29 protein-coding genes, 2 tRNA genes and 2 rRNA genes (2 of these 33 only partly in view) are annotated in these 57671 nt (G+C 34.8%); 19 read left to right on the top strand and 14 right to left on the bottom strand.

What is annotated here, in order from left to right:
* Both NLJ00_RS21625 and NLJ00_RS21620 read right to left on the bottom strand, forming a co-directional pair.
* Window positions 1-1610, bottom strand: the 5' portion of a protein-coding gene (locus NLJ00_RS21625; protein ID WP_256635372.1) for a RagB/SusD family nutrient uptake outer membrane protein. Its footprint begins 391 nt before the window's first position; 1610 of the gene's 2001 nt are visible here — the first part of the coding sequence; the start codon lies at window positions 1608-1610; its stop codon lies beyond the left edge, outside the window.
* 13 nt (window positions 1611-1623) lie between these two features.
* Window positions 1624-5010, bottom strand: a complete 3387-nt coding sequence (locus NLJ00_RS21620; protein WP_053470710.1) for a SusC/RagA family TonB-linked outer membrane protein — start codon at window positions 5008-5010, stop codon at window positions 1624-1626.
* A gap of 518 nt (window positions 5011-5528) precedes the next feature.
* Here NLJ00_RS21620 and NLJ00_RS21615 point away from each other — a divergent pair.
* The 6 genes from NLJ00_RS21615 to NLJ00_RS21590 are packed head-to-tail and all read left to right on the top strand — an operon-like array spanning window position 5529 to window position 10861.
* Complete coding sequence (locus NLJ00_RS21615; RefSeq protein ID WP_256635371.1) at window positions 5529-6206, top strand: DUF6134 family protein; 678 nt, start codon at window positions 5529-5531, stop codon at window positions 6204-6206.
* A gap of 19 nt (window positions 6207-6225) precedes the next feature.
* Window positions 6226-7257 (top strand): sterol desaturase family protein, encoded by a 1032-nt coding sequence (locus NLJ00_RS21610; RefSeq protein WP_256635370.1) that lies wholly within the window; start codon window positions 6226-6228, stop codon window positions 7255-7257.
* A complete protein-coding gene (locus NLJ00_RS21605) occupies window positions 7179-7463 on the top strand; it encodes a hypothetical protein (RefSeq protein WP_123924580.1) in 285 nt (94 codons plus the stop codon). Before NLJ00_RS21610 ends, NLJ00_RS21605 begins: the two co-directional genes overlap by 79 nt.
* Before the next feature lie 36 nt (window positions 7464-7499).
* Window positions 7500-8105: an RNA polymerase sigma-70 factor gene (locus tag NLJ00_RS21600; RefSeq protein ID WP_240514933.1), complete on the top strand. Its 606-nt coding sequence runs from the start codon at window positions 7500-7502 to the stop codon at window positions 8103-8105.
* The gene (locus NLJ00_RS21595) at window positions 8102-9082 is read left to right on the top strand and encodes a FecR family protein (RefSeq protein WP_256635369.1); all 981 of its coding nucleotides are present in this window, start codon (window positions 8102-8104) and stop codon (window positions 9080-9082) included. Before NLJ00_RS21600 ends, NLJ00_RS21595 begins: the two co-directional genes overlap by 4 nt.
* 12 nt (window positions 9083-9094) lie before the next feature.
* A complete protein-coding gene (locus NLJ00_RS21590) occupies window positions 9095-10861 on the top strand; it encodes an STN and carboxypeptidase regulatory-like domain-containing protein (protein WP_256635368.1) in 1767 nt (588 codons plus the stop codon).
* A gap of 64 nt (window positions 10862-10925) precedes the next feature.
* Here NLJ00_RS21590 and NLJ00_RS21585 read toward each other — a convergent pair whose 3' ends face one another.
* From NLJ00_RS21585 to bglX, 8 genes are all read right to left on the bottom strand, one after another.
* On the bottom strand, window positions 10926-11309 hold the full coding sequence (locus tag NLJ00_RS21585; protein ID WP_256635367.1) for a VOC family protein: 384 nt from the start codon (window positions 11307-11309) through the stop codon (window positions 10926-10928).
* 207 nt (window positions 11310-11516) lie between these two features.
* Complete coding sequence (locus NLJ00_RS21580; protein ID WP_256635366.1) at window positions 11517-12443, bottom strand: glycoside hydrolase family 16 protein; 927 nt, start codon at window positions 12441-12443, stop codon at window positions 11517-11519.
* A 57-nt stretch (window positions 12444-12500) separates the two neighbouring features.
* Window positions 12501-13892, bottom strand: a complete 1392-nt coding sequence (locus NLJ00_RS21575; protein WP_256635365.1) for an endo-1,4-beta-xylanase — start codon at window positions 13890-13892, stop codon at window positions 12501-12503.
* Between the two features lie 349 nt (window positions 13893-14241).
* Window positions 14242-15345, bottom strand: a complete 1104-nt coding sequence (locus NLJ00_RS21570; RefSeq protein ID WP_256635364.1) for a hypothetical protein — start codon at window positions 15343-15345, stop codon at window positions 14242-14244.
* Window positions 15346-15351: 6 nt separating this feature from the next.
* Window positions 15352-16875, bottom strand: a complete 1524-nt coding sequence (locus NLJ00_RS21565; RefSeq protein ID WP_256635363.1) for a RagB/SusD family nutrient uptake outer membrane protein — start codon at window positions 16873-16875, stop codon at window positions 15352-15354.
* 59 nt (window positions 16876-16934) lie between these two features.
* Complete coding sequence (locus NLJ00_RS21560) at window positions 16935-20039, bottom strand: SusC/RagA family TonB-linked outer membrane protein (RefSeq protein WP_256635362.1); 3105 nt, start codon at window positions 20037-20039, stop codon at window positions 16935-16937.
* Between the two features lie 440 nt (window positions 20040-20479).
* Window positions 20480-24634, bottom strand: coding sequence for a hybrid sensor histidine kinase/response regulator transcription factor (locus NLJ00_RS21555; protein WP_256635361.1), 4155 nt, complete (start codon window positions 24632-24634; stop codon window positions 20480-20482).
* A gap of 390 nt (window positions 24635-25024) precedes the next feature.
* Complete coding sequence (gene bglX, locus NLJ00_RS21550; RefSeq protein ID WP_256637488.1) at window positions 25025-27304, bottom strand: beta-glucosidase BglX; 2280 nt, start codon at window positions 27302-27304, stop codon at window positions 25025-25027.
* Window positions 27305-28150: 846 nt separating this feature from the next.
* On the opposite strand from bglX, the gene NLJ00_RS21545 reads away from it, so the two are divergent.
* The 8 genes from NLJ00_RS21545 to NLJ00_RS21510 all read left to right on the top strand — a co-directional run bounded on the left by NLJ00_RS21545 (window position 28151) and on the right by NLJ00_RS21510 (window position 48153).
* Window positions 28151-29881 carry a glycoside hydrolase family 43 protein gene (locus tag NLJ00_RS21545; protein WP_256635360.1) on the top strand — a complete coding sequence of 577 codons (1731 nt, stop codon included), beginning with the start codon at window positions 28151-28153 and terminating at the stop codon, window positions 29879-29881.
* 44 nt (window positions 29882-29925) lie between these two features.
* Complete coding sequence (locus NLJ00_RS21540; RefSeq protein WP_256635359.1) at window positions 29926-32634, top strand: alpha/beta hydrolase-fold protein; 2709 nt, start codon at window positions 29926-29928, stop codon at window positions 32632-32634.
* A 75-nt stretch (window positions 32635-32709) separates the two neighbouring features.
* Complete coding sequence (locus NLJ00_RS21535) at window positions 32710-34257, top strand: glycoside hydrolase family 43 protein (protein ID WP_256635358.1); 1548 nt, start codon at window positions 32710-32712, stop codon at window positions 34255-34257.
* Between the two features lie 41 nt (window positions 34258-34298).
* Window positions 34299-36893, top strand: coding sequence for a xylan 1,4-beta-xylosidase (gene xyl3A / locus NLJ00_RS21530; RefSeq protein WP_256635357.1), 2595 nt, complete (start codon window positions 34299-34301; stop codon window positions 36891-36893).
* Window positions 36894-36932: 39 nt separating this feature from the next.
* Window positions 36933-38876 (top strand): glycoside hydrolase family 97 protein, encoded by a 1944-nt coding sequence (locus NLJ00_RS21525; RefSeq protein ID WP_256635356.1) that lies wholly within the window; start codon window positions 36933-36935, stop codon window positions 38874-38876.
* 118 nt (window positions 38877-38994) lie between these two features.
* On the top strand, window positions 38995-43125 hold the full coding sequence (locus NLJ00_RS21520) for a hybrid sensor histidine kinase/response regulator transcription factor (RefSeq protein WP_256635355.1): 4131 nt from the start codon (window positions 38995-38997) through the stop codon (window positions 43123-43125).
* A 514-nt stretch (window positions 43126-43639) separates the two neighbouring features.
* Window positions 43640-46648 carry a SusC/RagA family TonB-linked outer membrane protein gene (locus NLJ00_RS21515; protein WP_256635354.1) on the top strand — a complete coding sequence of 1003 codons (3009 nt, stop codon included), beginning with the start codon at window positions 43640-43642 and terminating at the stop codon, window positions 46646-46648.
* Window positions 46649-46656: 8 nt separating this feature from the next.
* Entirely contained in the window at window positions 46657-48153 is a 1497-nt protein-coding gene (locus NLJ00_RS21510; RefSeq protein ID WP_053470730.1) for a RagB/SusD family nutrient uptake outer membrane protein, read from the top strand.
* A gap of 609 nt (window positions 48154-48762) precedes the next feature.
* Here NLJ00_RS21510 and NLJ00_RS21505 read toward each other — a convergent pair.
* Window positions 48763-50226: an MFS transporter gene (locus tag NLJ00_RS21505; RefSeq protein ID WP_256635353.1), complete on the bottom strand. Its 1464-nt coding sequence runs from the start codon at window positions 50224-50226 to the stop codon at window positions 48763-48765.
* 388 nt (window positions 50227-50614) lie between these two features.
* Between NLJ00_RS21505 and NLJ00_RS21500 the strand changes: the two genes are divergently transcribed.
* The gene (locus NLJ00_RS21500) at window positions 50615-51895 is read left to right on the top strand and encodes a glycosyl hydrolase family 8 (protein ID WP_256635352.1); all 1281 of its coding nucleotides are present in this window, start codon (window positions 50615-50617) and stop codon (window positions 51893-51895) included.
* An 85-nt stretch (window positions 51896-51980) separates the two neighbouring features.
* Here the strand turns inward: NLJ00_RS21500 and NLJ00_RS21495 are convergent, their stop codons facing one another.
* The 3 genes from NLJ00_RS21495 to NLJ00_RS25060 all read right to left on the bottom strand — a co-directional run bounded on the left by NLJ00_RS21495 (window position 51981) and on the right by NLJ00_RS25060 (window position 54406).
* A complete protein-coding gene (locus tag NLJ00_RS21495) occupies window positions 51981-52607 on the bottom strand; it encodes an NAD(P)-dependent oxidoreductase (RefSeq protein WP_256635351.1) in 627 nt (208 codons plus the stop codon).
* Window positions 52607-53413 (bottom strand): inositol monophosphatase family protein, encoded by an 807-nt coding sequence (locus NLJ00_RS21490; protein WP_256635350.1) that lies wholly within the window; start codon window positions 53411-53413, stop codon window positions 52607-52609. The genes NLJ00_RS21495 and NLJ00_RS21490 overlap by 1 nt, the downstream gene beginning before the upstream one ends.
* 78 nt (window positions 53414-53491) lie before the next feature.
* Window positions 53492-54406 carry an AraC family transcriptional regulator gene (locus NLJ00_RS25060; protein ID WP_269468181.1) on the bottom strand — a complete coding sequence of 305 codons (915 nt, stop codon included), beginning with the start codon at window positions 54404-54406 and terminating at the stop codon, window positions 53492-53494.
* Between the two features lie 420 nt (window positions 54407-54826).
* On the opposite strand from NLJ00_RS25060, the gene NLJ00_RS21480 reads away from it, so the two are divergent.
* The 4 genes from NLJ00_RS21480 to NLJ00_RS21465 form a co-directional block, all read left to right on the top strand.
* Window positions 54827-56340: ribosomal RNA gene (locus NLJ00_RS21480) — 16S ribosomal RNA — on the top strand.
* 122 nt (window positions 56341-56462) lie between these two features.
* Window positions 56463-56536, top strand: a tRNA-Ile gene (locus tag NLJ00_RS21475).
* Between the two features lie 156 nt (window positions 56537-56692).
* Window positions 56693-56766, top strand: a tRNA-Ala gene (locus NLJ00_RS21470).
* Between the two features lie 137 nt (window positions 56767-56903).
* A 23S ribosomal RNA gene (locus tag NLJ00_RS21465) occupies window positions 56904-57671 on the top strand (it continues 2114 nt past the right edge of the window).
* Together the 16S and 23S rRNA genes with 2 tRNA genes alongside form the textbook arrangement of a ribosomal RNA operon.

Here is a 57671-nt window from a genome sequence, read left to right as displayed (position 1 = left end):
AGTTCTCTTCCTCTTTCTGCACAAATATCACCAATAGTTACTGTTGAATACATTTGCGAAGCTTTTGCTCTAGCTCTTACAACATTTACATCCTGAGCTGCTCCGGAAACATTTCCTTGATAAAAACGGGCTTCTGCACGTAATAAATAAGTTTCTGCTAAACGGTATATGTACATATGCGCGCTTGATCCGGCCGTAGCTCCCTGAAAATCATTTGCTGCAGGATTAGCTTCAGCTACAACATCATGATAATAGATTTTATAATGCGGAAAATCAAACCAGTCACGAATAGAATCTTGTGCTAACAATTTGCCCGCTTCTCTCATTCTAAAATTTTGCCCGGCCCATGTTGCACTTCCACCAGCTCCGGGAGCATATTTAAGGTCTTCCATATTTACCCAGTTTCCTACGGTGCTGTTATGTCTAAGATCTTGTTTGTCTTCAACATTGTTTACAACCCACATAGGATGTTGTGAATAATAAGAACCACTAATAGTACCAATACCACGTCCTATTGCTCTTTGATAATCATATTTTGCATTATAATTAGTTTTATCAGTCAATGGAAAACGCGGTGCTGCTGTTTTACCATCAGGAGTAATTAAATTGGCATCATTCCAGTTAGGTCCAAAAATTCTCATCGAAGCAAATGCTAAAAATGATTGTGCTCCTCCGTTTGGTGCTACTAAGATAGCTTCGGTATTTGCAGATATTACCTTGTTCTCAGGTCTGTGCAAATCCCAGATTACATTTCTGGTAATAGGCCAAGCCGTAGGATTTCCTCCCGGATCAAAAATTCCTAAATTATTTTGTACCAAAGAGTAACCTGATTGACCAATTAAAATATTAGCTTGTGCTTCGGCATCAGCAAATCTTCCAGATGCTAAATAACATTTAATTAGTAACTGACGGCAAGCACCTTTGCTAACCATACCTACATATCCTATTTTTGACTGCTCTGGAACATATTGTACAGCTTTCTCCATATCTGCTGTAATCATTTCAATGATGGCTTCCTTTTTAGTAGAATAGTAACTTTGCTTTGGAACAGATAAAATTTTAGTAATCAATGGTATGTCTCCAAATTGATAAACCAGATTAAGATAGCGATATGCTCTGTGAAAATAAGCCTGCCCAATATATTTATTTTTAACCTCTTCGGATAAACTTGTCACATTCCCAATATACGTTAATACAGTATTGGCATTTTTAATACCTGTATAAGCTTCAGTCCACATAAACCCAAGATAAATAGATTCTCCGCTTGGATCTCTTCTAAAATCTCCGGTAGGAACAATAGTATTGGCATAATCAGCAATATTACTTCCTGTGTCTGTTTTTCCATATTGTGCCATGTCAGAGAAAAGATACTCAGTACCAATAGGCACACTCACACCAGAAAAACCATAGTGAATATAATTATTACGCAGCTGTTTATCGCACAGTGCTAAAGTTGCCTGTAATCCGGCTTCTGTAGAAAACGTATTTTCAGGTTCGTAAAACGAAAGCGGATCTGAGTCGAGAAAATCCTTTGAACAAGAACTGGACAGTGCAGCCAATAGAATAAAGGGCACTAGTCTTGTAACTTTATTTTTTATATATTTTTTCATTGTTGAATAATTATTAAAGTTGGAAATTAAAACCTAAATTAAACTGTCGCGTAGCTAATCCTCCTGTTTCCGGATCTCCAAAATATTTCCATTCTTTAGAAGCAGACCATGTTGCTACGTTTTGAACTGAAGCATAAATTTTTATATTTTTAATATGCGCACGATCTAAAAGATCTCTAGGAAGTGTATAGGCTAACGAAATGTTGTCTAAACGAATAAAACTACGATCATACAATCTTCCTGGTGCAACCGGAGTTCCTGCAGGCCCTTTAGCATCAAGACGTGCCCAGTCATTGGTTGGGTTATCAAGTGTCCAATACGGATTTACATATGGATTGAAGTTGAATTTATACAAACTGGCATCGTTGAAAGTGTTCATATAAATTGAACTAAGTGATTTACCTCCCACATTTGAATACATACTGATAGCTAAATCCCAATTTTTATAAATCTTAAAATCATTGCGCATCGACCATTGTACTGGAGAGTTTGAATTCCCTAAAAACTGCTTGTCTTTTTCATTATAAACTGCTTTTTTATAAGGAACACCATCTGGATCTACTGCATCTACATCATCTGCTGTATAGCTGTTTGCAACTTTTGGGTCTCCTGGACGCTGTCCATATCTTCGAGCTTCTTTCCACTCCTCTTTTTGCCATATTCCAGTTACTCTGTAATCCCAAATTTGAGTGATTGGTCTGCCTATAAACCATCCATTAGCAGAATCATTTCCTTCTTGCGTTCCAATAACATTACCATTTTCATCTTTAATATCTACCATATTGCCATATAATGACACAATTTTATTTTCGTTATAAGAGATTCCAAATGAAGTGCGCCATTCAAAGTTTGTGTTTTTCATATTAAGACTGTTGATACTCAATTCCAAACCTTGATTTTGAACCTCTCCAAGATTGGTTGCGATTGATGAAAAACCAGTAAAACCAGGAAGGGACTGGCTCATAATCATATCATGGGTAGATGCCCTGTAAAGGTCTAAAGTAGCAGTAATGCGATCATTTAAGAAACCTAAGTCAAGACCAATATTTGTTGAGGTTGTTTTTTCCCATTCCAAATTTGGATTTGCCAAACGATCTAGTGCTAAATACTTGATCTCAAGTGCTTTTCCAGAAGGATCTAAATATCCCATTGTTCCTGTGTTTACTAAGTTTGCTAAAGAAACGTATGGATCAGCAAGCGACCTGTTTCCGTTTTTACCCCAAGACAAACGCAATTTACCGGTACTCATAGCATCTAATGGAAACCAGTTTTCATTTTTAAAGTTCCACGCAACCCCAAAAGAAGGGAAAACTGCGTAAGGATTTGAAGCTCCAAATGCTGAATATCCATCACGACGAATTGTCGCTGTAAGCATATAGCGATTATCAAACGAATAGAAAAGTCTTGCCATCAATCCATCTGCTGTTTCATGCGTATCGTTTGATCTGATTGCACTATTTGCCATTGTTGCCGTATTTACAAGGTGAAACCCTAAAGCATCTGAAGGCTGAATATTATAGGCATCCATTCCATCTGACCAATAACGGCGTTCTTCGGCTTCCTGAACAAAAGTTGCAACGATGTGATGTTTTTCAGCAAATGTATAATCCCACGTTATGGTATTGTTCAGGTTGTAATCAAATCTTATAGCGCTGTTTCTATTTGCTCCTGTGGTAGCTGCAGGCCAGTTTGGATTTTGTGTTGACCTGAAATAACGATCATGAAAAAATTGATAACGAGGAGCGATATTAAATGAATATGTAATACCTAAAGGTAAAGTTACCTTTGTATTGAAAATAGAATTCAATGTTGTATAACCTGTTTCCTTATCAATAAATTGGCGCTCGTAGTAATAGTTATAATTCTGTCCTGAAACATTTTTCCCCATTGGCTGTCTCTCATAGTTGCCATTTGCATCTCTAAAAGTTCCAAATGGGCTGGTTCTCATCATATTATTATCCCCGGCATTTGTACCTAATGAAGGTGTAATATCTCCATCTGATCGATCCTGAAAATTAATGTTTGCCCCAAAGTCAAGCCAGTCTGTAATTTTAGCATCAACTTTCATATTAGAGCGAGCTGATTTATAATCGTTACCCACAATAGCTCCTTCTGAAGTTAAATAACCAAAAGACATATAATAATTAACTCTTTCGCCTGCTCCGGAAATACTCAAATTATTGTCACGATTAATACCCGTTCTAAAAGAACTGTCGCTCCAATCGTGTGTTTTGTCGTCCAGGAAATTAGCCATTAGCGAAGGATCAAAATTCAATCCCAAGCGTGCTCCCCATACTTCTTTTGAACTTTTTCCATTTGTTTGAGCAGCTGGTTGATACGCTAACCATTGCGCTTCTGTAATTCCCCATTTACTTAAATCATTAGGATTTGAAAAATACCCGGGTTTACCATTAGCAACTGTTCCTGCTATCCATGCTTCATATTGCCCAGTTGCTGTGTTGATACCATAAGTTTGGGCAGTTTCCCAATCTTCACGATATTTTAAATATCCCTCTGGAGAATACACACCACGATAAGCGCTCTTACTGCTAATTGTCGTGTTTGTAGTAAAACTAATCATTGGTTTACCTGATTTCCCTTTTTTAGTTGAAATAAGGATAACCCCTGCTGCCGCTCTTGATCCATATACAGATGCCGCCGATGCATCTTTTAAAATATCAAGCTGGGCAATATCATCAGGATTGATTTCTGAAAGTTCACCATAAAACTGCATTCCGTCTAAAATAATAAGTGGTGAATTATGAGGTCCTCCTGTTTTTTGATCATTACCTGTATACACAGAAGTCTGCCCACGAATTTGGATATTTCCGCCTCCTTTTGCAGATGGGTCATAACCTACTCTTAAACCCGGAGTACCTCTTAATATATCCTGAACAGTCTGCGGATTTTGGTTTGCCAGTTTATCAGGTGTTATCTGAACAATTGCTCCCGTTAAATCCTTTTTCTTCATTTTACCGTATCCTACAACCACAACTTCATCTAGTGATGTTGTCGCTTTTTGAAGTTTTACAGTAATGGAAGTTTCTCCTTTTAAAGCAATCTCTTTGGTTGTATAACCTAAATAAGATATTACTAATACAGCATTATCATTATCTGTTTTTAAAGTAAATTTTCCATCAAAATCTGTCAAAGTAGAATTTTTACTTCCCTTTTCTAAAATAGTAACTCCCGGCAGCGGCATACCATTTTCATCATTAACTTGGCCTTTGATGTTTTTTTGTTCCAGTACATTTTTTAGGTGTGTTGTACTTTTTGAACTAATTGCGTAGCTATGAACCTGGGATAAAGAAAATAACACACAGAGCATCATCATTTTCTTCTTCAAATTAAACACAGATTCGCAATCAGGACTTTTTTTGATCCTAATAAAATTTGTCATTTTTGGTTTTCATTTTGGTTAATAATTAGTTAGTATGAAAATCACTATGGTTTGGGTTAAGTGGATAAGTGATTAACTGTGCAAAAATGAATAATAATGGGTTTTGTGAGGAGTAATAAAATACGAATTAGGGTACTCAAAAGTGTTGTGAAATCATTTTTGATATTTTTTTAAGCTTAAAAATTTATTATTGTAAGAAAAAGTATTAAAAAAATATTGAATGTATAAAAATATGTGGTTTTGATCCAACTTGTAAAGGCTATTAAGCTTTTTATAAACTATTAAATGTATTTATCGCTGTAAAATCAGCATTCTGCAAAACCATCACATTTATTACACTACTAATAAATAAATATTCATGTCAAAACCCATTCGTTGAGACTTTTGAGCTGTTTTCATATCATTATTTTTTCTGAGTTGAAAAAAAATTTCATTTTGAAATAGGGGTAAAGTGTTATTCGGTTGTATTACTGCTGTAGCAAGAGTACAATTATTAACTTTTAATCTCCAATTGCCTTATGATACTTTTAATTATCACTATCGCATTACTATTTTGGTTATTTAAAAAATGCGTTTCCCTGCATGAGATTTTCAGTTTTCAAGCCATAAATTTTCAGGTAAAATCTGTCGTGTTCTTTTTTCTTTCTATAGCTATCTCTCACGCGCAGGAAAAAACGGTAAACTATAATGTACTTCGAAATGGTGCTGTCATTGGGCAAATGCAGTTCTATCAAAACAATAATAATGGTGAAGTCTTTTTGAAAATTTCTTCGGAAGTAAAAACCCGATTGATTGTTGGCATCAATGTAAAAACAGAAGAAGGTTCTCATTTTAAAAACGGAAAATTAATATCCTCCTATGTAAAGCGTCATGTTAACGGAAAAGAAAAAGCCAATAAAACGACGCAGCTCACAGATTCAAATTATAAAACTTCTGACGAGAATAAAAAAGGAGAAATCAAACAACAATATATCAATTACAACCTTATGCTGCTTTACAGTAAAGAACCTGTAAGCGAAGACAAGGTTTATTCTGATAGTTTTCAGCAATTTTTAACGATCAAAAAAACAGACAACCACTCGTATCGTATTGAATTGCCTGACGGAAATTATAATGATTATCATTTCCAGAACGGTATATGTCAAAAAGTCGAATTGCATCATTCTCTATTTACAATCAACATTCAAAAAGCATAAATCAATCAAAAAAATCATCATGATCAAAATCATCAATTACCTGTTTATTAAGCTGACCATTTTTGGTGCAAAGCCCATTGCAATGGATAGAATTTATGAAGTAGAAAAAAGTGCTCCCAATTTAATTGTATATGCATTGCCCGTTGTATTGTTTTTTACGGTACTGGAATTTGTTGTTTTTTATTTTTTAGAAAGAAAAGAATATGATAAAAAAGAAACGCTGGGATCTGTATTAATAGGTTTTGGAAACTTAACGGTTAATTTAATAATGAAAACAGGATTACTTTATGCCGTAGTCGAAATTTACAATATTCTCCCTTATCGAATGGAATTTAACTGGTGGAGTTTAATTCCGTGTTTTATATTGTATGATTTTAGTTCGTACTGGACACACCGAATTTCTCATTACTGCCGATTTTTCTGGGCGACTCATGTTGTGCATCATTCTGCAGAACAATATAATCTTACCGTAAGTTTTAGGCAGAGCTGGATTCAGTATATAAAAATTGTATTTTTTATTCCGTTAATTTTTGCCGGATTTCATCCAGCCGTATTTTTTATTGCCAATCAGCTGAGCGTTTTATATCAATTTTGGGTACATACCGAAGCCATTGGAAAACTGCACCCTTTTATTGAAAAATATTTCGGAACTCCTTCTAATCATCGCGTACATCACGGAAGTCAGGAAAAATATCTGGATAAAAACTTTGGTGCAACATTCATGATTTGGGATCACTTATTTGGCTCTTTTCAATATGAAGAAGAAAAACCACGCTATGGAATTACCAGTTTACTTAAAAGCAAACTTAATCCTTTATATCTCAACATACATGAATTTCAGGATATTATCAGCGACGTAAAAAAAGCAAAAGGCTTTCAAAAAAAGATGTATTACATTTTTGCCAGTCCCGATATTATTGCTAAAAACAAATTAAAAAAAGAAACAACTCAACCTCTTAAACTGCCTATATCATGCCAACAAGTCAAGAAAAACAACAAACATTTCAGCAGCAGCTATTCGAATACTTTAGCCGAAAAGATAATTGTGTAAAAACCATTGGTAACGAAATTGTAATTACCAAAGGAACAGATAAAGGATTATCGTTTACATATCTCTCAGACCACAGCTGTATTGTTCACTGTTATGAATTTAGCCTGAACACAGATCTCGATCCCGATACCACGATTGATGCATTTATTCAGCTATTGGCTAATCATAATATTATATACGATCAGCCGAGTCCTTCTTACAATTAATCAAAAAAATAATAGTAATATAAAAAGTATATATCTTTGATTGAATGTCAAAACGTATTAGTGGAGTATAGTAATATAGATCCTATTAGTTCTATAAAGAACGGAAACGAAGCAGCTTTTGAAAAGGTTTTTAAAACATATTTTAGAAACCTTCATGCTTTCGCCTATACTTTTATGAAAGATGATATCATTGCCGAAGAGATTGTACAAAATGTATTTTTTAGGATTTGGGAAAAAAAAGAGCAATTGCAAATTGACGATTCCTTAAAAGCATATCTCTACAGATCAGTTCATAATGAAAGTCTCAATCATCTCAAACACCTCAAAATAAAAAACTCATTTCAACTGCAGTATTCAGGCAATATGGAATCCTCAAATCAAGATGCCTCAAACCAAATGGTGGCAGCTGAACTCGAAAACGACATTCAAAAAGCAATCAGCGAATTGCCGCCGCAATGCCGTACTATTTTTCAAATGAGCCGTTTCGAGCAGCTCAAATATCAGCAAATTGCCGATCAATTGAATATCTCGATAAAAACAGTCGAAAACCAAATGGGCAAAGCCCTTAAAGTATTACGATCAAAACTGGTTGAATATCTTCCGTTTCTATTATCCTTATTACATTTAATCCGAAGATCATGAGCCAAAACAATATGAATATGAACGATGATTTACTAGTGAAATATCTAGTTGGCGAAACTAATGCAGACGAAAATGCAGCAGTAGAATTTTGGCTTAAAGCCGATGAAAAAAATCTGAACTACTACAATGGTTTTAAGAAAATATGGGAAGACAGTCTTTTAATTGCCGCCAAAAATAAAACCATAGATGAAGATGCGGCCTGGAAACGGCTGCAAAATCGTATTCAGGATAAAGAGGTGAGGGTAGTAACGCCTAAAAAATCTTCCGTCTCTTGGCTGCGTATTGCAGCTTCTATTCTCTTAATTAGTACTTTAGGATGGCTTGGTTATTCTTATTTCGAAAATAAATCAAACACATTAATTCAAATATATGCTTCAAACTCTACTTTAAATGATACTTTACCAGATGATACAACGGTTACTTTAAATAAGAATTCGTCTTTGTCTTATGTGAGCAAGTTTAAAGGCAAAACCCGTCCGGTTACTTTAAAAGGCGAAGCTTTTTTTAATGTTTCTCCAGATAAAACAAAACCGTTTATTATTACAATTAATGATGTTACGGTACAAGTCGTCGGAACTTCTTTTAATGTGAAAAACAAAAACGGAAAAACAACCATAGACGTTGAAACCGGAATTGTAAAAGTGAGTAAAAATAAAGATCAGGTAGAATTAAGACATGGCGAAAAAGTAGTTATTGTAGATAAAGAATCGGAATTATTAAAAAGTAGAAGCAAAGGCAGATTGTACAATTATTATCGTAATAAGGAATTGGTTTGCGATGAAACACCGTTGCAGGATTTAGTTGAGGCACTTAACGAAATATACGATGTAAATATCATTATTAAAAATCCTTCTTTAAAAGAAAAACAATTAACAACGGTATTTAAAGATCAATCCTTAGATCAGGTTTTAGAAGTAATTCAGGAAACCTTCAGAATCGAAATTGAACGTAAAAACAATCAAATTATATTAGAGTAATTCCTTTTTTATATGCCCATCAATTCAAAATTTACTTTTATACAAGTTTTATTCTTACTTATTTCAAGTGCTTTTTTTGGCGCTCATGCCCAATCTATCTTAGATACCGAAATGTCTATCGATGCAGATAAAAAACCATTAGGCCATATTCTGGATTTAATGGAACAAAAAGGAAATTTTAGATTTGCTTATTACAGTAAATTAGTTGTAAAAGATAGTGCCGTTACTATTCATTCGAAAGACTCTACAATAAAAGATGTTTTAGACCAGCTACTGGGCAATAAGTACGAATATAAAGAATCAAAAGGATTTATTATTCTGCGTTATGCGCCTTTAGAACTCGCACTTGTGTTAGAAAAAAACAATGTTGTGAATGATTATCAGGTTGTAAGCGGTTACATTATGGATGTAAAAACCAACAAGCGAATTGAAAACGCGAGTGTTTACGAAAAAAATGCATTGCAATCTACGTTAACAGATAAAGAAGGTTTTTTTGAACTTAAACTTAAAAATGTACCCGAAACTATTGAACTAACGGTTGTAAAAGAAAATTACAAAACGATTACCACCATTTTTTTATCAGAAGTAAAAATCCAAATGGGTTCCAGAAAATCAAACTCAGATTATGTTGATGGCGATTTCTCTGCCGTTGAACGAACAGGAATTGGGCGTTTCTTTATTTCTTCCAAACAAAAAATACAATCACTCAATTTGGGAGGATTTATTTCTGAAGTTCCCATACAAGCTTCGATAATTCCAAGTTTGAGTACGCGCGGTATGATGAATTCACAACTAAACAGTAGTTTCTCTTTAAACTTATTGGGAGGATATACGGGCGGAGTTCGCGGTTTAGAAATGGCTGGTCTTTACAATATTACGCGTATGAATGTCAATGCTCTACAAATGGCTGGGATATTCAATACCGTTGGAGGCTCTGTAAATGGAGTTCAATTAGCCGGAATTTATAACAATGTATTTGGAGATTTAAATGGACTGCAAATGAGCGGAATTCATAACAGTATAGAAGGCTCGCTACATGGTTTGCAGCTTACGGGTATTTACAACAGTGTACAAAAAGATGCTAAAGGAATGCAAATGTCTGCTATTTATAATACGGTAAAAGGGACTCAAAACGGATTGCAGATTTCGGGTATTTATAATTCAGGAAGCGGAATTGTGCGCGGCGCCCAAATAGCAGGAGTTTTAAATTATGCCAAAGAATTAGATGGATTCCAGTTTGGATTAATCAATATTACCGATTCGCCATCAGGTTATAGTATGGGATTATTGAATTTCAAAAAGAATGGTTACAAAAAAATAAGTATTACCAGTAATGAAATTTCCGATATAAATGTTGCTGTAAAAACGGGAGATAATAAACTCTACACTATTTTGATGGCAGGAAGAAGCGAACGAAGCGACGAAGAAAAACTAACTTCTTTTGGAATAGGATTTGGAACCAATATCCTTTTAGGAAAACGCTTTACTTATAATCCTGAAATCAGTTCGCAATATCTTTATTTAGGAAATTGGGATCGTTATAACTCTTTGTCTAAATTCGATTCGCCTTTTACCTTTCGTATTTTCAAAGGTTTAGCCATATCTGCCGGACCGTCTTTCAATATTTATACTTCTGAAAAAAGAGATAAAAATGCACCTGATAACAATAATACTTCAACTTTTGTCCAGGATCGAACCAAACGCTATAATGTTATAAAAGATAATGGCAAAGGAATATACGGTTGGGTTGGCTGGAGTTTTGGTGTTACGCTGTTTTAATTATATTAAAAGTGTATCATAAATATTTTTTTTCTGCGTTAAATCAATTTAGAGAGTGAATCTTTTACAATGGGTAGCCAATTTCCCAAATATGGCCAAAAGGATCTTTTAGTTTTCCGATTCTCCAGTCTTCTTCGGTTATTATGGGACAAATTTCTGCAGCGCCATATTTTAATGCATTTTCAAATATTTGATCTGCATTTTCAGTCTCTAAAATTATTCTTATCGGCGTATTAAATGAGTGAGCAATTTGATTGCCATCACAAGGTTCTTCGTCGCTTAGATAAAATTCAGCATCTTCAATTGTTATAACCGATGATATTTTATTGTTTTCAAGCGAATATCTTTTTGATTCAACTGCCCCAAAAGCATTGATGTAAAAATCAACTGCTTTTATTGCATTGTTTACTGTAAGAAAAGGTTTGATTGTGGTTTTAATTCTTATCATCTTAATGAAATTAAATGAGTAAATATTATCTATATAAAAATAAAAAATTAAACTGATTTTATAGTTTTAAAACCGTTATATCCCAATCAAAAGCAATTTAAAACAAAAAACCTGCAAATCAATGATTCGCAGGTTCACCACATTTTATGGTTTTTTGAAGAGACTGAAAAACTTTCTTTTTGGCTTTTATATTCTTTTTGTGGAGTATTAGATTGGTCTTTTATAAACCGTTACATCATCTACCCACATCATTGCAGTTGAAAATAAGTTGATTTTATTAGGGTCAATAAAATTAGAATCTTTTGATCCAACATTCAGATTAAATATAATAGAGTGTGGTCCAAAATTATTTAAGTTAAGATTGCCTGCACTACTATTTGTATACGTTGAAACCGTTACATTATCAACTTTTATCGTTACTGTTACAACATTGTTTTGCATTTTCCAAAATGATTCATACAAATGCCATCCGCCATTTCCGTTAATATTGAAATTACCCGGATAGTTTCTTTCTGCAGCGTTTCCTAATAAATTTGCTCCTGAAGAAGTTCCATAAAAAAGATTTGAAGTAAAACGACTTGCATTAGGAGCAAAAGAATAACCTTCCATAATATCTATTTCTCCTTTGGTTGGCCAGGCATTTTGCTGCACAGACCAAAAGGCAGGCCATGCACCGTAAGTTTCTGTAAAAGACTTGTAAGTTCCGCCATCCATTGCTATTAATTTAATATTGGCAGAAAGCATATACTCTGTATTGTTTTCAGGCTTATATTGATAATTAGAAGAAATGAACCCCGATTGATATTTGTATGTGCTCAATTTTGTAGTCTTGATTTCCAAACATTGTTTTCCATCTCTCCATTGTGTTGTGGGTACTGAACTATAATAGTCACAATACCAGGAGTTATAATCTGCACGCTGCTCTTTTGTCCATTGTGACAAATTTGAACCTACATCAAATGTATCTTCAAATTGTTTGATCCAAGGTGCGCCGGCTACTTTGCTTGTACTGTTTTTTGTACTTGCACTTGCTGATTGGTCTTTTGCACTTGGACTTGCGTCATCTGCGCAGGATGTAAAACCTAAACATAATACACATGTAACTGCTAATGCTAACAAATTTAATTTTTTCATAATTTAATTTTTTGGTTTATTAATAGTTGAAGTAAAGTATTATAGTTTTAAAAAGATTTAATCTAAACCTTCAAGGAATCCGGTGTGTGAACTTTTGATTGCAAAATTTGAATCGTACAATAAAGGCCAGTCATTTCCTGGGTGATTCAGTTCAGCATTAAACGGAATCCAAGATTCATTATCCTTCATTCCCCAAATAGTCAAGGCGTATTTATTTGCTGCCGGAAGCGCATTATAAATTTTCACCATTTCTTTGTATTTCTCTTTTTGAGCTAACCTTCTTTCGTTTGTAAAACTAGAAACATCATTAGACTGGTTTACTTGAATATCCAATTCAGAAACGTGTATTTTTAATCCTTTTGCAACAGCTTTGTTAAGATCAGTTTCTATTTGAGCTTTTGTTGGGCTTAAATACGTGTTGTGCATTTGGAAACCAACACCGTCAATTACATTGCTTGCTTTTAAATCATCTACAATGCTAAAAACTTTATTTTGTTTTGCAGTATTAGCTGAGGTTGCATAATCATTATAGAATAACAATAAAGATGTATCACCAGCGGCAGTTGCAGCTTCTCTTGCCCATTGAAAACAATCTTTTACATAATTAGGTCCCATTCGCTGCAAGAAAATAGTATTTCTCATAACACCGCCATTATCATCTACAGCTTCGTTAACCACATCCCACGATTTTACTTTTCCTGCATAATGCGTCACCACAGCCGTGATGTATTTTTTTACTTCTGCAGCAAATTCAGCATCAGTACCAGAAAAATCTTTTAACCATTGCGGTACAGAATTGTGCCAAACTAAAGCATGACCGTGAACATTGATATTATTAGCATTTCCGTACGCTACAATTTTATCGGCTACAGTCCAGTTGTAAACACCGCTTGCAGTCGAAATTTGATCCATTTTCATTTCGTATTCGGCAGAAATACTGCTGAATTCATTTTTCAAAATAATATCATACGGACTTCCATTTGTTAATTGTGAAGCTTTTATCGCCATACCAACAAAAAACGGATTGGCTAATTTATTTGCTTTTACTTTTAAGAAAGTAGGATCTTCAGGAATACCGCTTGAACCTGTTGTTACAACACTAATTACATTTGAATAGCCTGAAATTTCTGTTTCATTTTTAGCTCTCACTCGGTAATAATATTGAGTTCCTCTGGTTAAACCTACTACAACTTCGTTTAAATCAGTAACTTCTTTTGCATTGTAATTTGGGACAAAACTGGCAAAATTTTCGGTTGTTGAAACGTCTAAAAGATAGCTTTTTGAATAGGAAACATAATTCCATTTTGCTCTAAAACCATTGTCATTTACATCTTTTGGAGCGTTTGCAACTGGCGTTTCTAAAGTTTCAGCAACTTCATTGTCGTCTTTTGAGCAGGCATTTAAAAAGAAGACGACGCTGGTCAGCATTAATAAAAATTTAATTTTCATACTGTTTTTTATTATAGGATATTCTTTGTTGTTAAAATGAATATTCTGATTTATAGTTTCTGTTATTATATAACACGTTGGGTGTGATTACTTTGTTCGTTTTGTTAGGATTATAAAAAAATTAAACACATAGGAACATAGATTCCAAAGCCTTAAAAAAGGCGTTTCCCTTATTTAAAACAAACATAGAGTGCTATGTGTAAGAAACATGTTTCTTTTTATACTCTTTTTTAAGAAATAAAATCTATGTTTCTATGTGTTAAAATAATTATACCCAACGGGTTATATAGTTTACTTTTAAAAGAGGCTGTTTCAAATACAGCCTCTTTTTTAATTAAAGACCAATCAATTATTGGTAACGAATTTTAATATTATCAAATTTAATAGCACTTGGATTCGGCGAATCTCCCTGAGCAACTCCAACTTTAATTTCATTAATTTTAGAAACATTAAGTGAAGCAGCGGTGTTTGACCCAAAACCGTAATTGTCTTTAAAATCAGCTATTGAGATGGTTTTTGTTGTCCAGTTTACATCGGTGATTTTAAAATTATAACCATAGTTTACACCGTCGATCGTATTTAACTGAATGGCAAAATTTGCCCCAACCACATTGGCACTTACATCAATATCAATATAAGCTTTTGTCGCATCTGTATTTGATGCACTTAAGAAACTAGCTCCGCCGCCGGCGCTGCTTCCGTTATAACCATTTGCATTTGAACCACCCCAAACTAATGTGGTGTAATTTCCTGTTGGTCCGCCTGGAGTACTGGCATTAAAACTTTCGATATCACCATAAGAAGTCCACTCTGTTCTTACGCCATTTCCGTCAAAATCAGACACCAAAACGATTGTAGCAAAATTGATTATTTGTTTGGCAGCACCTCCCGGTGTAGTAATTACTAATTCTGATCCTGAAACGGCATTTACAGGTAAACCAATGATAACAGAAGAAGACGATTTTACCGTATAACTCAACGCTTTTCCTCCTAAGGTTATCGATGAAATATTATAAAACCAAGTACCTTCAATTTCTAATGGAAATCCCGGAGTTGCTACTGCTGGAATTGTTTTTGTAATGGTTGGAACTGGCTGTAAAATTTCAATCTCTTTAGTTAGAGATCCCGTTCCAGTTATAAATGTAATGGGCTGTTTTCCAAATCGGCTTCCTAGTTTTTCATCAAAAGGGATAGTGAAAATAAACGATTTATCTGAATTGTAATTCGGATTGAAACTGATGTCAATTTTATTGTCCAGCGTAATCTTTTTTAATCCTTCTAAACCTTTACCTTCAACTCTCACTTTGTTTAATGGAAAAGCCTGATTAAGTAAATCCCCCGGTTCTGCAACCATTGCGTCTACGTTTGCAGTCACGGCATCGTCGTTATCGCAAGCTGTAAAAGCAGTCAATGCGAAAAGAATTAGAATTGTATATTTTATTTTATTGATCATAATAAGTTAGTTAAAGTTAAAAGGAACTGGAGGCTCTAATAATGATGGGTTAGTATCAATAGCAGACTGCGGTAAAGGCAGTTCAAAGTAGTTGCTTCCCGGAGTTATCTTTCTCGAAATCAAATCAGTTCTGGCATCATCAGAATAAAAACCAACTTCCTGCTGTGAAATAATTGCTGTTGCTTCAGAAAGTCCGCGGCGTTTTAAATCGAAGAAATACTGTCCTTCAAGCGCAAATTCAATTCTTCTTTCATTAAAAAGTTCATCTCTTGTTAATACCGTTTTAGCAGGTAATCCGGCTCTCGCTCTTACTTCATTAAAAGAACTTAAAGCAGCTGCAGAAGTAGTGGAACCTGCTCCGGCCAAAATTGCTTCAGAATTCATCAATAAAATATCAGAATATCTTAATATGATAGTGTTTTGTGAAGTTCTCATAAAAAATACATCGTTTCTTTCGGCAGCAGAACCTACAATGTATTTTCTGAAATTAGCCGCTGTAGAAGAGTATATTTTTTTATAGGTGAAACCGCCTTGATTTTTTAATAATTCAGGATAAAAATCACCATCTGTCATGATTGTACTTTTCTTTCTGGTATCTTTTGGTTCAAATCCATTTTGTAAAGAGATAGAAGGAAGGTAAACTCCCCATCCGTCGCCACCGCCTGTAATTCCAGTACCTCCCGGAACGATATAAGCCTGATTAGTGTTTTGCGTTCCCCATTCTGTAGCAATCGCTTTCCATTGTAAGGCGAACATACTTTCGGCACTATTATTATTCTCCGGACTGCTGAATAAGTTTCCGTACTCCTGAATCAAAATGTATTGGTTTCCGATAATTTTTTGGGTTAAAGCGGCACATTCTCCATATTCATTTAAAGTCAAGTGTACTTTTGCCAAAATTCCCATCGCAGCATATTTAGTAACGTATCCCTTTTTTGCACCTCTTTCAGGTAAATTTGCGACAGCATATTCCAAATCTTGTTTGATGAATTTATAAACGTCTGAAACAAGGTTTCTTTTTGGCTGCGCTGCAGAACCTGCTTTGTTGATAATTGGCACAGCTCCAAAAGTTCTTACCAAATAGAAATAAGCATTTGCTCTCATGAAACGTGATATTGCAATTGCATTTTTATAAGATGCTTCGGGAAGTTCGCTTTTTCTATCCTCAACTAAACTCATTAAATTATTCGATTGATCGATAACCGAAAACAACGAAACGTATCCTTCTGTCAAAATTGGGTTTTGTGACGTTACCTGAGCATCTTTAAACTGCGCATAAGCACCGTCAAAAGTAAAAGCGTTTCCAGCGTACATATCTCCAACGGCAATCAGGAATTTATCATTAAAAGTAAACCACGGTTTAAAGTACAAACTCTCTGCGATTCCGTCAAAAGCGGTAACTCCTTCGGGCAAATCGGCTGGTGTTAATTGATTTTCAGATGGAGCATCCAAAAAGTCATCTGAACAAGAAAATAAAGACAGCAATGGTATCAGCATTCCCATCATAAAAAGTTTAAAAAGTTTTTTCATAACTATATTTTTATGTTAATGAGTATGAATCATTAAGTTAAATGTGTTTTTTATCAATCTTAGAATTCTAAATTCACTCCAACAGAAGTCGTTCTTGGCACAGGATAACGTCCTAAATCAATTCCGCTTAAGGTTATATTTTGGTCTAAATTTCCAAGAGCAGGGTCAAAGCCGGTATATTTTGTAAACGTGTATAAATTTTGAACGTTTACATACAATCTTACTTTAGAGATAAAAGAGTTATCGAATATTTTGTTTGGCAAATCGTAGCTTAACGAAACATTCTGAATTCTTAAATAAGAACCATCTTCAACAAATCGGTTTGAAATTCTTCCGTTACCATTTGGGTCATTAAGTGTAATTCTTGGCACATCTGTATTTTCGTTTACACCCGGTTCAAAAGCGTGCATTGCCTGCGTGCTTACGTTTCCGAATCTATCGCCAAATCCCGGATAAATTCCATCTGTATAATGACGTGTAAAGTTGTAAATCTGGTTGCCCTGACTTCCGGTTAAAACAACAGATAAACTCAGGTTTTTGTATTTAAAATTATTGGTAAATGCATAAGTAAAATCAGGAATTGCACTTCCTATAGCAGTTTGATCTTTACTGTCAATTTTTCCATCGCCGTTAAGATCTTTAAAACGAATATCTCCAATTCCGGTTCCTGTTTCCTGAGTTGGCCCTGCAGCTAATTCTGCAGCATTTTTAAACAAACCATCCGTTACATATCCGTAAAATTGTCCAACTGGTTCACCTTCTGTAGTTCTGGTAACGGTATATAAATCAAATTGTACTTTTCCTAATAATGATTTTCCTTCGCCTTGAAAGCTTGTTAATTCGTTATTGTATTTTGAAAAGATAATGGTACTGTCCCAAGTAAAATTTTCTGTTGAAATATTTCTCGTATTCAGCGTAAGCTCAATTCCTTTTGTTACAATTTCACCCGTATTTAAATAATAATTAAGGGCACTTTGATTGGATTCATCGTTGATTTGTTTGGTTAAGAAATCAGATGAATTTTTAATGTAATAATCAAAATCTAATTTCACTCTGTTGTTCAGCATTGCCAATTCAAAACCAGCATTGAAAGATTTAAGAGATTCCCATTTAATGTCTGGGTTTCCTAAATTGTCAATTGTTGGTGAAACGCCTCCAAAAGGAGAAGAAAGCAATGTTAGAATAGTTTGGTATCTGTTTGCCGGAATATTTTGATTTCCTACCAAACCGTAACCTGCTCTAAATTTTAGGTAATTGATGCTGTTTGATAAAGGCTCAAAGAACTTTTCGTTACTAACTGTCCAACCTCCCGAAAATGAAGGGAAATAACCCCATTTATTATTTGGGCCAAAATTTGACGAAGCATCGGCTCTTAAAGAAGCAGAGAAAGAATATCTATCAGAAAAACTGTAGTTTAATCTCGAAATATAAGATGACATAGACCATCTTCCAGAACCGTTTCCGTTCAATGCCGTATCAATATCACCAATGTTTAAGTTCGTAAAATCTTTGTTTAAAAACTCTCCGGTTCTGTAACCGCTGATATATTCATATCGACTTTCCTGCGCTTCCTGACCTAATAAGAAAGTAAAGTTATGTTTGTCGTTTATGGTTTTATTATACGTTAAATAATTTTTGATGTTCCAGTAATAACTTTGATCCTGTTGTTTGAAAGATTTGTTTAAAAGTTCAGACACATTTCCTAAAGTATACTTTGGGGCAAAAGTGGCACTTTTTGAAAAGTTTAAATCGTATCCTAATTCGGTTCTGAAAACCAATCCTTTGATCAGCGTAAAATCAGCAAATAAATTCCCGTTGATTTTAAATCTTTCTGTAGTTGAATTATTGTATTCAGACAAAGCAATTGGGTTTGTTGCCTCATTTGCCGAAGATCCTAAACCTGTTGTTGGTCCTGCATAAGAACCATCCGGGGTTCTAACCGGTAATTCCGGAGATTGTCTTAGAGCGTTCATTACTAATCCGCCTCGGTCATCGTTTCGAACTACTTGCTGAGACGATTTACTTACAGATAAGCTGTTACCAATTTTCAACCATGATTTTACATTAGAATCAACATTTAAACGCATCGATAATCTGTTGAAATCTGAATTTAAAACAATTCCTTCCTGATCAAAATAGTTTAAAGAAGTATAAAAACGTGTTCCTTCTTTTTCTCCGGAAAATGACAATTGGTGATTGTACATGGTAGCCGTTCTAAAAAGTTCGTCCTGCCAGTTGGTTCCGTTTCCTAATAAATCTGGTTTTTGATATTGAAAAGGAACTGGTTCGCCATTTAGTTTGTAAATTTTTGCCTGATATTTAGCATATTGAGGTAAGTTTAAAACATCAACGGTATTAGTTATTTCCTGAGTTCCTAAATAGGTTTCGTAGGCAAATTTTGATTTTCCTTTCTTTCCTTTTTTAGTTGTAATTAAAACCACACCGTTTGCACCATTTGCACCATAAATTGCCGTTGCCGATGCATCTTTTAAGATGTCAATAGTTTCAATATCTGAAATATTCAAGCCAGATAAAGCCGAGTTTTTAGTTTGTCCGTTTCCTCCGCCCAATGCGCTGAATGAAAAGGTTTCGTTGTTTTTATCTGCAAAAACCGGAGTTCCGTCAATAACATACAGAGGTTCATTTCCGTTGATAGAAGTAATTCCTCTAATCTGCACCGAAATTCCTCCTCCCGGCGTTCCTGAATTTTGAGTAACGTTTACACCAGCAGCTTTACCTACGAGCGCCTGATCGATAGATACAAAAGGCTTGTCCTGAATTTCCGAAGCTTTGATAGAAGAAACGGCTCCATTAATATCTTTTCGTTTTGAAGTTCCGTATCCAATTACGACTACTTCATTTAATTTCTCCAGATCGTTTACCATCGTGATCTGCATAATTGCTTTTGTATCTGCCGGAATTGACAAATTTTTATATCCTACATAACTAAAAAGCAGCAACGCTTTTGGTTCTACATTGTTTAAAACGAAGCTTCCGTCAAAATCGGTAACCGTTCCGTTTTTTGTTCCTTGTACTATTACACTAACACCCGGAAGGTTGGCTCCGCCAGATGTTACTTTACCTTTAACAGTTTGCGCGTAGAAAAAATTTCCCCACATACATACTATTAAGCACAATAGTTTTTTTAATGTTCTTTTCTGCATAAAATTTGGTTGTTAGTTTAATTGAAATAATTAGTTAATCGTTAAGTTTTTGAAAAATATTTAAAATTTTGATCTTCTGCCGGTTGATTGTTTTGAGTTTTGGCAGGAAGATTTTTTTCTTAAATATTTCTTAACGAAAGTAAATTGTAGAGGTGTTGTATTGTAGAACAGATGTTGCATATTGTGCAACAAATGATGCAAAAAAAGCATCTGAACCCTTATTATAAGCCAAATAAGCGCATTCGGCAGAAAAACAAGTGCTGAGGTATTGCTAAAATTTTCACTTAAAAAATAGTGTTTGTTTAAAAAAGAACAGGAATATTTTTGATATGTTGATTTTTATTGGAAGTTAAAAGCTGCGTTTTTTGAAAAAATTGACTGACAAAAAAAGAGCTTCAGTTTTAAACCGAAGCTCTTTAGTAATTAGTTTTTGTATAGTTTTATTCTTTTGTCTTTTTTTCCTGAGTAGGTAAATGACCGTATTTCACTTTATAACATTTGGCAAAATAGGAAGGAGAAGTAAACCCAACCTTATAGCTTATTTCATTAATATTATTGTTGCCTTGTTCGATGAGCTGTTTTGCTTTTTCCAATCGTACATTTCGAATAAATTCGTTAACAGAAACGCCAGTTAAGGTTTTTATTTTTCGGTACAGCTGACTTCTGCTTAAGTAAATTTTTGAAGATAAAAGTTCTACCGTCAATTCTGGTTCGCTGATATTTTCATTGATGAAATGCAGAATTTTTTGAATGAAATCATTGTCCAGCGAAGTTGTTTTATCTTTTCCTTGTTTGGTGATGCCGCTGTAAAATTTCTTAAACATAATTTGTCTGCTTGTAATAAGCTGTGCCAGACTTGATTTTAAAATATCCAGTTCAAATGGTTTGCTCAAATACATATCAGCACCAGAATCGATTCCTTCTAATCTATCTTTTACCATTGCTTTTGCCGAAAGCATTAATAACGGAATGTGACTTGTTTTTAAATCTCCTTTGATGTTTTTACACAATTGCAGCCCATCCATAACCGGCATAATAACATCTGTAATAATTAAATCCGGTAATTTCTGTACCGCTAATTCGTAGCCTTTTTTACCATTTTCGGCAGTAATTACTTTGTATGATTTGCTTAATTCTTCTTTTAGATAATTTCTTAATTCAGGATTATCTTCAACAATCAAAACTGTATATGATTTTGCCTTTTCTTCTTCAGAATTGTCAATGATTTCGGTTGTAAAATCATCTTCGTCTGTTTGATTCTTAACAGGCTCAAATAAAAACTGGTTTTTGTTTTTTTCTATTTTGAAAACCTCATTAACGATTTCATTTTTCTTATAAAGAGAATTGCCTAAAGGAAATGTTACTTTAAATTTTGTGCCTTCGCCAACTTCACTTTCCACTTCAATTTTTCCTTTATGCAGTTCAATAAATTGTTTTACAACTTCTAAACCAATCCCGGTGCTGCCGTAATAATCTTTATTGACATTATTAACCTGATAAAATCGGTCAAAAATTCTATTTAAATCTTTTTTTCGAATTCCAGATCCTGTGTCTGTAATAGTTATAGAGAATGAAGGAACTTTTTCTCCATAAATGATCAAAGCATTTTCTGTTTCAGATGTATCTATAGCAATAGTTATCGAACCATTATCCGGTGTAAATTTGAAGGCATTGGAAATAATATTAAACAGTATTTTTTCCAGCATTTTAGGATCGAGCCAGTCTTCGAGTTCATCTTGTGATGACTCAAAATTAACTTTAATGTTTCGGGCTGCGGCTTCTTCATTAAAATATCCAATAATCCCTTCGGTAAAAGCTACAACTTCAATTTTCTTGGCCTGAAGCGAAATTTTATTGAACTCTAATTTATTAAAATCCATAAGCTCATTAATCAGTCTGGAAAGTCTGTCAGAGCTTTTGTGAACGATTTTTAATTTATTATGTATTTCGGGAGATATTTTTTTACTTTTTAAAATATCTTCCAGCGGATTAATAATCAGCGTTAAAGGCGTTCTGAATTCATGCGAGATATTGGTAAAGAACTGTAATTTTTTATTGTTCAATTTTTCTAACTGAATTGTTTTTTCCTTTTCTAAAATGATTGCCTGTTTTGCTTTAAAGCGATTTTGATAAATCTTATTAAGATATATAATCAGGAAAATTAAAATAGAGGCATAGATTAAATAAGCCCAAATGGTTTTCCACCACGGCGGCAGGATTTTTATTTTTAATTCTAATTGATTATTGCTCCAGGAACCATCTGCATTGGCCGATTTTACTTTAAAAGTATAATTGCCCGGCGCAAGGTTTGTATAGGTTGCCGTTCTGTTATTTCCGGCATAATTCCAGTCTTTTTCAAAACCTTCCAGATAATAAGCGTATTGATTTTTTTTAGAATAATTATAGTTAATTCCCACATATTCAATCGTAAAAACCGATTGTGTGTAGTTGAGCGTGATTTCTTTAGTCTGCGAAATTACTTTGGTCAAAGGCGAAGCTTCTTCATTTGGTTTTACAGATCGGTTGAATAATTTAAAATCACTGAAATATAATCTCGGAGCTTTTTCGGCCTTTTTAATTTCGTTAGGATTGAAATAATTTACGCCTTCATAACCGCCAAAATACAATTCTCCATTTCCATCTTTAAAGACGGCATTATTATTAAAATCGTTGTCAATAAGACCATCATCTTTATTGAAATTGGTGCTTTTTTTATTTTTAAAATCAAGTTTTGTTAAACCAGATCCGCCGCTTACCCATAAAGAACCGTTATTGTCTGAAATTATGGCACGAACAGATTTCTCTTTAAAACCCGGAAAATCATCATAATTAGAAAATGTTTTATTTTTTTTATTGTAACTAAACAATCCCTGACCGTCAGTTCCTAGCCAAATTGTTTTATCGTTAGATTCATAAATAGATAAAATACTCTGAATACTGTTGTGTTTATTAATGCCGCTGAACATGGCATCGCGCATTTTTGTGACTTTAAAATTCGATTCGTCTTTTAAATTTACCTGATATAACCCTAAAATTGTTCCAACCCAAAGCACATTATCAGAGTCTACAAAAACTTTACGGATAAAAGCATTGTCTAAAGCATTTTCGGCAAATGGTTTAGAGTCGCAATGCACAAATGTGCTGGTTTTGTTATCATAATAATGAAGCCCTTTTATAAAAGTTCCAATCCAGATTCGCCCTTTTGAATCTTCCGAAAAACTAAAAATTCGATTGGATGTTAATCCTGATGTATTGGCTGTATTATAATTGATGAATCGGGTAGTGCCATTTTTTAAAAAGTAAATACCGCGATCCCAGCTTCCTATCCAGATATTTTGTTTGCTGTCTATAAATATCGTTTGAATATCAATTGCATCTAAACCAGAATAATAGCTTTGATTATTTTGATTAACGTGAATATAACTTTTATCGGTAAGATTATAAATATCAAGTCCGCCGCCTTCATTGCTTATTAATAAATTTCCCTTTTTATCTTTTATAACAGAAGTTACAAAACTGGTTTGTAAAGAATTATCATTATTAACAAGTGATTCAAGCGAATTGAATTTGTTATTCGGTTTATCAAAAACACCAAGTCCTTTATTGAAATATCCTAACCAAAGTCGTTTTTCTTTGTCTTCGTATAACGACCAGACAGAATTAGATTGTAAACTGAAACTATTGTATTTACTGTGCAGGTATTTTTTAAGTACTTGTCCTTTATAATTTACAACCAGTAATCCGTCATTTTCAGTACCGCAAACAATGTAATCCAGACTGCTTTTTACGATCGATAATATTTTGTTTTTGGTAATAGCGTATTTTTCAAATTGATAATTATCTGTTTCAGGTTTAATTTTTATAAGGCCGTTTTCTGTTGTTCCCAGCCAGATATATCCAAATTGGTCTACAACAAGACTTTCTATATCGTCCAGTAAAGGTTCTCTTTTAAATTTATCTTTGTAAACCTGTTTTACTTTTCCGTTTAAATCAATTTCTAAAAGGCCGTAACTGGTTCCTAAATAAATAATACCCTGCTTATTTTTTACCGAAGATTTTATTAGAAAATTAGGTTTTTCCAAAACTTTTGACTGAACTAAAGTTACTTTTAAAGTCTTGGTATCCAATTTAAATAATCCGAAACCATACGCGCCTAAGAATAAATTGCCGTTGTTGTCTTCAATAATTGTTTTTACGGTAATAGGTTCGCTGTATCCTTTTCGTATTACATCTTCAATATTGATTTTGGTAAAATTATCTAAATCTCTGTTGTACAAACACAAACCTTCATCAGTTCCTACCCAAAGGTTATTTTTAGAATCAATAAAAGTGGTATAAATAAAGTTACTGTTTACAGAGCCGGGTTTTTTATCATATTTATATCCAAAATAATTTACGCCGTCATATCGGTACAAACCAGCGCCGTTTGTGCCAATCCAGATAAAACCGTTGTTATCCTGAATGATAGAAGAAACAGCTCTTTTTGAAGTAGTTTCCTGTATACTTCTAAATTGATAGCTGTCAAATTTGCCTTGTGAAAACAGGCAGTTTGTAAGCAAAAAGAAGCATACAAGAATATATTGGATATTTTTCATTTGCATTTTTAATGTGGTTATTGGTCAATTTTAATTGAAAATAAAATTTGCAATTGATTTTATTTTAAGCATATACGAAACAATATTAATAAAACTAAATTGAACCTTTACTTTTTTATAGAAATTTAGCCTGTCACCAAAAAAACCTGAGCCGATTAACCTTAAAAAGGTATTATCGTACTCAGGTTATTAGGTTGTTTGCTTAAGAATAAATCCAGATGCTTCGGACAATGGCATTGGCTTAAGCTTTTAAAAAATAAAATTATTGTTAATTAAATCCGTTTTTATCTGCGTCTTTACGAAGTAAATCTGTTTTATCCGCGTCAAAATTAGACGCTGATTTTACTGATTCGCTAAAGCGAAAACGCTGATAAAAACAGATTTTTCTAATTATTTTAGTTCAAATTTAGTCGTAAGTCCTTCATTTGAATTCCAGCCCACCATAACATTAAACAAGCCCGGTTCAACTAAAAATTTACCATCGTTGTCATAAAAACCAATTTCCTTATCGGTTAAGGTAAAATGAATTGTTTTAGTTTCTCCTTTTTTTAATTCGATAAGTTCAAAACCTTTTAATTCCTTAACAGGTCTTACAATACTGGCAACAGGATCATTTAGGTACAATTGAACAACTTCTTTTCCGTCAAAATTTCCTGTATTGGTTACATCAACAGAAACTTCGATTTTTTCTCCTTTTTGGAAAGAAGGTTTTGCTATTTTTAAATTTTTATAAGCGAAAGAAGTATAGCTTAATCCGTAACCAAAAGGATATAAAGGTGTTTTTTCCACATCTGAATAATGCGACCAAAAAACATTTTGATCTTTATCTGTTGGTCTTCCGGTATTGTATAAATTGTAATAAATAGGGCATTGGCCTACATTTCTTGGGAAAGACATTGGCAGTTTTCCGCTTGGATTATAATCTCCGTATAAAACCTGTGCAACTGCATTTCCGGTTTGGGTTCCTAAATGCCACGCTTCAACAATAGCAGGAATATGTTCTGCAGCCCACGGAATACTCAACGGACGTCCGTTATTTAAAACTAAAACGATATTTGGATTTACTTTGTAAACTTCTTCTAACAATTGCTGCTGATTTCCAGGTAAACCTAATTCAGTTCTGCTTCGTCCTTCACCGCTTTGAAAACCAATTTCACCCAAAACCATTACAACAACATCGGCATTTTTTGCAGCTGTTTTTGCAGCTTCAAATCCAGAAAAATCAGTCGTATTCAATTTTACTTCGTCTAAAAAGGATTGCTTATTTACAGCGACATCTGTTCCTTTTTCATACACTAACGAGTTGTCTTTATATTGCTGCATTCCTTCTAAAACAGAAACGGCTGTATTATCATCTGCAGCAATTCTCCAGCTTCCCAGCGGACTATTTTTATCATTTGCCAAAGCGCCGATTAAAGCGATTTTAGCTCCTGATTTTTTTAAAGGCAAAAGGTTTTTATCATTCTTCAATAAAACAATTGATTTTTTTGCCATGTCCAAAACGCCGTCATTATTAGATTTGCTGCCAATGTTTGCTTTTTCACGGTCTTCATCACAATATTTATACGGATTATCAAATAAACCTAATTCAAATTTTACACGAAGAATTCTGCGTACAGCATCGTCAATCACACTTTCTTTAACCGATCCGTTTTTTACCAGCTTAACCAATTCTGACACATAAACATTAGATTCCATATCCATATCAGAACCTGCAATGGCTGCTTTTTTAGCGGCATCGGCGGCATTAGCAGCGTAACCGTGTGTAATCATTTCGCCAATAGAAGCCCAGTCAGAAACTACAAAACCTTTAAAACCCCATGCACCTTTTAAAATATCTCTTTGTAAAAATACGTTTCCGGTTGCAGGAACTCCATTTAGCGTATTAAAGGAATTCATAAAAGTGCGGATTCCCGCATCAACAGTTGCCTTAAAAGGCGGTAATACGGTATTATAAAGCTTTGAATTACTCATATCAACGCTGTTGTATTCACGTCCGGCTTCTACAAAACCATACGCGGCAAAATGCTTGGCGCAAGCTATAATGGAGTTATTATCGAATTTTTCGCCCTGAAAACCTTTAACTCTTGCCGTAGCAATTTTACTTCCTAAATAAGGATCTTCCCCAGCGCCTTCCATAACTCTTCCCCAGCGTGCATCATTAGCAACATCAACATTTGGTGCAAAAGTCCAGTTTAATCCTGAAGCCGAAGCTTCAAGCGCAGCCACACGAGCCGAATTTTTAATAGCTTCTAAATCCCAGCTTGCAGATTCTGCCAGCGGAATAGGGCTTAGGGTTTTGTAACCGTGAATTACATCAAAACCAAAAATAAGCGGAATTCCAAGACGGGTTTCTTCAACAGCGATTTTTTGTACGGCTTTAACTTCCTTAACGCCTCGAACGGTAAGCATAGAACCAACCCAGCCTTTTTTTATATTATTGTATTTTTCTTCATTAGATCCAGATTCCGGTTTTGGACCGGTAACATCCCATGAACCGTTGTATTGATTCATTTGTCCAACTTTTTCTTCTAATGTCATTTCTTTCATCAAAAGTGTAATGCGGTCTTCAATAGGTTTATTAGCATCCATATGTTTTTTGGTTTGAGCATAACTGTTTCCATAAACGATCAGCACTAAAAATGCATATCTTTTAATTTGTTTTTTCATCATTGTGTTTTTGGTTTTATACTAGATAGTTTGAATACAAGGTTGTAAATGTAGTTTTTGCAGTATTAATTAGAATAATAGATTTGAAGCATTATATGATAGAAATGTTGTATTTATAGCCTTTACAAGGGATAAAAACAAAAAAAGGAATTCTATTTAGCAAAAGTGAAAGCGTTTTTATATTTCATGTTTTAATTTGTATACACAAAAAAATAATTGCTTTTTAATATTTATAACAACCGATTGTTTAATTTGTTTTTATTGAATCTATTATCTCTGTTGTAATTGCTTCCTGTTTTTTAAACGAAACAAATTTTAAGTAAATTATACGAAATAACTTGTTTAAAAATATGTTTTTATTTAGTTTTTCTCAAATTAGATGTTTTCAGCGTGTTTTTATTTTTTTATTAAAATTTCTAAAAGATCATTTTATATTTCATAACTAAGTATCTCTCGTGAAATATTTATTTGGATATAATTTAAATATTTCACTTAAAAATTTAATTAATTATTTTTTTAAAGCTTATTTTTTAAATATCGTCAACAAAATTATTAAACAACCGATTGTGTTGTATTTGTTTTTTGTTATATTTGTTTCAAATACACTTATTGAATAAGTCGGTTTCTGACTTTATTTAAATCAATTTTAGGATTAACATTTTTATCATAAATCGTTGAAGAGCGGTTATTAAAATTCAGGCATTATTTAAACTTATATAACAAATTTAATTATAGTAATGAGTGTTAATCTTACAGTTACCTTATACTGGTTTTGAGTTTGTTAGTTGAAGCCGGGAGGCATTCTCCCGGCTTTTAATATTTTCTAATAAATAAAGAGTATACAAAATGATTAAAAGGAATATCTTTTTTTTGACAGCAGTACTATTTTTATGTTTTTTTGAAGGAACAGCTCAAAGCACGAATCTGAAAAAAACACAGGCTAAAAAAACCGCTGTTTTTTCTAATGTTAGTTATGTTGGTGACGATCAGGTTTATAACGACAACCCATTAAAACCAGATGAATTTTATACGCCAATTTTACAAGGCTGTTATCCTGATCCTGCTATTACAAAAAAAGGCGATGATTATTATATGGTCTGTTCTTCATTCGCCATGTTTCCCGGTGTACCTATTTTTCACTCTAAAGATTTAGTAAACTGGACAGATTTGGGCGGAGTTTTAAATAATGTTTCAGAGTTTAATCCGCATAATACGGGAATCAGCGAAGGCGTTTATGCTCCCGGAATTACTTATAATCCGCATAATGATACCTTCTATATGATTGTGACCGCATTTTCCGGCGGACTGGGAAATATTATTGTGAAGACAAAAGATCCTGTGAAAGGCTGGGGAAGTCCTATAAAATTAGACTTTGGCGGTATCGATCCTTCCATCTTTTTTGATGATAACGGCAAAGGTTATATTGTTCATAATGATGCGCCGGATAAAGGAAAAGAATTGTATGAAGGACATCGTGTTATAAAAGTTTGGGAGTACGACCTTAATACAGATAAAGTAATTCCCGGAACTGATAAAATTATTGTAGACGGAGGAGTAGATCTTTCTAAAAAACCAATCTGGATTGAAGCGCCGCATTTATACAAAAAGAACGGGAAATATTATTTAATGTGTGCCGAAGGCGGAACAGGAGACAACCATAGCGAAGTTATTTTTATAAGTGATAATCCGAAAGGGCCTTTTAAACCCGCATCAAATAATCCGATACTTACCCAGCGTTATTTTCCAAAAGACAGAACTAATAAAGTAGACTGGACGGGTCATGCTGATTTAATTCAAGGCCCGAATAATAAATATTATGGCGTTTTTTTAGGCATTCGCCCAAATAATCAAAACAGGGTAAATACAGGGAGAGAAACTTTTATACTGCCTGTAAACTGGTCGGGCGATTTTCCTGTTTTTGAAAACGGATTAATTCCAATGCAGCCAAAATTAAAAATGCCGACAGGAGTTACAAATAAAACAGGAAAAGATGGTTTTTTTCCTAACGGAAATTTCACGTTTACCGAAAACTTTACTTCAAAAAAATTAGATTACAGATGGATTGGATTAAGAGGTCCGCGCGAAAACTTTATTTTACAGACTAAAAAAGGCTTAGAAATAACACCTTTTGAAGTAAACATTAAAGAAGTTAAACCCACTTCTACACTTTTTTACAGACAGCAGCACAACACATTTTCATTTACTGCCACAGTTGATTACAAACCAGAGTCAGAAAAGGATTTAGCCGGTATTGTTTGTCTTCAGAATGAGCGTTCTAATTATGTATTTGGAATCACAAAAAAAGGAAATGATACTTTTATTTTACTAGAAAGAACAGAAAAAGGACAATCAAAAATTATAGCAAGTGCTAAAATCAAAATAACAAATTCATTACGTCTGCAGGTAAAAGCAAAAGGAGACCGCTATGAATTTAGTTATGCTGCCAACGGCGTTGATTTTGAAAACTTAGGCGGAGCAGTTTCGGGAGATATTCTTTCAACCAATATCGCCGGAGGTTTTACCGGAGCATTGATCGGTTTATATGCTACGGCTGTCAATGATGCGCATCCGGAATAGTTGTTCATTTTTAAATCTTCAAACCAAAAACAAATTTGTAAATAATGAAATCAATAAGCAGGTTTTTAAAATTCGTAATTCTTTTTTTAATAGTCCAAAATGGATATTCTCAAGATTCAGATTTTCATATTTATTTGAGTTTAGGACAATCCAATATGGAAGGTTACGCTAAAATTGAACCGCAGGATAAAGTTAATGTTAATCCGCGTTTTCAGGTTTTAGCTGCAGTCGACTGTCCTGAAATGGGACGTGAAATGGGAAAATGGTATACAGCAGTTCCGCCTTTGTGCAGATGTACAACCGGACTTACTCCAATAGACTATTTTGGAAGAACGATGATATCTAATCTTCCTGAGAAAATAAAAGTTGGCGTTATAAATGTTGCTGTTGGAGGCTGTAAAATAGAACTTTTTGATAAAGATAATTTTGAAACGTATGTTGCAGGTTCTCCGGATTGGCTAAAAAACATTGTAAAAGAATACGATGGAAATCCATATGCAAGATTAGTAGCAATGGCAAAAATTGCGCAGAAAACTGGTGTTATAAAAGGTATTTTACTGCATCAGGGAGAGTCGAATACAGGTGATACGCTTTGGCCCAAAAAAGTAAAAATTGTATATGATAATTTAATAAAAGACTTAAATCTCGATCCTAAAAAAGTACCGTTACTTTCTGGAGAAACCGTAAATGAAGATCAGAACGGTAAATGCGGCAGTATGAATGCAATAATTGCAAAACTGCCTCAGGTTATACCAAATTCCTATGTTATTTCTTCAAAAGGATGTAAGGCTGAACCTGATTTTCTACATTTTAATGCGGATGGTTACAGAGAATTGGGCAGACGTTACGCTGAAAAAATGTTATCATTATCCGGTTATGCATTATCTAATGGAAAAGAGTCTTTTATAGTTCAGGCTCCACTTGGATTTGATGTGGCTGACCCAAATGCAAAACAAGGAAAAATCGAGACTGTAACTTACGAATCTAAAACGGTAGGTTCCGTTAGAAAAGCTACAATCTATACACCACCGGGATTCAATAAAAAGAAAAAATATCCTGTTTTATACCTTTTACACGGAATAGGAGGCGATGAAAAAGAATGGCTGAACGGAGGAAATCCGCAGGTTATATTAGATAATCTTTATGCCGAAGGAAAAATTGAACCTATGATTGTCGTGATGCCAAATGGAAGGGCAATGAAAGATGACAGCGCTACAGGAAATATAATGGAACCGGAAAAGGTAAAAGCTTTCAGCGTTTTTGAACAGGATCTTTTAAAGGATTTAATTCCATTTATTGAAAAAAAATATCCGGTTTTAAAAGACAGGGAACACCGCGCCATTGCCGGTTTATCGATGGGAGGCGGACAATCTTTGAATTTCGGATTAGGGAATTTAGATAAGTTTGCCTGGGTAGGAGCATTTTCGGCCGCACCAAATACAAAGCTGCCACAAGAATTACTGCCTAACCCCGAAGAAGCAAAAAAGAAACTCAAACTGCTTTGGATTTCATGCGGCGATAAGGACTGGCTTATAGAAAACAGCTCACGTACACACGATTACTTATTCAAAAATAATGTGCCTCATATTTACTATATCGAACCGGGAGTGCATGATTTTAAAGTATGGAAAAATGGCTTATACATGTTTTCACAGTTTTTATTTAAACCAGTCGATCAGTCAAAATTTGCAGCATATACCATTTTAGGCAATCCTGCCCAGACTAATATCCGTAAAGCTGAATATCCTCAAATATTACCGGATAACAGGGTTATTTTTAAAATCAAAGCCCCGCAAGCCTCAAGATTACAAATTGATTTAGGCAAAAAATACGATATGGTAAGGGATTCAGAAGCATTTTGGACTGTAACAACTAATGTCATAAATCCGGGATTTAATTACTATTCGTTACTTATTGATGGTGTCGCGGTGGCTGATCCGGCAAGTCAATCATTTTATGGTATGGGACGTATGGCAAGCGGTATTGAAATTCCCAATAAAGAAGGGGATTTTTATGCCTTAAAAAATGTTCTGCATGGAGAGGTAAGAATCAAACAGTACTTTTCAAAAGTAACCAATTCGTGGCGTGAGATGTATGTTTACACACCGCCCGGTTATGAAAATGCCAGCGAAAAATATCCGGTTTTATATTTATTGCACGGAGGAGGTGAAGATCAGACAGGATGGGCTTCTCAAGGTAAAGCGAATTTAATTTTAGACAATTTAATAGCCGAAAATAAAGCAAAACCAATGCTGATTGTAATGCTTGACGGAAATGTAGCAGGAAGTGCAGGCTTCAATGAAAATGCACTTAAAGCTTTTGAAAATGAATTAAAAACAGAGGCAATACCTTTTGTAGAAAGTAATTTTAAAGCAGCAAAAGATCCTAAAAACAGAGCGCTGGCCGGTTTATCGATGGGAGGATTGCAGACACTTTATGCAGGGATTAAAAATTCAGATATGTTTTCCAGTATTGGTGTGTTTAGTTCAGGATGGTGGGCCAATAATACAGCTTTATCAGAACCTCAATATGAATTTATGAAAAACAATGCAGCAACAATTAATTCAAATATTAGAGAATTATGGATTTCAATGGGCGGTAAAGAAGATATCGCTTATGAAAATTGTAAAATAATGATGAAGAAATTCGACGAGATGGGAGTTAAATATAAATACAGTGAATATCCGGGCGGGCATACCTGGCCGGTATGGAGACACGATTTATTTCAGTTTGCCCCATTGTTATTCAATTGAAATCTTTTTTTTAAGATAACCAGTGTCCGAAAGTAATAGGAAAGTGTAAAGGTTTTTAATTCAGTTAGAAAGAAGATGAAAAAATATTTAAGTGTCATATTACTGTTTTTTGGAATTTCATTAGCTGCACAAAAAGCACAGAACCCTGTAATTTTTGCAGATGTTCCTGATTTGTCCATCATTAGAATTGGCAGTGATTATTTTATGAGCAGTACGACGATGCACATGAGCCCGGGCGTTCCAATTATGAAATCAAAAGATTTAATTAACTGGAAAATAATAAATTATGCTTCTAATACTTTAGGAAATACAGACGAACTAAATCTGGATAATGACAAAAACAACTATGGTCGAGGCTCTTGGGCAAGTAATATTAGATTTCACAACAATACATTTTATGTAACCACTTTTGCCCAGACTACCGGAAAGACTTATATATACACGACAAAAGATATCGAAAAAGGACCTTGGAAAGAAATTAGTTTTAGTCCGGCATATCACGATCACAGTATTTTGTTTGATGATGATGCCAGCGTTTATATGGTCTATGGAAATGGTAAACTTTTTCTCAAAGAACTAAAGTCAGATTTATCAGGAATAAAAGAAAACGGGTTAAATCAGGTTTTAATCGAAAATGCCAGCAGTCCGGCAGGAAATGCTATTATGCTTGGCGCAGAAGGTTCTCAATTGTATAAAATAAAAGGTAAATATTATCTATTTAATATTGTCTGGCCAAAAAACGGAATGCGCACAGTGCTTATTCACAGAGCCGATAAAATTACGGGACCATGGGAAGGGAAGATTGGCTTGCAGGATTTAGGAGTCGCACAAGGAGGTTTAATTGATACTCCAGACGGAAAATGGTTTTCGTACTTATTTAGAGACTACGGAGGCGTAGGACGTATTCCGTATTTTGTTCCGGTTAAATGGGAAGACGGCTGGCCAGTTTTGGGCGAAAACAACAAAGTGCCCCAATATTTAGATTTACCTGAAAGTAAAGGATTAATTCCGGGAATTGTGAATTCAGATGATTTTAATCGAAAGAAAGGAGACAACGATTTGCCCTTAGTCTGGCAATGGAACCACAATCCAGATAATTCATTTTGGTCAGTTAAAGAAAGAAAAGGTTATTTAAGATTAAAAACAGCTTCGATAACAAACACTTTTACCCAGGCTAAAAATACGCTCACACAAAGAACGTTTGGGCCAGAATGTTCAGGAATAACTCTGCTGGAAGTTTTTAAAATGAAAGAAGGTGATTTTGCAGGGCTTTCTTTACTTCAAAAAGATTTTGGTCTGGTTGGCATAAAAGCCGAAAATGGATCAAAAAGAATTGTCATGGTTGAAACCATAGATGGCATTTCAAAAGAAATTCAAAGCGTTCCCTTAACCGGAAATAAAATCTATTTTAAAGCAGCATGCAATTTTAAAGACAAAGCAGATTTGGGCCGGTTTTACTATAGTCTGGATGGAAAAGAATGGATTGGTATAGGAAACGTAATAAAACTGCCCTATACGCTTCCTCATTTTATGGGCTATCGATTTGGTCTTTTTAATTATGCAGAGAAAGATTTAGGAGGTTATGTTGATTTTGATTATTTCCATCTTGACAATAAAAATTAAATGATAAACTAAGAGTAAAATCTTTAATCAAAAGAAAAAACATGAAAAATAATTATCTATATCTTTTAAGTTTACTATGCTTTTTCAATTTAAACGCACAGCAGTATCCCTATAAAGATCCGTCGCTTAGTTCTAAAAAGCGTGCAGAAGATTTAATTTCCAGATTAACGCTCGAAGAAAAAGCAGCCTTAATGTGCGACCAAAGTGATGCGATACCCAGATTAGGAATCAAAAAGTTCAACTGGTGGAGCGAAGCCCTGCACGGTTATGCTAATAATGATAATGTTACCGTTTTTCCAGAACCCATTGGGATGGCAGCTTCATTTGACGATCAATTGGTTTTTCGTGTATTTGATGCAGTTTCAGATGAAGGCCGTGCAAAATACAATCAATGGATACAAAACGGAAATGAAAACAAACGCTTTTTAAGTCTTTCCGTCTGGACACCAAATGTCAATATTTTTAGAGACCCACGCTGGGGACGCGGACAGGAAACGTATGGTGAAGATCCTTATCTTACTTCAAGAATGGGAGTTTCGGTTGTAAAAGGGCTTCAGGGACCAGCAGATGCAAAATACCGAAAGCTTTTGGCTTGTGCCAAACATTTTGCCGTTCATTCCGGCCCTGAATGGAGCAGACATGAATTAAACCTGAACAATGTAAATCCACGTGAATTATACGAAACCTATCTTCCGGCATTTAAAGCGTTGGTACAGGAAGCCGATGTTCGACAAGTAATGTGTGCTTATCAGCGTTTAGACGACGAACCTTGCTGTAGTAATACAAGACTTTTACAGCAAATTCTTCGTGATGAATGGGGATTTCAATATCTGGTAGTTTCAGATTGCGGCGCCGTTACAGATTTTTATACAACCCATAAAGTTTCATCAGATGATGTGCATGCCGCATCAAAAGCTGTACTGGCAGGAACTGATGTTGAATGCGTTTGGGATAAATACTCTTTTAAAAAATTATCCGAAGCCGTTGATAAAGATTTAATTAAAGAAGAAGAAATCAATAAAAGTCTGCTTCGTGTTTTAATTGGTCGTTTTGATTTAGGCGAAATGGATGATGACTCGATTGTGCCTTGGACTAAAATTCCGGCAACGGTGCTAAACAGTAAAGAACATCAGCAGTTAGCTTTGGAAATGGCGCAAAAATCAATGACGCTTTTACAAAATAAAAACAATATTCTTCCTTTAAATAAAGCCATCAATAAAGTGGCCGTTATTGGATCAAATGCCGATAATGAACCCATGTTGTGGGGAAATTATAACGGAACCCCCAATAAAACGATTACGATTAAAAATGGAATTGAAACAAAACTCACTGCAAATAAAGTCCTATACGATAAATCTTGTGATTTAGTCGAAGATAAAGTAACGGATACTTATTTTGATCAATTTTCTTTTGAAGGAAAAAAAGGAATGAAAGCCACTTATTGGAATAATCCGAATAGAGAAGGGAATAGTGTTGTTTCGCAGCAAATTTTAAATCCTATAAAAATGACCACAGCAGGTCAGCATGAATTTGCTTCGGGAGTTAAACTAGAAGGATTTTCGGCAAAATACGAAACCGAATTTACAGCTAAAGAAACTGAAAATCTTGTTTTTAAAACCGGAGCTACCGGAGTTTTTGAATTATTTGTAGATGGAAAATCGATAGCAAAGTATACCAACTGGCGTACTGTTCCCGCCAAAATCCAATTTCCAGTTGAAGCAGGCAAAAAATATAAAATCGAAATTCTTTTTGCCCAGTCAAACGATTGGCAGGCTAATTTAGAATTTGATTTTGGAAAAGAGTTTGATATCGATTTTCAAGGTTTAATTCAAAAACTAAAAGGTATTGATATCGTGATTTTTGCAGGCGGACTTTCGACTTTACTGGAAGGAGAAGAAATGCCTGTTTCTTTTCCCGGTTTTAAAGGCGGCGACCGAACCAATATTGAACTTCCTGCCGTACAGAGAAAATGTTTAAAAGAACTGAAAGCAGCTGGTAAAAAAGTAATTTTTGTAAACTGTTCAGGATCTGCCATTGCTTTAACGCCGGAAACAGAAAGCTGTGATGCAATTCTACAGGCTTGGTATCCGGGAGAATCGGGAGGTCAGGCTGTCGCCGATGTTCTTTTTGGAGATTATAATCCAGCGGGAAAACTTCCAGTTTCATTTTATAAAAATTCAGATAAATTAGGCGACTTCGAAAACTATTCTCTTAAAGGGCGTACGTATCGTTATACGACAGATGTTTTGTTTCCGTTTGGTTTTGGCTTAAGCTATTCTAAATTCGATATACAGGCAGGAAATCTAAGTAAGAACAAGATAAAATTGAATGAAGATACACAGCTGAACTTTTCAATAAAAAATGCCAGCAAACGTGACGGAACAGAAATTGTTCAGGTTTATGTTCGAAAATTAAATGACGCAGACGGACCGTTAAAAACATTAAAAGCTTTTAAACGAATGGAGTTAAAAGCAGGCGAAAAGCAAAATGTAACGATCAATTTACCTGCTTCTTCATTTGAGTTTTATGATGCTAAAACCAGAGCAATGAATATCACTTCTGGAGAATACGAAGTTTATTATGGCAGTAGTTCTGATGCTAAAAATTTAAAAATGATAAAATTGGTCGTTCAATAAACGAAACTCAATAAAAAAGCAATTAATCTAAACTGTACTATGAGTTTTAAATATGTTATATGTTTATGTCTATTTAGTTTTTTAAACTTAAATGCACAATCGGTCGTAAAAAGCCCCGACGGAAAGCTTAAAGTTTCTCTTTTTGTTTCTAACGGTCAGCCATTTTACAGCCTTTCTTATAATGAAAAGACGTTTTTAGAAAAGTCACCGCTTGGTTTAAAAACTAATGTTGGGGATTTTACAACAGGATTAGTTTTAAAAACAGATCCAGTTCAAAATAAAATTGACGAAAGCTACCAGCTTCCTAATATCAAAAACAGTAATGTGCATTATGAAGCGAATGAAGCTGTTTTTTCTTTTACTAAAGAAAATAAAGCAGCGATCAATATTGTATTTAGGGTGAGCAATAACAATGCAGCTTTTAAATATAAGATATATCCGCAAAATGAAAGTCGTTGCTGCGTCATACAGGAAGAAGCTTCAGGTTTTCTTCTGCCGGAAGGCACAACAACATTTCTTTGTCCGCAAAGTAAACCAATGACCGGATTTGCCAGAACGATGCCTAGTTATGAAATGTCATATGCATTAGATGATTCTACGGGAAAAAACGGAATTGGCGAAGGCTACACATTTCCATGTCTTTTCAAAGTAAACAATAACGGCTGGATTTTACTATCAGAAACAGGCGTTGACAGCGGATATTGCGCCAGCAGATTAATAGGGCACGAAAAAGGATTATACAGCATTGGTTTTCCAATGACGGGAGAAAATAACGGAAACGGAACAACTTCGCCAGGCATACCGCTTGTGGGTGAAACGCCGTGGAGAACTATTACAGTTGGCGAAACTCTGGGCCCGATTGTAGAAACAACAATCCCTTTTGATTTGGTTAAACCAAAATACGAAGCCTCAAAAGAGTACCGATATACCAAAGGTTCATGGAGCTGGATTATGAAAATGGATGATAACACTACTTTTCCGGTACAAAAAGAATATATCGATTTTAGTGCAGTAATGGGATATCAGACTATTTTAGTTGATGCGCTTTGGGACACTCAAATCGGAAAAGAAAAAATTGCTGAATTGTCCAGATATGGTGTCGAAAAAGGCGTTGGCTTGTATTTATGGTACAATTCAAATGGATATTGGAACGATGCACCACAAGGACCAAGAGGAATGATGGACAACAGTATCATCCGCCGTAAGGAAATGGCATGGTTGAAAAGCATCGACGTAAAAGGAATTAAAGTAGATTTTTTTGGAGGAGACAAACAAGTCACCATGAAATTATATGAAGATATTTTAAAAGATGCCAATGATTTTGGTTTGATGGTTATTTTTCACGGCTGTACATTACCAAGAGGCTGGGAACGCATGTATCCCAATTTTGCCTCAAGCGAAGCAGTCTTAGCGAGCGAAAACCTGCATTTTGGACAAACAAGCTGTGACAATGAAGCGATTAATGCCGCTACACATACTTTTATTCGAAATACAGTAGCAAGTATGGATTTTGGCGGAAGCGCTTTAAACCAATTTTACAATAGTGAAAACACGCCCAACAAAGGTTCAAAACGAATAACTTCAGATGTATTTGCTTTAGCGACGGCTGTACTTTTTCAAAGTGGCGTACAGCATTTTGCATTGGCACCAAACAATTTAAATGATGCTCCGGTCTGGGCCGTAAATTTTATGAAAGAAGTTCCCACGGCTTGGGATGAAGTTCGTTTTTTAGAAGGATATCCGGGCAAATATGTAATCCTGGCCCGACGAAAAGGAACGAAGTGGTACATAGCAGGAGTAAACGCTCAAAAAGAAACATTGAGTTTAAAATTGAAACTCCCAATGATTGTTACCAATGCATTATTAACCTGTTATTTTGATGATGAAAAATTAAACGGAAAAGTAAAAACAATCAAACATAAAAGCAATCAGGAGGTTGAAATAAAGATTCCTTCTAATGGAGGAATGCTGCTGGTGAACTAACTAAAAGTTATAATGCGAATCGCAGATTGTGATCTCATTTATACTTAAAAAGAAACAGCCCAATATTGTATTTATAAAACAATATAAAATTGAACTTTAATTTAATAATCATTTTATAATGTCTTCAAAAAAATGTTTTAGAACCATTGCTATTTTGTTTTTTATAATCAACAGCTTGTTTTCTCAAAATACATTTGAAAACTATCAATTTCGTCTGGTAAATAATGAGACTTCAAAAAGCGGTATTTATACTATTGCACAAGATCAATTTGGCGTTATGTGGATGGGGACAAATGGTGCAGGTTTATATAAATATGATGGAATAAATTATGTGGGCTACGAGCAGGACTCAAAACGCAGCAATTCTATTAACAGCAATTTAATTTATACGGTTTATGTAGATAAGCAAAATCGCTTGTGGGCAGGCACCGACGAAGGATTGTGTCTTTATAATCGAAATTTGGATACTTTTGAGAATATTGATCTTAGGAAACCAAGCCAAAAAGAAACTGTAATTTCGGTAAGAAGCATTATTGAAGACAATAACGGCAATATCTTTTTAGGGACTTTTAATAATGGTCTGTTAAAGTTAAATGTGAAATCAAGGAAAATTACAAGCCTTAAATTAGACACTCCAAATGCCGTAAATTATTTGATTCATTGTTTAGTAAAGGATAAAAAAGGAACAATTTATTTAGGAACAAATTCTGGTTTAAAAGTAGTTGACTCGCTAAAAAATGAAGTTAAAAAAGTAAAAATTGCCCAAAACAATGAATTACTGTCAGGTACCATTATATCTATGTTTTTTGACAGTAAACAAAACTTATGGATTGGTAACGGATACAAAGGTCTGGTTAAAGCCAGTTTGTATTCTAAAGAAAAACAGGCTGTTACTTTTCCTATTACCAGAAAAAGAATTATGTCGATTGTGGCAGCAGATGAAAAAACTATTCTTTGTGCAACAGAAAATGACGGCTTAATCATTGTGAACGATCACGGTGTTGTTCAAAAAAAATACGAAAACAGTACCTTTAATAATCGCAGTTTAGGTTCTAATTCTGTCTGGTCGTTATATGTAGACAAAGAAAAAAGAATCTGGCTGGGGTATTATAACAAAGGTTTAGGTGTTTTTGACCGAATAAACAATAAGGTAAAAGGAATTGAAAGTCTGGCTGGAAATCCGCAGTCACTGCAAACCAATTGTGTTACCGGGATTGCCAAAGATCATGAAGGTCAGTTGTGGATTTCTATGGAAGGCGGAGGCGTCGATGTTTACAATCCGGAAACCAAAAACTTTAAGCATATTACTAAGACCGATGCTAGGTTTTATTCGGGATTAACGAATAATAATATTACCAAAGTCTTTATAGATAAAAAACAAAATGTCTGGCTGGCGAGCTGGAATGAGGGAATCTTTTTTTTGAAGAAAGGAAGCCGAAACTTTATTAATTACAACACAAAAAACACTCCTGATCTTGCCTCAGATAATATTATGAGTATTGCCGAAGATTCGAGAGGTGTAATATGGATAGGAACTTTTGCAAAAGGATTACATTATTTTACTGCTTCAGACGGTCGTTTTCATCATTGCAATCAGAAACCATTTTATGCCAACGGAATGGTGAATTTAGACATTAGGAAAGTAATGGTAGATTCAGATGATGCTGTTTGGGTTGGTTCAACAACAGGTTTGTATAAAGTCAGCACGAATGATTTTATTACTTTTTCTGTGACTTCCCTGCGCGATAAAATGTCAGAAAAACTCAAAACTCATAAAAGCATACACACTATTAATACTTTATATCAGGCCAAAAACAAAGAAATCTGGATTGGTACAGACGGCGCAGGATTATTTAGCTACAATAAAAAAAACGATGCTTTAAAATGGTATAGAAATTTTAATGGTCTTCATGAAAAATCAATATCCTCCATTATAGAATCAAATGACGGGCGAATCTGGATAAGCGGAAAAAAAGGAATCAGCAGATTGGATTTAAAAAACAAAACAACAGTCAATTACTCTACTTACGACGGTTTGTTTGGAAATGATTTCAATAACAATTCAGTTCTAAAAGATGAAAACGGAATCCTGTATTTTGGAGGCTACGAAGGTTTGAACTATTTTAATCCTGAGAATTTGGTCAAAAGCAAAAAGCAGCTTCCCATTTATTTTACAGATCTAAAACTTTTCAATAAATCAGTTGGGCCGCTTGAGAAAAATTCACCGTTAATAAAAGTAATATCCGAAACAAAAAAGATAATTCTTAAACATGATCAGTCTGTATTTACCATTGATTTTATTGGTATAAATTATTCTTTTCCCGCCAAAAATGAATTTGCTTATTACTTAGAAGGTTTTGAAGATTCATGGAATTATGTGGGCAGTAAAAGCTCTGCAACGTATACCAACTTAGCTCCCGGAAAGTATGTTTTTAAAGTTAAAGCGTCTGAAAAAAATGGAGCCTGGAGCCAGAAACCATTAGAATTAAAAATTGAAATTTTACCTCCGTGGTGGAAAACATCATTTGCTTATCTATTTTATTCGCTGTTAGTGCTGGCGGCCATTTATTTCGGAAATCAATATTATCAAAACAGGTTCAAACAGAAACAATTAATACAATTTGAACAGAAAAAAGCAGCTCAGATCGAAAAATTAAACGATAAAAAATTACAGTTCTTTACTAACATTTCGCATGAGTTTAGAACACCGCTTACTTTAATTTTAAATCCTTTAGCAGATATACTCAAGAACAATACGCAGGAACTTTCAGGCGGTGTTTTGAATAAACTGCAGACGATTCAAAAAAGTTCTGACAGACTTTCCCGATTAATCAACGAGTTGATGGATTTTAATCAGCTTCAGTTTAATAAAATGCCGCTCAAAGTACAGCAAATAGAGGTAGTGGGTTTTACAAAAGAAATTGTAAGCTATTTTGATGAAGAAGCGCAAAGCCGCGGAATTGAACTGCAATTTGAATCAGATAAAAAAACATTAAACGATTGGGTTGATCCTAAAATGTTTGAGAAAATTATTTTTAATGTGATTTCAAACGCTTTTAAAGTTACTCCAGATAATGGAAAAATAGCAGTAAAAGTAGTAATTGACGAGGAATTAATTTATTTTCCATTATTACAGCCTGCTTACAGTAATCCGTCTTTTTCAATTATTATTAAAGATACGGGTGCGGGACTGGATAAAAAAGATATTAAGCGAATTTTTGACCGTTTTTATCAGGTAAACAATTTAAATAAAGCCTATTACGGAAGCACAGGAATAGGGCTTGAAGTAGTTCGCGGATTTGTAGAACTGCACAAAGGAGTTATTGAAGTAGAAAGTGCATTAGGAGCCGGAACCACTTTTAAATTAATATTTCCGATTGGAAAAGATTTCTTCAATGAAAATGAAATATTGCAGGAAGAATTTAAAAAAGAGAAAAAAATAAGTTTCACACCAACCATCGAAAAAGAAACCGTTCAATCACCAGATGATCAGGAACAAAAAGATCGTGTTTACACTATTTTGATTGTTGAAGATAATGTAGAATTACGGAATTATTTAAAAAATGAGCTCAAGAAAGAGTATAAAGTAATCACGGCAGAAAATGGTCAGATTGGTTTAGAAACAGCGTTGCAAAAACAGCCTGATTTGATTTTAACAGATGTGATAATGCCTGTTATGAATGGTTTAGAATTGTGCAAAAACATTAAAGCAGATTTAAAAACCAGTCATATTCCGTTAATGATGTTATCTGCAAAAGCACTGGTCAAAGATAAATTAGAAGGAATAGATTCCGGTGCCGATATGTATTTGAGCAAACCATTTGATATGGATATTTTAAGGTCCAGTTTAGTGCAGCTGCTTAAAAGCAGGCAGATTATGTTTAATAAATTCTACAACGGCATTACTCCAAAGGCAAAAGAAAAAACGACCACACTGGATAATGAATTCATAAAAAATGTACTGAATTATATTAATGAAAACATCAATGAATATGAGTTGAGTGTTGAGGTTTTGGCATCAAAAGTATTTTTAAGCAGAAGCCAGTTGTATCGAAAAATTAAAACATTAACAGGTGTTTCGGTAAATGAATTTATACGAAATGTTCGTTTAGAAAAAGCCAAAGAATTGATAGAGCTGGGCAATGACAATATAACTGAAATTAGTATTAAAACGGGCTTTAGTTCTCCTTCTTATTTTACAAAATGTTATAAAGAAAAATACGGGCAGCTGCCTACGCACAGCAAATAATTTATTGATTTTGAATTCCACTTAAAGACGGTTTATGCCGTCTTTTTTTTGTTTTAATAATTAAAAATCAAAGTAATAAACAATAAAGTCATTTTTAGAAATTACGGAATAATTGTAATTGAAGCCTTTTTTTATTTCATGCTTAAAAAAGGAATAACATAATTATTAAAATCCTATTTCTGTTTTATTCGATAAATCGCTCAAAAACCGTCAATATGGCTGTTTCTGTAGTTTTCATGCTACAAAATTGATAGTTTTTGCATCATTTTTAATAGACAAAATTTAGGTTAAGCTTATATTTTTGGATGTAAGAAAAATTAAATAACCCAGGAAAACAAGTATTAACCTTTTTAAAAATTACAGTATGAATTGAAAACCAAATTATGTATTGAATCCTTATTTGTATCAAAATTTAAGAGCTATAAAAACCACTTTTAAGTTTTAGAATAAGCATTACAATAACTAAAACTTTACAACCAAATAACTATTTAAACTAATCAAAAAACCAATTGAAATGATGTTAAAATTGAAATATGCAATAATCACATTGCTGATAATCAGCAGTCATAATATGATGGCACAGTCAAAGACCATACAAGGGGTAGTTACAGATCCCTCGGGGTTTCCTTTGCCGGGTGCCGGTGTTAACGTAGAAGGCTCACAAAACAGTGCCGCTACAGATTTTGACGGGAAGTATACTTTAAAAGGTGTGAACCCTACAGACAAAATTACATTTTCGTTTGTTGGCCTAATTTCACAAACAATCACTGTAGGTACCAGAAATACTATTGATGTTACCTTAGCTTTATCCACACAAAGCTTAAATGAAGTTATTGTAGGTTACGGAACTCAAAAGAGAACCAAGGTAACCGGAGCAATTTCAACAGTAGGTTCAAAAGATATTGCCGCAGTGCCAATTACAAATGCAGAGTCAGCTTTACAAGGGAGAGCCGCGGGTGTTACAGTTGTAAATGGTGCTCCGGGTTCTAATCCTACGGTTACCATTCGTGGTTTGGCTACAATGGGAAACAGCGCTCCCTTATATGTAATTGACGGAGTTTTAACCAGTAACTTATCAGGACTGAGCCCTAATGATATTGAATCGATGTCTGTTTTAAAAGATGCTTCAACAACAGCTTTATACGGTTCAAAAGCTTTTAACGGAGTAATTATGGTTACTACTAAAAAAGGTAAAAAAGGACCAGGACAGCTAAACTTTAGCACTTATGCAGGTTTTCAAACTATTACAAAAAGATATGATGTTTTAAATACACAGCAATATCTGCAGTATGCTAAAGATTTAGGAAGTGATTTAACGGCAAGAGCTGCTGAATTTGGCAATATCAATACCAACTGGCAGGATCAAATTTTTCAAAGCGGTGTAATGCAGGATTATAATTTGAGTTTCTCAAATGGTACAGAAACTTCTACGGCCCGTTATTCTGCCGAATATTTGAAACAGGAAGGAGCTGTTATTAATACTGGTTTTGAACGTTATTCGTTTAGAGCTAATAATACGCAGGATATTGGCAGACTTAAGGTAGGAAGCAATATGGGAATATCTTTTAGTAAAATCAATCCGGAGCGTAACTCAGGAGGAAGAACACTATTAGAGCATGCTATTAAAATGGCGCCTTATTTACCGGTTTATAACGGAGCAAATTTAGGAGGCTATCAAGGCCCAAGCGCAATTGATGGTAATGATGCCGAAAATCCTGTTCGTGTAGCTAATTTAGGATATCAAAAAATTAATAATTTATCTATAATAGGAAATATCTACGCTGAATTAGAAATTTACAAAGGCCTGAAATTTAAATCACAAGTTTCATTAGATTACTTTACAAGCAAGGATCATACTTTTATTCCTAGTTTTAATGATGGTTCCTATCATAAACAAGCATTTTCAACAACCAATGAAACAAATACCCAAGGTCAAAATATTGTTTTTGATAATAGTTTAACTTATAAAACTACTATTGCGGCGAAACATAATATTGAGGTATTAGGAGTTATAACTAAAATTGACGGAAAAGGACAGAATTTAGCAGCAGGAAGCCGTTACTATATTTCAAACGAAATTGATCAGCTGCGATATAATGAAGGTAGTTTGAGTTCAGGAAATTTTGAAGAAAAAAATATTGGATATATCGCCCGTATCAATTACGATTACGATGATAAATATATACTTGCAGTTTCAGGACGTAGAGATGCTTCATCTCGTTTTGGAGCAAATAACCGCTGGGGTAATTTTTACTCATTTGCTTTGGGCTGGAATATAGCCAAAGAAAGTTTTATGGCAGATTCTGTTTTTAGTACACTAAAACTTAGAGCAAGTACAGGAACAACAGGAAATGACAGAATAGACAATTATCAATACGCAGCGACATTACTTGCTGATTATAATTATCCAATTAATGGAGGAAATGCACCAGGTGTTTCTCTTGGCGTTGCTTCTAATCCTGACCTGAAATGGGAATCTAAAAAAGATAGAAACATCGGTTTAGATTTTGGTTTGTTTGACGAAAAATTCACGGGATCTTTTGAATACTTTAATAATAAAAGCAGTGATATTCTTTTTGCAGTTCCGTTAGCGGCCTCTGTAGGATCTGCCGGCGGTGGAACTCAAATTCAAAACATTGCCGATGTGAAGGTATCAGGATATGAAATATCATTAGGTTACAATGACAGAAAAGGAGATTTTACATGGTCTGCCGTAGCTAATTTAGGAACAAGTAAAAACGAAGTAACAAGTTTAGCGCCGGGAGTAACCAGTGTATTAGGCGGTCCAACAGCAAGAGCAGGTTTAGAAAACTTTTCAAGACTGGAAGTAGGTCAGCCGTTATTTTACTTTTATGGTTACCAAACAAATGGAATTTATCAAAATCAGGCAGAAGTAGACGCCGTTTTTGGTCCGGGTCAAACTAATATTAAGCCAGGTGATATTCGAATTGTTGACCGTGATGGAAATAAAATAATCAATTCAAATGATAAAACTAATATTGGGAATCCATATCCGGATTTTACTTATGGTTTAAACCTTACGGCAGCTTATAAAAATTTTGATTTCAACTGCTTCATAACTGGAGTTCAGGGAAATGATATTTACAACGCCAATAAATTTGATTTAACAGGAATGAACCGTTTGTTTAATGCCAGTACAGAAGTTTTAGACAGAGCAATTGTTGTAAATGGTGTTGTAACCAATCCATCGGCTACTTTACCTAGAGCGCAGGGAGCAGATATCAACTGGTCTTCGGCTAACCAACGCTATATTGAAGATGGTTCTTATACTAGATTAAAAAATATCACTTTAGGATATACCTTATCAGGAGAAACATTTGACAGCCATTTTTCAAATATTAGATTCTACATAAGTGGTCAAAACCTTATTACGATTACAAATTATTCTGGGTTAGATCCTGAAATTGCACGCGCAGATACTAATGCAAATTCTGCGGGTATCGACTTAGGAAGATATCCACAGCCTAAATCAGTAATTTTTGGACTTGATGTTAAATTTTAATATATAAGATGATGAAAAAAATAAAACATATAGTTGCAGCATTGTTGGGAGTTTTCGCAATAAATTCATGTGACACTTCGGAATTAGAATTAACTAATCCAAACACATTATCGCCCGACACGTTCTTTAAAACCGAAGCGCAGGTAGAATCTGCTGTAAATGCAGCTTATGCAAATTTACAGACAAGAGGATTGTATGCCCGAAATCTTGCTTTTGCCATGGATCTTATGGCGCAGGATGCAGCAGGAAATCCGCAGTTAGAAGGTAATAAAAAACCTTTTCAGGATTTTTCTTTTAATGCAGGAAATGACATTATTCAGTATTACTGGGAATCTTGTTTCTTAGGAATATCCAGAGCTAATTTTGTATTAGATAATGAAGGTAAGATTAATGATTTACCAACTTCAGTTTTATCACAAGCGAAGAAAAATAAATTTTTAGGAGAAGCACATTTTTTAAGAGCTTATTATTATTTTCTTTTAGTGAATCGTTTTGGGGATGTGCCCATTTATAAAACCGGAACTATTACAGGCGCCGCAAGAAGTCCTAAAGCAGAAGCTTTTGATTTGATCAGAGCAGATTTAGAATTTGCCTCTCAAAATTTACTGCCTAGAGGTACAGAAGTTGTAGGTAGAGTGACTAAAGAAGCGGCTTATGCTTATTTAGGGAAAGTATTATTATACGAAAAGAAATACGATCTGGCTTTGGCTGCGCTTAATAACGTTACAGGATTCAGTCTTGAAGATAAAGGCAGTTTTTACAACAACTTCATGGAAGAAACGGAGCATGGTAAAGAATCTGTTTTTGAGATTGAATTTAATGAAAACAACGGAACTGGGAACAAATGGGATGATGCAGGAAACAGCGGCGGAACTGGTTTTGCCGAGTCAACGTTGAGAGGACAGGAATATGGTAATTTAAGCTGGTACAACGTATATCCGCCAGATGCACTTTTAAATTCCTATGAAGCAGGGGATTTACGTTTTGGAGATACTTTTTATGTACCGGGTTCTAAATATTTAAACGGAACACGTACAATGACAGCGCAAAACTTTAATACATCTGCAGGTATTAGAAATGCAGGCTGGAAAAAATACCAGAACTATTATAAAAAAGAAGATGAGGCTACACAATCCAGTATTAACTTTAAAGTTATGCGTTATGCAGATGTACTGCTTATGAAAGCCGAATGTGAAAACCAAAGAGACGGAGGTTCACAAACAGCTGCCATAGCCTTTATAAAACAAGTTAGAGATCGTGCAGGTTTAACAACTAATATTACGCCTACAAAAGAAGCTGTTTTCGCTGCAATTGTTCATGAACGTAAAGTAGAATTTGCAGGAGAACAAAGCCGTTTTGACGATATTATGAGATGGGGAAATGCCAGTACAGAATTAGCAAACACTGGTTTTCAGGCAGGTAAAAATGAATTGTGGCCAATACCTAACAGAGAAACATCTTCAAATCCCAATATAAAACCAAGTGATAATAATCCTGGGTACTAAACGATTAAATTATGTTAGTTTGAGTTAAGTAAGTTAGTATTTTTGATAAACAGTGCACTTGTAATGCACTGTTTATTTTTTTGTTAAAGACAGAATTAATTTTAGATTTCAGATTTTAGGTCTAAAGTTTTAAGTTTCAAGTTTCAGGTTGAACTGAGGATATTTTAACGCAAAGTTCGCAAAGGTTTTTACGCAAAGGACGCTAAGTTTTTTTGATAAGCTAGGTTTTTATAAAACCAAAGTTCGCAAAGCTTTATGTTGATACATCTTTGCGAACTTTGTGCATTCTAAATGCAAATATTTCAAAAAAACTTAGCGTGCTTTGCGTTAAAAAAATTACGCGCTAAAACAAACAATCCAACCAACACAAAGCTTTGCGAACTTTGCCGTTTTATAAAACCTCGTATATTAAAAAACCTTGCGCCCTTTGCGTTAAAAAAATTATGCGTTAAAACAAGCAATCCCATTAACATAAAGCTTTGCGAACTTTGTATTTTTATAAAAACCTTATATGCAGAAAAATCTTTGTGTGCTTTGCGTTAAATAAAAAGTTTCAGGTTTCAAAATCTACAATCCATAATCTACATTCTAAAATCTAAAATCTGCAATCTATAACCTTCTTTCCTTCAAATCTGTTTCAATTTGAATTTCCATTTTTTTATCAATTACATTAAAGCATAATAAAATGGCACTTATAATAAATATAAAGCCTGGATAAATACTTATTGAAAGTTTAATCCCTTCAACAGCAGCCGGAACCTGATTGACTTCTTCGGCTACATAACCATACTTTGATAAAAAAGCGGCACCTAAAGCACTGCCAATACTTATTCCGATTTTTAATCCAAAAATCATTGCCGAAAAAACAGTAGCAGTAGCTCTTCGGTTGTTTTTCCATTCGCTGTAATCAGCCACATCCGCAATCATAGCCCACAATAAAGGAATTGTTACTCCGTAGATAAATCCATGTAATAATTGGGTCAAAAAAACCATTGCAATAGCGGTTCTGCTATAAAAATTAAAAAGCAGTAAACTCAAAGCAGATAAGAAAATGAAAGCGATATAAATATTTCTTTTCCCAAATGAATCTGCAAGAGATTTTGAAAACAGGATTCCGAATATCATAAAAAGAATCCCTCCGCCATTAAAAAGACTAAAAGCAGAAGTTGGAGCATCTTTAGGCCATTGAAAATCTACAAATCCCATTGCTATTAATGAATTATTTATTTTTTCAATAAAAGCGGTAAAACCAATATCATTCAAAAAAATAGCCTGAGCCGCAGGATCTAAATAATATTTAAAATAAAAAACATACATACCGCCCTTTAAAGACAAAGTTATAAATACCAGAATGGTAACCAGTAACATAACCAGCCACGGACCATTTTTACACAAATCGATAAAATCCTGCTTCACAGATGATTCCTGATTTTTTGCAGGAATGATTCTTTCTTTGGTAGTAAAAAAAGTAATCAAAAAACAAATTATCCCAATAAAAGCAAATAGTATCATGGTATTTTTAAAACCAACTGCTTTATCTCCATTTCCTAAAATTAAAACAAAGGGAAGTAAAAGCGACTGAACTATAAATTGAGCTATCATAACAGCAACAAAGCGATAGGAGGAAAGACTATTTCGTTCTTTCATATCACCTGTTAAAACACCGCTTAAAGCAACATACGGTAAATTGTTTGCTGAATAAAGCAAGACTAAAAAAAAGTAAGTCAGTAATGCATAAGTTGTTTTACCCGTTAATCCAAAATCCGGAGTTAAAAAAGAAAGCACCGCAGCAATTCCAAAAGGCAAAGCAGTCCATAATATCCAAGGCCTGAACTTTCCCCATCGCGTTTGAGTACGATCAGCAATAACGCCCATAATGATATTAAAAAAAGCACCAATAAAACCTCCTGTAAAAATAATAACGCTTGCAGTTCCGGCTGGAATTTTATAAACATCTGTGTAAAAGAAAGCTAAAAAAGTCAGCAAAGTCTGAAAAATCAAATTCGCTGCAAAATCACCTAAACCGTAACCTGTTTTTTCTAGTATAGAAAGCTTTTGGGATATATTATTCATAAATATTTAAGGATTGCTTTTTACAGGTTTATATCCTGTTATATTAATTGCAGATTATTTTTGAGGCGCATTTCTATAAAAAAATAACACTTCATTTTGCTCTATTTTACTTGGAATGTTTAATGTAAAAATAGCTTGAAAGTTGAAAAAAAGTGTATCATTTTTGAAGCCTATATTAACATATTTGAAGCATGAGTTTGTTTCAATAAATCTATTAAATGATTAATTTTTAAAACAACCAGTTGTTTTAAATTTTTATATTATAATAAAAAAAAATATTTTTAATCCTAATATTTATTGATATTATGTTTATGCAACCAGTTGTGTTTATGTTGTTTTTATGTATATTTAAATTATTATAAAAGACTAACAAATAAATCTAGAAAATATGACTGTATATCAGATTATTACAAATGAATATTTGATTAAAATCCGACTTTTTATTATCGTTTTTATCTTTATTCCGGCTTTTACCATTAGTCAAAACAAAAACAAGGCAGATAAACCTCAATACCGTAATCTTTTTGCAGCAGCAGGTTATAGTCAAATTGATATTGATAATAAATTAGCAAAAGCATATTATGATGTTTTTGAAGGGCCAAATAAGGTATATTTTGAAGAAGGAGATTCGTTAGGGTATGTTTCTGATGTAAAAAATAAAGATGCCCGTACCGAAGGAATGTCCTACGGAATGATGGTTGCTGTTCAGCTCAATAAAAAAGAAGTTTTTGATCGTCTCTGGCGCTGGTCTGTCAAATACATGCAGCGTCAAAGCGGATCAAGAGAAGCTTATTTTGCATGGAGTGTAGATCCGCAGACCAAAAAACAAAATTCTCCCGGTTCTGCATCTGATGGGGAATTATATTATATAACAAGTCTGCTCTTTGCTTCAAATAAATGGGGCAATGATACAGGAATAAATTATTACAAAGAAGCCAGAAGAATATTAGATGCCATGTGGAAAAAAGACGGTACAGGGAATATCTATAATATTATAAATACCGAACATAAGCAGATTTCTTTTGTACCAGAAGGAGGCGGCTACAATTGGACAGATCCTTCTTATCATGTTCCTGCATTTTATGAAATCTGGGCATTATATGCCAAAGACGGCCACGAACAGTTTTATAAAGAATGTGCCGATATTTCGCGTAATTTTTTACATAAAGCCTGTCACCCTGTAACAGGTCTAAATTCAGATTATACAGAATTCAACGGAGAACCGCATCCAACGCCCTGGATGCCGCCCGGATTTCGTTATGATTCCTGGCGTGTTCCTATGAATATTGCAATGGATTATACGTGGTATGGAAAAGATAAAAAATGGCAGGAAGATTATGCGAAGCGATTTCAAAATTTCCTGAGATCAAAAGGATTAGACACTTATGAAGATCAGTTTAATCTGGATGGTTCTACTCCTGATTTTATTCTTCAGGCAGGTTCGGTAAAAAAACTAAGACATTCCATTGGGTTAGTAGCGACTGCAGCCACGGCATCGCTGGTAAATAAAGATAAAGCAAGTATGGATTTTGTTCATGCTGTCTGGAATGCCAAACTTGAAGCTTACGAAGACGGTTATTTTGATCCCTACTATGACGGACTAATGTATCTTTTTAGTCTAATGCATCTTAGTGGAAAATATCAAATAATAACTCCGGAAGTAAAATAGCATTTTAATCCAGATCTACTTTTGAACTTTCTTTTATGTATATACGGAGTAACAACACAAACGCTGTTACTCCTTCTATATATAATCAATTTGTTAGTGCAACATATTGATAAAGTCTCAATGGATTTTCTGCTTCGGTAATTAAAAATTGGGCAACATCGGCTCTTGAAATCTTCCCAACTTTCATTCCTTTTTGAAGTCCTGATATTGCCTTATAAGTTGATTGTGCATCTCCGTTGGTAAGCATTCCAGGTCTTATGATTTCCCATTTCATAGTACTTTTAGTGATTATTTCTTCCATTATAGTTTTATTGATATATTGGTCTTTAAGAAATAGCGAAATCACCGTTCGCATAAAAAAGCTCAAATAATTTTTACTTTCTCCCGCTCCAAAACCTGTAATAACCAAAACTGGCGAACAGAATTTTAAATCATCAGTAACCTTAACCAATGTATTGGCAATATCAGAAAATAAGGTAGTTGCTTTTTTATTTTTTGTTCCAACGGTTATAAGTACTGCATCAGATCCAGTTATGGCATGTTTTAAATCTATTAAAGATGTAGCGCTGCCATTTATTTTAATAAGATTGGGATGATTTGGAATTTGATCAGTATTTGTGGATAATGCTGTTACAATGTGGCCTTTTTTAAGAGCCAGTTTAACAGATTCCAGTCCAATTCCTGCTCCGGCTCCTATAATTGCTATATTCATTAGTTTGTTGATTTAATTTGCAGATATTTTTCAGTAATACTTTTTTGTGCCACGAGCAGGTTTTCACTTCCCCATTTCCATGGAGTTCCTGTCGTTGTTAGGATTTCGGCACCAGCTTCTTTGGCAATAAGCAATCCTGCAATCCAGTTATAAGTGTCGAGATCTTCCTGGACAAACAAATCAATTCTTCCTGCACCAACATAAGCCAATTGCAATCCGTGTGGTCCGTAATTCCTAACAATCCCAAAATTCTGAATCAAATTAGTGACCGTAGTACCTATTTTTTTATTTAAATCATTATCTGATTTGTCCTGATGTCCATATTCAAAAACAGCAAGCATAACAGATTGATCTGTCTTGTTACTAAGTTCAAGTAATTTGCCATTCATAAATGCGCCTTCACCATCTTTTGCCCAAAACATTTCATTGGCCAATGGATCAAAAATTACAGAAAATAAAGGTTTTCCATGACGAATAAGCGCCAGATTTATTGTCCATCCTGCAATATGCTGAAGATATTGTATAGCACCATCCATGGCATCACAAAGCCAGTACTCTTCGTTATTTGATGGGGTTCTTTGTGAATCAGTATCAAACTCATCGCCTATTTGCCAGGGAATATTTGGATACGGCAGTGCTAAATCTTCTTTTAAAGAACTTAGGCATAAAGTATCGATATCTTCCAATTGTTTTAAAAGCTCATCCATAGTTTGCGGAATCGCATTTTGCTTATAGCCTTTTAAAAAGACGTTCCCTACTTTTCGTACTGCATCGAGTATAATTGGGATATTGATTTCGTTTTGCATATCATTATATATTAATTACAATGCAAAATTAATTAGAGGATGATCTTTAATGTAGTTTGAATGAAGGGAAGGATAGTCCTAATCACGGAATTTTTTCCGAAATTCAAGAGGAGTAAGATTGGTTAGCTTTTTAAAAAGTTTTCCAAAATAAACAGGCTCGTCATAACCAACCTCATAAGCAATTTCTTTTACGCTGCTGTCTGTAAAGTAAAGAAGTCTTTTGGCTTCCATTATTGATGCTTCTTGAATATGAGCCGAGACCGGACTTCCTGTTAATGATTTTACAGTATCATTTAAATGCGCAGCCGAAATAGAAAGAGCCGAAGCATACTGTGCTGGCTGTTTCCATGTTTTATAATGTTCTTTTGTTAGTTTTATAAAAGCTTCCTTAATGATAATACTGCGACTTTCTTTAGATTTATTAAGAGGTAAATTAGAAACGAGTTCTCCTGAAATTAAATTTAAAAGTGCATTTAATAAAGAATGAATACTTTTTTGAATGTAGGTATTTGTATTTTCAGATTGCACTTTTTCAATTAAATCCATTAGGATTGTAAGTTGTTGAAAAAAGGGAGATTCTTCTCGTAATAAAAATGGATTATTGATTTTATTCTCTAGTAGCTGCAGGAGCTCTTTATTAACCAGTGATGAATCAAAACTAACCATCCATCCTTTTGGGTCTTTTACCGTTATAATATGATGTACTTCTTCAGGAAAGATACAAAGTAAGGCAGGTCCGGTAAATTCTATAATTTCAAAATCAATATTTAATTTAAACTTTCCGTTTAAAGCAAACATTAATTGGCAATGATCATCCCGATGAGGTTTAGAGATGTCGTGATTCTCTATCTCTTTATCCTCCATATTAACAATAATAATTCCTGCTCTTGCAGAAGGTGGAAGTTCAAATTGTTGAATATTATGGTTTTGATTTTTCAAGCTTATAATAGTATCATTTATACTGCTTGCAAAAATAGAGATTAAAAAGGTCAAATGTTTCAGATTTCATTCCTAAACGAAATAAAAAAAGCTAACAAGTCTCGCTTAAAAACAGAATATTTGTTACGAAACATGCAGACATATTGTTTTTAAAAATATTTTTTTTGCTGAAAAATAATAAAAATAAGAAAAAACTTAAAGGTTTTAAAAAAAAGTTGCCACGCAAACTTAATGTTATCAGATGGTTAAGAAAAAGTTGCTAAAATATTTGAAAAAAAAGCGATAAAAAGTATTGTAAATGCTGATAAACTCACTACTTTGAAACACAAGCGAAGTTAAAAAGAAGACACGTTCGTAGACATATTGAATTGACAGCCGTTCCGATGCAAATCGGAACAAAAGAATAAGAGTAATAGAATCGTAAGATTTGAAAAGAACCACTAGAGTAAGCATCGAATAATAATATTAAAATATACGATGAAGAGTTTGATCCTGGCTCAGGATGAACGCTAGCGGCAGGCTTAACACATGCAAGTCGAGGGGTAGAGCACTTCGGTGCTTGAGACCGGCGCACGGGTGCGTAACGCGTATGCAATCTGCCTTTCACAGAGGGATAGCCCAGAGAAATTTGGATTAATACCTCATAGTATTATGGAGTGGCATCACTTTATAATTAAAGTCACAACGGTGAAAGATGAGCATGCGTCCCATTAGCTAGTTGGTAAGGTAACGGCTTACCAAGGCAACGATGGGTAGGGGTCCTGAGAGGGAGATCCCCCACACTGGTACTGAGACACGGACCAGACTCCTACGGGAGGCAGCAGTGAGGAATATTGGACAATGGGCGCAAGCCTGATCCAGCCATGCCGCGTGCAGGATGACGGTCCTATGGATTGTAAACTGCTTTTGTACGAGAAGAAACATCCCGACGTGTCGGGACTTGACGGTATCGTAAGAATAAGGATCGGCTAACTCCGTGCCAGCAGCCGCGGTAATACGGAGGATCCAAGCGTTATCCGGAATCATTGGGTTTAAAGGGTCCGTAGGCGGTTTAGTAAGTCAGTGGTGAAAGCCCATCGCTCAACGGTGGAACGGCCATTGATACTGCTGAACTTGAATTACTGGGAAGTAACTAGAATATGTAGTGTAGCGGTGAAATGCTTAGATATTACATGGAATACCAATTGCGAAGGCAGGTTACTACCAGTTGATTGACGCTGATGGACGAAAGCGTGGGGAGCGAACAGGATTAGATACCCTGGTAGTCCACGCCGTAAACGATGGATACTAGCTGTTGGGAGCAATCTCAGTGGCTAAGCGAAAGTGATAAGTATCCCACCTGGGGAGTACGTTCGCAAGAATGAAACTCAAAGGAATTGACGGGGGCCCGCACAAGCGGTGGAGCATGTGGTTTAATTCGATGATACGCGAGGAACCTTACCAAGGCTTAAATGTAGATTGACCGTTTTGGAAACAGAACTTTCGCAAGACAATTTACAAGGTGCTGCATGGTTGTCGTCAGCTCGTGCCGTGAGGTGTCAGGTTAAGTCCTATAACGAGCGCAACCCCTGTTGTTAGTTGCCAGCGAGTCATGTCGGGAACTCTAACAAGACTGCCAGTGCAAACTGTGAGGAAGGTGGGGATGACGTCAAATCATCACGGCCCTTACGCCTTGGGCTACACACGTGCTACAATGGCCGGTACAGAGAGCAGCCACTGGGTGACCAGGAGCGAATCTATAAAACCGGTCACAGTTCGGATCGGAGTCTGCAACTCGACTCCGTGAAGCTGGAATCGCTAGTAATCGGATATCAGCCATGATCCGGTGAATACGTTCCCGGGCCTTGTACACACCGCCCGTCAAGCCATGGAAGCTGGGGGTGCCTGAAGTCGGTGACCGCAAGGAGCTGCCTAGGGTAAAACTGGTAACTAGGGCTAAGTCGTAACAAGGTAGCCGTACCGGAAGGTGCGGCTGGAACACCTCCTTTCTAGAGCCTTAGTGTTAGCTATATGCACGCTGGGGAAAAAAGATGCGAAACCTGTTGGTTTTGAATCGAGGATTATATTACTCTTGCTGTTAGTTCAAATAATAAATTTTTAAGTAAAACAGAGTCTCGTAGCTCAGCTGGTTAGAGTACTACACTGATAATGTAGGGGTCGGCAGTTCGAGTCTGCCCGGGACTACTTTTTAAGAATTGTTAATTATAAATTATGAATTGTAAATTATAAGAAACAAGAACAAATTAAAAAGACTGAAACTTAGAAAAAAGGAAATTTTAGAGGTTGAGTAACCGTTTTAAGTACTGTTAACTGAAAACTGTTAACTGACAACTAAAAAATGGGGGATTAGCTCAGCTGGCTAGAGCGCCTGCCTTGCACGCAGGAGGTCAACGGTTCGACTCCGTTATTCTCCACTGATTATCTGTAAAGATAGATAATAAAAGTTCATTGACATATTGAGATAAGAAAATAATAAGAAAGTAGAAAGCGTTTTTTACGATTTATTGTAAAAAACAAAAAAAAAGGTCTCGTTTTAAGAACGAGATTGGTACAATAAGCAAAATAAGGGCGTATGGGGGATGCCTAGGCTCTCAGAGGCGATGAAGGGCGTGATAAGCTGCGAAAAGCTGCGGGGACAAGCACACATTGATTGATCCGCAGATACCCGAATGGGGCAACCCACTATGTTGAAGACATAGTACACCGATAGGTGGGCAAACCCGCTGAACTGAAACATCTAAGTAGGCGGAGGAGAAGAAAACAAAAGTGATTCCGTAAGTAGTGGCGAGCGAACGCGGATTAGCCCAAACCAGTGTTGTTACGGCAATGCTGGGGTTGTAGGACCACGAGATTTTATGCATGCAGAACCGGAAGTTACTGGAAAGTGACACCATAGAGGGTGATAGTCCCGTATGGGTAATAAATGTAATAGATAGTGGTATCCTGAGTAGGGCGGGGCACGTGAAACCCTGTCTGAATTTGGCGGGACCATCCGCTAAGGCTAAATACTCCTGAGAGACCGATAGTGAACCAGTACCGTGAGGGAAAGGTGAAAAGAACCGTGAATAACGGAGTGAAATAGATCCTGAAACCATACGCTTACAAGCGGTCGGAGCCCTTTCGTGGGGTGACGGCGTGCCTTTTGCATAATGAGCCTACGAGTTAACGCTGCTGGCGAGGTTAAGTGGTTAAGCCACGGATCCGCAGCGAAAGCGAGTCTGAATAGGGCGCTTTAGTCAGTAGTGTTAGACGCGAAACCGTGTGATCTACCCATGGGCAGGATGAAGCTGTGGTAACACACAGTGGAGGTCCGAACCGG

Source organism: Flavobacterium panici, from assembly GCF_024499525.1.
GTDB classification, from domain to species: Bacteria; Bacteroidota; Bacteroidia; order Flavobacteriales; family Flavobacteriaceae; genus Flavobacterium; species Flavobacterium panici.
The sequence above is the reverse complement of the archived record's forward strand: the minus strand, read 5'-3'. Positions and strand labels throughout refer to the sequence as shown.

Coding starts and splice junctions, on each gene's coding strand:
- NLJ00_RS21620 (WP_053470710.1), bottom strand. CDS start 5,010: ATGACAAATTTTATTAGGATCAAAAAAAGTCCTGATTGCGAATCTGTG.
- NLJ00_RS21615 (WP_256635371.1), top strand. CDS start 5,529: ATGATACTTTTAATTATCACTATCGCATTACTATTTTGGTTATTTAAA.
- NLJ00_RS21610 (WP_256635370.1), top strand. CDS start 6,226: ATGATCAAAATCATCAATTACCTGTTTATTAAGCTGACCATTTTTGGT.
- NLJ00_RS21605 (WP_123924580.1), top strand. CDS start 7,179: ATGCCAACAAGTCAAGAAAAACAACAAACATTTCAGCAGCAGCTATTC.
- NLJ00_RS21595 (WP_256635369.1), top strand. CDS start 8,102: ATGAGCCAAAACAATATGAATATGAACGATGATTTACTAGTGAAATAT.
- NLJ00_RS21590 (WP_256635368.1), top strand. CDS start 9,095: ATGCCCATCAATTCAAAATTTACTTTTATACAAGTTTTATTCTTACTT.
- NLJ00_RS21585 (WP_256635367.1), bottom strand. CDS start 11,309: ATGATAAGAATTAAAACCACAATCAAACCTTTTCTTACAGTAAACAAT.
- NLJ00_RS21580 (WP_256635366.1), bottom strand. CDS start 12,443: ATGAAAAAATTAAATTTGTTAGCATTAGCAGTTACATGTGTATTATGT.
- NLJ00_RS21575 (WP_256635365.1), bottom strand. CDS start 13,892: ATGAAAATTAAATTTTTATTAATGCTGACCAGCGTCGTCTTCTTTTTA.
- NLJ00_RS21570 (WP_256635364.1), bottom strand. CDS start 15,345: ATGATCAATAAAATAAAATATACAATTCTAATTCTTTTCGCATTGACT.
- NLJ00_RS21565 (WP_256635363.1), bottom strand. CDS start 16,875: ATGAAAAAACTTTTTAAACTTTTTATGATGGGAATGCTGATACCATTG.
- NLJ00_RS21560 (WP_256635362.1), bottom strand. CDS start 20,039: ATGCAGAAAAGAACATTAAAAAAACTATTGTGCTTAATAGTATGTATG.
- NLJ00_RS21555 (WP_256635361.1), bottom strand. CDS start 24,634: ATGAAAAATATCCAATATATTCTTGTATGCTTCTTTTTGCTTACAAAC.
- bglX (WP_256637488.1), bottom strand. CDS start 27,304: ATGAAAAAACAAATTAAAAGATATGCATTTTTAGTGCTGATCGTTTAT.
- NLJ00_RS21545 (WP_256635360.1), top strand. CDS start 28,151: ATGATTAAAAGGAATATCTTTTTTTTGACAGCAGTACTATTTTTATGT.
- NLJ00_RS21540 (WP_256635359.1), top strand. CDS start 29,926: ATGAAATCAATAAGCAGGTTTTTAAAATTCGTAATTCTTTTTTTAATA.
- NLJ00_RS21535 (WP_256635358.1), top strand. CDS start 32,710: ATGAAAAAATATTTAAGTGTCATATTACTGTTTTTTGGAATTTCATTA.
- xyl3A (WP_256635357.1), top strand. CDS start 34,299: ATGAAAAATAATTATCTATATCTTTTAAGTTTACTATGCTTTTTCAAT.
- NLJ00_RS21525 (WP_256635356.1), top strand. CDS start 36,933: ATGAGTTTTAAATATGTTATATGTTTATGTCTATTTAGTTTTTTAAAC.
- NLJ00_RS21520 (WP_256635355.1), top strand. CDS start 38,995: ATGTCTTCAAAAAAATGTTTTAGAACCATTGCTATTTTGTTTTTTATA.
- NLJ00_RS21515 (WP_256635354.1), top strand. CDS start 43,640: ATGATGTTAAAATTGAAATATGCAATAATCACATTGCTGATAATCAGC.
- NLJ00_RS21510 (WP_053470730.1), top strand. CDS start 46,657: ATGATGAAAAAAATAAAACATATAGTTGCAGCATTGTTGGGAGTTTTC.
- NLJ00_RS21505 (WP_256635353.1), bottom strand. CDS start 50,226: ATGAATAATATATCCCAAAAGCTTTCTATACTAGAAAAAACAGGTTAC.
- NLJ00_RS21500 (WP_256635352.1), top strand. CDS start 50,615: ATGACTGTATATCAGATTATTACAAATGAATATTTGATTAAAATCCGA.
- NLJ00_RS21495 (WP_256635351.1), bottom strand. CDS start 52,607: ATGAATATAGCAATTATAGGAGCCGGAGCAGGAATTGGACTGGAATCT.
- NLJ00_RS21490 (WP_256635350.1), bottom strand. CDS start 53,413: ATGCAAAACGAAATCAATATCCCAATTATACTCGATGCAGTACGAAAA.